General features: G+C 56.6%; 52 protein-coding genes and 1 other RNA gene (2 of these 53 only partly in view). 35 read left to right on the top strand and 18 right to left on the bottom strand.

Annotated features, from left to right (window positions below; translation table 11 throughout):
• Positions 1–535 carry the beginning of a glycerol dehydrogenase gene (locus OQV00_RS03275; protein WP_004867850.1) on the bottom strand. It extends 563 nt beyond the left edge of the window, so 535 of the gene's 1,098 nt are visible here — the first part of the coding sequence; the start codon lies at positions 533–535; its stop codon lies off the left edge, out of view.
• 596 nt (positions 536–1,131) lie between these two features.
• Between OQV00_RS03275 and dhaK the strand changes: the two genes are divergently transcribed.
• The 4 genes from dhaK (at position 1,132) to OQV00_RS03255 (ending at position 6,019) form a co-directional block, all read left to right on the top strand.
• Positions 1,132–2,202, top strand: coding sequence for a dihydroxyacetone kinase subunit DhaK (gene dhaK, locus OQV00_RS03270; protein WP_004867852.1), 1,071 nt, complete (start codon positions 1,132–1,134; stop codon positions 2,200–2,202).
• Between the two features lie 10 nt (positions 2,203–2,212).
• Positions 2,213–2,845, top strand: a complete 633-nt coding sequence (gene dhaL / locus OQV00_RS03265) for a dihydroxyacetone kinase subunit DhaL (RefSeq protein WP_004867854.1) — start codon at positions 2,213–2,215, stop codon at positions 2,843–2,845.
• A gap of 10 nt (positions 2,846–2,855) precedes the next feature.
• Positions 2,856–4,277, top strand: a complete 1,422-nt coding sequence (gene dhaM / locus OQV00_RS03260; protein ID WP_266279833.1) for a dihydroxyacetone kinase phosphoryl donor subunit DhaM — start codon at positions 2,856–2,858, stop codon at positions 4,275–4,277.
• 89 nt (positions 4,278–4,366) lie between these two features.
• Positions 4,367–6,019, top strand: coding sequence for a glycerone kinase (locus tag OQV00_RS03255; RefSeq protein WP_137056151.1), 1,653 nt, complete (start codon positions 4,367–4,369; stop codon positions 6,017–6,019).
• Between the two features lie 111 nt (positions 6,020–6,130).
• Here the strand turns inward: OQV00_RS03255 and OQV00_RS03250 are convergent, their stop codons facing one another.
• Positions 6,131–6,904 carry a siderophore-interacting protein gene (locus OQV00_RS03250; protein ID WP_004867861.1) on the bottom strand — a complete coding sequence of 258 codons (774 nt, stop codon included), beginning with the start codon at positions 6,902–6,904 and terminating at the stop codon, positions 6,131–6,133.
• Between the two features lie 237 nt (positions 6,905–7,141).
• On the opposite strand from OQV00_RS03250, the gene OQV00_RS03245 reads away from it, so the two are divergent.
• Both OQV00_RS03245 and ygjG read left to right on the top strand, forming a co-directional pair.
• Positions 7,142–7,735, top strand: a complete 594-nt coding sequence (locus tag OQV00_RS03245; RefSeq protein ID WP_004867865.1) for a PadR family transcriptional regulator — start codon at positions 7,142–7,144, stop codon at positions 7,733–7,735.
• Between the two features lie 266 nt (positions 7,736–8,001).
• Entirely contained in the window at positions 8,002–9,381 is a 1,380-nt protein-coding gene (gene ygjG, locus OQV00_RS03240; RefSeq protein WP_064359227.1) for a putrescine aminotransferase, read from the top strand.
• An 88-nt stretch (positions 9,382–9,469) separates the two neighbouring features.
• Here ygjG and OQV00_RS03235 read toward each other — a convergent pair whose 3' ends face one another.
• Positions 9,470–9,802, bottom strand: a complete 333-nt coding sequence (locus OQV00_RS03235) for a tRNA-binding protein (protein WP_065907099.1) — start codon at positions 9,800–9,802, stop codon at positions 9,470–9,472.
• A 218-nt stretch (positions 9,803–10,020) separates the two neighbouring features.
• On the opposite strand from OQV00_RS03235, the gene ebgR reads away from it, so the two are divergent.
• The 7 genes from ebgR (at position 10,021) to ygjK (ending at position 21,450) form a co-directional block, all read left to right on the top strand.
• Complete coding sequence (gene ebgR, locus OQV00_RS03230) at positions 10,021–11,004, top strand: transcriptional regulator EbgR (protein ID WP_064359229.1); 984 nt, start codon at positions 10,021–10,023, stop codon at positions 11,002–11,004.
• Positions 11,005–11,245: 241 nt separating this feature from the next.
• Positions 11,246–14,338, top strand: a complete 3,093-nt coding sequence (ebgA, locus tag OQV00_RS03225) for a beta-galactosidase subunit alpha (RefSeq protein ID WP_266279829.1) — start codon at positions 11,246–11,248, stop codon at positions 14,336–14,338.
• Positions 14,335–14,784 carry a beta-galactosidase subunit beta gene (locus OQV00_RS03220; protein ID WP_064359231.1) on the top strand — a complete coding sequence of 150 codons (450 nt, stop codon included), beginning with the start codon at positions 14,335–14,337 and terminating at the stop codon, positions 14,782–14,784. Before ebgA ends, OQV00_RS03220 begins: the two co-directional genes overlap by 4 nt.
• A 94-nt stretch (positions 14,785–14,878) precedes the next feature.
• A complete protein-coding gene (locus tag OQV00_RS03215) occupies positions 14,879–16,312 on the top strand; it encodes an amino acid permease (protein ID WP_266279827.1) in 1,434 nt (477 codons plus the stop codon).
• 224 nt (positions 16,313–16,536) lie between these two features.
• On the top strand, positions 16,537–17,970 hold the full coding sequence (locus OQV00_RS03210) for an amino acid permease (RefSeq protein ID WP_064359233.1): 1,434 nt from the start codon (positions 16,537–16,539) through the stop codon (positions 17,968–17,970).
• 52 nt (positions 17,971–18,022) lie between these two features.
• Positions 18,023–19,081: a protein YgjJ gene (gene ygjJ / locus OQV00_RS03205; protein ID WP_065907104.1), complete on the top strand. Its 1,059-nt coding sequence runs from the start codon at positions 18,023–18,025 to the stop codon at positions 19,079–19,081.
• Between the two features lie 17 nt (positions 19,082–19,098).
• Complete coding sequence (ygjK, locus tag OQV00_RS03200; RefSeq protein WP_266279825.1) at positions 19,099–21,450, top strand: alpha-glucosidase; 2,352 nt, start codon at positions 19,099–19,101, stop codon at positions 21,448–21,450.
• 67 nt (positions 21,451–21,517) lie between these two features.
• Here the strand turns inward: ygjK and lsrG are convergent, their stop codons facing one another.
• The 6 genes from lsrG to lsrA are packed head-to-tail and all read right to left on the bottom strand — an operon-like array spanning position 21,518 to position 27,239.
• Positions 21,518–21,814, bottom strand: a complete 297-nt coding sequence (gene lsrG, locus OQV00_RS03195) for a (4S)-4-hydroxy-5-phosphonooxypentane-2,3-dione isomerase (RefSeq protein ID WP_064359236.1) — start codon at positions 21,812–21,814, stop codon at positions 21,518–21,520.
• A complete protein-coding gene (gene lsrF, locus OQV00_RS03190) occupies positions 21,811–22,698 on the bottom strand; it encodes a 3-hydroxy-5-phosphonooxypentane-2,4-dione thiolase (RefSeq protein ID WP_004867885.1) in 888 nt (295 codons plus the stop codon). The genes lsrG and lsrF overlap by 4 nt, the downstream gene beginning before the upstream one ends.
• Before the next feature lie 11 nt (positions 22,699–22,709).
• Positions 22,710–23,723, bottom strand: a complete 1,014-nt coding sequence (lsrB, locus tag OQV00_RS03185; protein WP_004867888.1) for an autoinducer 2 ABC transporter substrate-binding protein LsrB — start codon at positions 23,721–23,723, stop codon at positions 22,710–22,712.
• A 4-nt stretch (positions 23,724–23,727) separates the two neighbouring features.
• Entirely contained in the window at positions 23,728–24,720 is a 993-nt protein-coding gene (lsrD, locus tag OQV00_RS03180; RefSeq protein WP_004867891.1) for an autoinducer 2 ABC transporter permease LsrD, read from the bottom strand.
• Positions 24,721–25,755 (bottom strand): autoinducer 2 ABC transporter permease LsrC, encoded by a 1,035-nt coding sequence (lsrC, locus tag OQV00_RS03175; protein ID WP_004867893.1) that lies wholly within the window; start codon positions 25,753–25,755, stop codon positions 24,721–24,723.
• On the bottom strand, positions 25,752–27,239 hold the full coding sequence (lsrA, locus tag OQV00_RS03170; protein WP_004867895.1) for an autoinducer 2 ABC transporter ATP-binding protein LsrA: 1,488 nt from the start codon (positions 27,237–27,239) through the stop codon (positions 25,752–25,754). The genes lsrC and lsrA overlap by 4 nt, the downstream gene beginning before the upstream one ends.
• 217 nt (positions 27,240–27,456) lie before the next feature.
• On the opposite strand from lsrA, the gene lsrR reads away from it, so the two are divergent.
• The 3 genes from lsrR (at position 27,457) to OQV00_RS03155 (ending at position 32,271) form a co-directional block, all read left to right on the top strand.
• The gene (gene lsrR / locus OQV00_RS03165) at positions 27,457–28,428 is read left to right on the top strand and encodes a transcriptional regulator LsrR (protein WP_004867898.1); all 972 of its coding nucleotides are present in this window, start codon (positions 27,457–27,459) and stop codon (positions 28,426–28,428) included.
• Positions 28,429–28,465: 37 nt separating this feature from the next.
• The gene (gene lsrK / locus OQV00_RS03160; protein ID WP_044346711.1) at positions 28,466–30,058 is read left to right on the top strand and encodes an autoinducer-2 kinase; all 1,593 of its coding nucleotides are present in this window, start codon (positions 28,466–28,468) and stop codon (positions 30,056–30,058) included.
• Between the two features lie 191 nt (positions 30,059–30,249).
• Positions 30,250–32,271, top strand: a complete 2,022-nt coding sequence (locus OQV00_RS03155) for an NADPH-dependent 2,4-dienoyl-CoA reductase (protein WP_266279822.1) — start codon at positions 30,250–30,252, stop codon at positions 32,269–32,271.
• An 82-nt stretch (positions 32,272–32,353) separates the two neighbouring features.
• On the opposite strand, the gene rlmG is transcribed toward OQV00_RS03155, so the two are convergent.
• Complete coding sequence (gene rlmG, locus OQV00_RS03150) at positions 32,354–33,490, bottom strand: 23S rRNA (guanine(1835)-N(2))-methyltransferase RlmG (RefSeq protein WP_015585685.1); 1,137 nt, start codon at positions 33,488–33,490, stop codon at positions 32,354–32,356.
• A gap of 136 nt (positions 33,491–33,626) precedes the next feature.
• Here rlmG and OQV00_RS03145 point away from each other — a divergent pair, with 136 nt between their 5' ends.
• From OQV00_RS03145 to sstT, 4 genes are all read left to right on the top strand, one after another.
• The gene (locus OQV00_RS03145; RefSeq protein ID WP_032718272.1) at positions 33,627–34,127 is read left to right on the top strand and encodes a M48 metallopeptidase family protein; all 501 of its coding nucleotides are present in this window, start codon (positions 33,627–33,629) and stop codon (positions 34,125–34,127) included.
• A 73-nt stretch (positions 34,128–34,200) separates the two neighbouring features.
• Positions 34,201–35,190, top strand: coding sequence for a Gfo/Idh/MocA family protein (locus OQV00_RS03140; RefSeq protein WP_015585683.1), 990 nt, complete (start codon positions 34,201–34,203; stop codon positions 35,188–35,190).
• Between the two features lie 280 nt (positions 35,191–35,470).
• Positions 35,471–36,439, top strand: coding sequence for a TerC family protein (locus OQV00_RS03135; RefSeq protein WP_015585682.1), 969 nt, complete (start codon positions 35,471–35,473; stop codon positions 36,437–36,439).
• Between the two features lie 253 nt (positions 36,440–36,692).
• Positions 36,693–37,940 (top strand): serine/threonine transporter SstT, encoded by a 1,248-nt coding sequence (gene sstT / locus OQV00_RS03130; protein ID WP_004867918.1) that lies wholly within the window; start codon positions 36,693–36,695, stop codon positions 37,938–37,940.
• Between the two features lie 84 nt (positions 37,941–38,024).
• On the opposite strand, the gene OQV00_RS03125 is transcribed toward sstT, so the two are convergent.
• Positions 38,025–39,512 carry a UxaA family hydrolase gene (locus OQV00_RS03125; protein WP_048023325.1) on the bottom strand — a complete coding sequence of 496 codons (1,488 nt, stop codon included), beginning with the start codon at positions 39,510–39,512 and terminating at the stop codon, positions 38,025–38,027.
• Positions 39,513–39,530: 18 nt separating this feature from the next.
• Positions 39,531–40,943 carry a glucuronate isomerase gene (gene uxaC / locus OQV00_RS03120; RefSeq protein ID WP_088883611.1) on the bottom strand — a complete coding sequence of 471 codons (1,413 nt, stop codon included), beginning with the start codon at positions 40,941–40,943 and terminating at the stop codon, positions 39,531–39,533.
• 481 nt (positions 40,944–41,424) lie between these two features.
• On the opposite strand from uxaC, the gene OQV00_RS03115 reads away from it, so the two are divergent.
• The 11 genes from OQV00_RS03115 (at position 41,425) to OQV00_RS03065 (ending at position 48,841) form a co-directional block, all read left to right on the top strand.
• A complete protein-coding gene (locus OQV00_RS03115; RefSeq protein ID WP_266279817.1) occupies positions 41,425–42,726 on the top strand; it encodes an MFS transporter in 1,302 nt (433 codons plus the stop codon).
• A 129-nt stretch (positions 42,727–42,855) separates the two neighbouring features.
• The gene (gene exuR, locus OQV00_RS03110) at positions 42,856–43,632 is read left to right on the top strand and encodes a transcriptional regulator ExuR (protein ID WP_004867938.1); all 777 of its coding nucleotides are present in this window, start codon (positions 42,856–42,858) and stop codon (positions 43,630–43,632) included.
• Between the two features lie 336 nt (positions 43,633–43,968).
• Positions 43,969–44,631, top strand: coding sequence for a DedA family general envelope maintenance protein YqjA (gene yqjA / locus OQV00_RS03105; RefSeq protein ID WP_004867940.1), 663 nt, complete (start codon positions 43,969–43,971; stop codon positions 44,629–44,631).
• 2 nt (positions 44,632–44,633) lie between these two features.
• Positions 44,634–45,017: an EnvZ/OmpR regulon moderator MzrA gene (mzrA, locus tag OQV00_RS03100; RefSeq protein ID WP_004867943.1), complete on the top strand. Its 384-nt coding sequence runs from the start codon at positions 44,634–44,636 to the stop codon at positions 45,015–45,017.
• A 150-nt stretch (positions 45,018–45,167) separates the two neighbouring features.
• Positions 45,168–45,536, top strand: a complete 369-nt coding sequence (locus OQV00_RS03095) for a DUF1090 domain-containing protein (RefSeq protein ID WP_032690623.1) — start codon at positions 45,168–45,170, stop codon at positions 45,534–45,536.
• 41 nt (positions 45,537–45,577) lie between these two features.
• Positions 45,578–45,883, top strand: coding sequence for an ElaB/YgaM/YqjD family protein (locus OQV00_RS03090; RefSeq protein ID WP_004867946.1), 306 nt, complete (start codon positions 45,578–45,580; stop codon positions 45,881–45,883).
• 2 nt (positions 45,884–45,885) lie between these two features.
• On the top strand, positions 45,886–46,284 hold the full coding sequence (locus tag OQV00_RS03085; protein ID WP_004867949.1) for a phage holin family protein: 399 nt from the start codon (positions 45,886–45,888) through the stop codon (positions 46,282–46,284).
• Complete coding sequence (locus tag OQV00_RS03080) at positions 46,281–46,577, top strand: YqjK-like family protein (RefSeq protein WP_064356642.1); 297 nt, start codon at positions 46,281–46,283, stop codon at positions 46,575–46,577. Before OQV00_RS03085 ends, OQV00_RS03080 begins: the two co-directional genes overlap by 4 nt.
• 311 nt (positions 46,578–46,888) lie before the next feature.
• Positions 46,889–47,281, top strand: a complete 393-nt coding sequence (locus OQV00_RS03075; RefSeq protein WP_004867955.1) for a DoxX family protein — start codon at positions 46,889–46,891, stop codon at positions 47,279–47,281.
• A gap of 77 nt (positions 47,282–47,358) precedes the next feature.
• Positions 47,359–48,345, top strand: a complete 987-nt coding sequence (locus OQV00_RS03070; RefSeq protein ID WP_004867958.1) for a glutathione S-transferase family protein — start codon at positions 47,359–47,361, stop codon at positions 48,343–48,345.
• Positions 48,346–48,472: 127 nt separating this feature from the next.
• Entirely contained in the window at positions 48,473–48,841 is a 369-nt protein-coding gene (locus OQV00_RS03065; protein WP_004867959.1) for a DUF805 domain-containing protein, read from the top strand.
• A 38-nt stretch (positions 48,842–48,879) separates the two neighbouring features.
• Here OQV00_RS03065 and OQV00_RS03060 read toward each other — a convergent pair whose 3' ends face one another.
• Positions 48,880–49,776: a LysR family transcriptional regulator gene (locus OQV00_RS03060; protein ID WP_004867964.1), complete on the bottom strand. Its 897-nt coding sequence runs from the start codon at positions 49,774–49,776 to the stop codon at positions 48,880–48,882.
• Between the two features lie 104 nt (positions 49,777–49,880).
• On the opposite strand from OQV00_RS03060, the gene OQV00_RS03055 reads away from it, so the two are divergent.
• Both OQV00_RS03055 and OQV00_RS03050 read left to right on the top strand, forming a co-directional pair.
• Positions 49,881–50,582 carry a pirin family protein gene (locus OQV00_RS03055; protein ID WP_004867969.1) on the top strand — a complete coding sequence of 234 codons (702 nt, stop codon included), beginning with the start codon at positions 49,881–49,883 and terminating at the stop codon, positions 50,580–50,582.
• 24 nt (positions 50,583–50,606) lie between these two features.
• A complete protein-coding gene (locus OQV00_RS03050) occupies positions 50,607–50,774 on the top strand; it encodes a hypothetical protein (protein WP_004867972.1) in 168 nt (55 codons plus the stop codon).
• Between the two features lie 319 nt (positions 50,775–51,093).
• Here the strand turns inward: OQV00_RS03050 and rnpB are convergent.
• The 4 genes from rnpB to garL all read right to left on the bottom strand — a co-directional run bounded on the left by rnpB (position 51,094) and on the right by garL (position 54,401).
• Positions 51,094–51,470, bottom strand: an RNA gene (gene rnpB, locus OQV00_RS03045) — RNase P RNA component class A.
• A gap of 32 nt (positions 51,471–51,502) precedes the next feature.
• Positions 51,503–52,648, bottom strand: a complete 1,146-nt coding sequence (gene garK, locus OQV00_RS03040) for a glycerate 2-kinase (RefSeq protein WP_004867976.1) — start codon at positions 52,646–52,648, stop codon at positions 51,503–51,505.
• 63 nt (positions 52,649–52,711) lie between these two features.
• Positions 52,712–53,602 carry a 2-hydroxy-3-oxopropionate reductase gene (gene garR / locus OQV00_RS03035; RefSeq protein WP_004867977.1) on the bottom strand — a complete coding sequence of 297 codons (891 nt, stop codon included), beginning with the start codon at positions 53,600–53,602 and terminating at the stop codon, positions 52,712–52,714.
• A gap of 28 nt (positions 53,603–53,630) precedes the next feature.
• Positions 53,631–54,401: a 2-dehydro-3-deoxyglucarate aldolase gene (gene garL / locus OQV00_RS03030; RefSeq protein WP_004867979.1), complete on the bottom strand. Its 771-nt coding sequence runs from the start codon at positions 54,399–54,401 to the stop codon at positions 53,631–53,633.
• A gap of 511 nt (positions 54,402–54,912) precedes the next feature.
• Between garL and garD the strand changes: the two genes are divergently transcribed.
• Positions 54,913–56,484: a galactarate dehydratase gene (gene garD, locus OQV00_RS03025; protein WP_004867985.1), complete on the top strand. Its 1,572-nt coding sequence runs from the start codon at positions 54,913–54,915 to the stop codon at positions 56,482–56,484.
• Positions 56,485–56,549: 65 nt separating this feature from the next.
• Here garD and OQV00_RS03020 read toward each other — a convergent pair whose 3' ends face one another.
• Positions 56,550–57,371 (bottom strand): DeoR family transcriptional regulator, encoded by an 822-nt coding sequence (locus OQV00_RS03020; protein WP_004867990.1) that lies wholly within the window; start codon positions 57,369–57,371, stop codon positions 56,550–56,552.
• A gap of 238 nt (positions 57,372–57,609) precedes the next feature.
• Between OQV00_RS03020 and kbaZ the strand changes: the two genes are divergently transcribed.
• On the top strand, positions 57,610–57,671 hold the start of the coding sequence (gene kbaZ, locus OQV00_RS03015) for a tagatose-bisphosphate aldolase subunit KbaZ (protein WP_071984184.1). The gene runs 1,246 nt beyond the window's last position; 62 of the gene's 1,308 nt are visible here — the first part of the coding sequence; it begins with the start codon at positions 57,610–57,612; the stop codon falls past the right edge of the window.

Genomic DNA, 57,671 nt, shown 5'->3' with positions numbered 1-57,671 from the left:
CTTCAAACCAGGTCGAGAGCGCATCGCCCATCCCGGCCACCAGCAGGCGCACCGGCGCTTTGGCAATAATTGCCGTATCCATGACCACCATATCCGGGTTTTTCGGATAGATCAGATACTCTTCAAACTCACCGGCTTCGGTGTAGATAACCGACAGCGCGCTGGTTGGCGCATCGGTAGAGGCAATCGTCGGGATCACCACCACCGGCAGCTTCTGGTAGAAGCCAATGGCTTTAGCGGTATCGAGCGTCTTCCCGCCGCCAATCCCTACCACGCCGCGGCAGCCGTGCTGCTGCAGAATGGCAATCAGGCGGTTGATCTCCGCGTGGCTGCATTCACCGTTAAAACGGGCCGCGTGGCAGCTTAAACCGTGGTTATGCAGGCCATTGAGTACTTTGTCCCCCGCCAGCTTCATCACGAAGTCATCGGCAATCACAAAAAAGCTGTCCGCCAGATTTTTGGCATACTGACCAAAAAGCGTGGATGCGTCAGGACCCTGAAGATATTTGGCCGGAGATTGAATAACTTTTAGCATTCCTTTCACCCTCAAATAAGTGCATGTTTTACATGATGAGCCCTGGCGTCATCCTGTTCAGCCTGCGGTTCATGGCGGAAACGGGATCGTGACCGGAGCGATGCAAACACTGTAGGGCGAGCGGTGAACAAAAAAATTTTTCCCGTTTTTGTTCTGATATGAAACAGAGAATATTTTTTACCGTTCCATATTGGAACATCAATTGCCGGAAAACGCCGGGATTGCGATCCCGATCCGGCCATTCGCCGTCCTGCGACAAAAAAAAACGGCTAATCTGCCAACGTTGATCCCCTCGACAGCAGAAAACAGATAAAAAAAGGATCCGCCTCCCCCGTAGACAGCGGGGGAACGCAGGGCGAAAAAACCGCCTTAGCTCGCATTTTTCTCTTTTCATCGGCGATAACGTTTCATAACGGAACAAAAATAAATAACCACGTTCCGTTATGAAACTCGTTTTCGCGACATTTTTTTTTCCGTTAACTCAGCCAGAATCATAACGTCGCCGGGTAGTTCTTCACGCCAGACGATACCCCTACACGATGACCGCCTCCGTGGGTAGAGAGGCCGCATCGCATCACTCCGACGGAGCATAAATAATGAAAAAATTGATTAACCGTGTCGAAGATGTACTGAGTGAACAACTGCTTGGCCTCGCCAGAGCCCATCCTGAATTAACGCTGCATCAGGACCCGGTGTATGTCACCCGCGCCGATGCGCCGGTGGCCGGGAAAGTGGCGCTGCTCTCCGGCGGCGGCAGCGGACACGAGCCGATGCACTGCGGCTATATTGGCAAAGGTATGCTTGCCGGCGCCTGTCCGGGCGAGATTTTCACCTCCCCGACCCCGGATAAAATGTTCGAGTGCGCGATGAATATCGACGGCGGCGAAGGCGTGCTGCTGATCATCAAAAACTACACCGGGGATATCCTTAATTTCGAAACCGCCACCGAGCTGCTGCACGAAAGCGGCGTCAAGGTGACCACCGTGGTGATCGATGACGACGTGGCGGTCAAAGACAGCCTCTACACCGCCGGACGCCGCGGCGTCGCCAACACCGTGCTGGTTGAGAAGCTGGTCGGCGCGGCGGCCGAACGCGGCGATTCGCTGGAAGCCTGCGCTGAACTGGGCCGCAAGCTTAACAACCTCGGCCACTCCATCGGTGTGGCGCTGGGCGCCTGCACCGTGCCGGCCGCCGGACAGCCGTCATTCGAATTACAGGATAATGAGATGGAGTTCGGCGTCGGTATCCACGGCGAGCCGGGTATCGACCGTCGCCCCTTCAGCTCTCTCGACCGCACCGTTGATGAGATGTTCGACACCTTGCTGGAGAACGGCACCTACAGCCGCACGCTGCGTCAGTGGGACACCGTCAAAGGGCGCTGGCAGGACGTCACGCAAAGCAAACAGGCGCTGCAGCAAGGCGACCGCGTCATCGCGCTGGTCAATAACCTTGGCGCCACCCCGCTGTCGGAGCTGTACGGCGTATACAACCGACTGGCCACCCGCTGCGAGGAGAACGGCATCACGATCGAACGCAACCTCATCGGCAGCTACTGTACCTCGCTGGATATGGTGGGCTTCTCCCTCACTCTGCTGAAAGTCGATGACGACACGCTGGCATTATGGGACGCCCCCGTTCATACCCCGGCACTGAACTGGGGCCATTAAGGAGCACGACATGTCACTGAACAGAACGCAAATCGTTAACTGGCTCTATCGCTGCGGCGACATTTTTACCAAAGAGAAAGATTTTCTGACCGGCCTGGATAAAGAGATTGGCGATGCCGACCACGGTCTGAACATGTATCGCGGCTTCAGCAAGGTGGTGGAAAAACTGCCGTCCATTGCCGATAAAGACATCGGTTTTATTCTTAAGAACACCGGAATGACGCTGCTCTCCAACGTCGGCGGCGCCAGCGGCCCGCTGTTCGGCACCTTCTTTATTCGCGCCGCCCAGGTGACGCAGGCCCACCAGAGTCTGACCCTCGACGAGCTGTACCAGATGATGCGCGAAGGGGCCGACGGCGTGGTCAACCGGGGGAAAGCGGAACCCGGTGATAAAACCATGTGCGACGTCTGGCTGCCGGTCGTCGAGTCACTGCGCCAGTCCAGCGAACAGCACCTGTCGGTTCAGCATGCGCTGGATGCCGCCGCGATACAGGCAGAGGAAGCCGCCCGTTCTACCATCACCATGCAGGCCCGCAAAGGCCGCGCCAGCTACCTCGGCGAACGCAGCATCGGGCATCAGGATCCGGGCGCAACCTCGGTGATGTTCATGATTCAGGCGCTGGCTGCTTCAGCCAAAGAGTAAGGATAACGCGATGGTAAACCTGGTGATTGTTTCTCATAGCGCCCGACTGGGCGAAGGTGTCGGAGAACTGGCCCGGCAGATGTTAACTGGCGACGGCTGCAAGCTGGCGATCGCCGCCGGCATTGACGATCCTGAAAACCCGATCGGCACCGATCCGATTAAGGTGATGGAGGCCATTGAATCCGTTGCCGATACCGACCACGTGCTGGTGATGATGGATATCGGCAGCGCCCTGCTCAGCGCGGAAACCGCGCTGGATCTCCTCGATCCGGCGATCGCGGCGAAGGTTCGCCTGTGCGCCGCGCCGCTGGTCGAAGGCACGCTGGCGGCAACGGTCAGCGCCGCCACCGGATCGAATATCGATAAAGTGATCGCCGACGCCATGAACGCCCTGGAAGCTAAGCGCGTACAGCTGGGGTTACCATCGCTCGCACAGAACGGCCCCGAGGCCACGCCAATGGCCGACGATCTCAGCGGCGAGTCCGTCTCGGTGGTCATTAAAAACCATAACGGCTTACACGTTCGTCCGGCATCGCGGCTGGTAGCCGCGTTATCCGGATTCAATGCCGATCTGGTGCTGGAGAAAGGCGGCAAATGCGTCTCACCGGACAACATTAACCAGATTGCCCTGTTGCAGGTACGCTGCAACGATACATTAAGGCTGCTGGCCCGCGGGCCAGATGCCGAAGCGGCGCTGGCGGCATTTCAGGCGCTGGCAGCGGAGAACTTTGGCGAGCAGCCGGACGCCGCGCCAGCGGTTTTTGCCCCCGTCGCCGCGCGTGTTCAGGGCAAAGCGCTCCGCTATCCGCTGCCTGCCCTCCGGCCAGTCCGGCAAACCGGCGCCGACATCGCTAACGAACAGCGGCGCCTGCAGCAGGCGATCGGCCAGACGCTGGACGATCTCAATGCGCTGACCTCCCTGGCGGAAGAGCGCTATTCTGCCGATATCGCGGCCATTTTCTCCGGCCATCACACGCTGCTCGACGACCCGGATCTCTATGAAGACGCCTGCGATATCCTGCGCCAGGAACAATGCAATGCGGAGTGGGCGTGGTATCAGGTGCTGGCCGACCTCAGCCAGCAGTACCGCCAGCTGAACGATGCCTATCTGCAGGCGCGCTATATTGATATCGACGATCTGCTCCACCGGACTTTGCGTCATCTGCAAGGCCGCAGCGAAGCGCCGCTGGCGGTGCATGAGCCGACGATTATCATCGCCGACGATCTCTTTCCTTCCACCGTCTTGCAGCTGGATCCTCGTCTGGTCAAGGGGATTTGTCTGCGGGAAGGGAGCGAGGCATCCCACGGCGCGATCATCGCCCGTCAGGCCGGGATCGTCTGCCTGTGTCGGCAGGGAGAGGCCCTGAAGCAGATAGGCGATGGTGAATCCCTTACGCTGGATGTCGCCGGAAAACGCGTTCTCCGCACATAGCTGTCCATTCGTCACTCTCTGTACTCCATTCTTCACGCCGGAGGCTCCGCCTCCGGGGATTGTGTTTCGCTCAACCACCAGGAACCGTTATGTCTCAATTCTTTTTTAATCAGCGCACCCGCCTCGTCGACGATGTTATTGAAGGAACGATCGTTGCCAGCCCGTGGAACAACCTGGCACGTCTGGAGAGCGATCCGGCGATTCGCGTGGTCGTTCGTCGCGATCTCAACAAAAGCAACGTCGCCATCATCTCCGGCGGCGGCTCCGGCCATGAGCCGGCCCACGTTGGGTTTATCGGTAAAGGGATGCTCACCGCCGCGGTGTGCGGCGATATTTTTGCCTCCCCGAGCGTTGATGCGGTGCTGACCGCCATTCAGGCGGTGACCGGCGAAGCGGGCTGTCTGCTGATCGTCAAAAACTATACCGGCGATCGCCTTAACTTTGGCCTCGCCGCCGAGAAAGCCCGTCGCCTGGGTTACAACGTCGAAATGCTGATTGTCGGCGACGATATTTCGCTACCGGATAACAAGCATCCGCGCGGGATTGCCGGCACCATCCTGGTGCATAAAGTGGCCGGTTATTTTGCCGAACGTGGCTACAATCTTGCTACCGTGCTGCGCGAGGCCCGATATGCGGCAGACAAGATCCGCACGCTGGGCCTCGCGCTCTCCAGTTGCCATCTGCCGCAGGAGGCTGAAACGGCACCGCGCCACCATCCCGATCGGGCAGAGCTGGGCATGGGCATCCATGGCGAACCCGGCGCCTCGGTCATCGCCACCCAGAACAGCGCGCAGATTGTCCGCCTGATGGTGGAGAAACTGACCGCCGCCCTGCCACAAACCGGCCGTCTGGCGGTGATGCTGAACAACCTCGGCGGCGTGTCGGTTGCGGAAATGGCGATTCTGACGCGTGAGCTGGCCGACACGTCGCTCCATCAGCGGATCGACTGGCTGATTGGCCCGGCGTCGCTGGTGACGGCGCTGGATATGAAAGGTTTCTCGATAACCGCCATCGTACTGGAGGAGAGCATTGAAAAAGCGCTGCTTTCCGCTGTGGAAACGGCCAGCTGGCAGGCGCCGGTGCAGCCACGAACCATTGAGGTGATGCCCTCTTCGCTGCGCAGCACCCGCGTGGCGTTCCAGCCTTCGGACAATCACGTCGTGGCGGGCTATGTCAAGCGGATAACCGGTACCTTGTCTGACCTGGAGGCGCACCTGAATGCGCTGGATGCCAAAGTCGGCGATGGCGATACCGGCTCCACCTTTGCCGCTGGCGCGCGCGATATTGCCGACCTGCTGCAACGCCAGCAGTTGCCGTTGGGCGATCTCGCGACCCTGTTCGCCCTGATCGGCGAACGTCTGACCGTGGTGATGGGCGGTTCCAGCGGCGTGCTGATGTCGATCTTCTTTACCGCCGCCGGGCAGAAGCTGGAGCAAGGCGCCGGCGTCGCGGAAGCGTTAAACGCCGGTCTGGCGCAAATGAAGTTTTACGGCGGTGCGGATGAGGGCGATCGCACGATGATCGATGCGCTGCAGCCGGCGCTGGCGTCGCTGCTTGTCGCACCGACGGATTTACAGGCGGCGTTTGCCGCTGCGGAAGCGGGCGCCGAGCGCACCTGCCACGCCAGTAAAGCCAACGCCGGGCGCGCGTCGTACCTTAACAGCGACAGCCTGCTGGGCAATATGGATCCGGGCGCCCACGCGGTCGCGCAGGTCTTCAAAACGCTGGCGGAACAACGCTAAGGCGGCGTCCTCCGCAGCGGAATATCCCGGCGACGCGACGCTGAGCCGGGCGACAGAACAGAATAGCCGCTATCCCGGGCAACGCGCTGACGCCGTAGCCCGGGCATCAGGCTATTTACTGTGCCAGTAGGCCTGGGAACGCACCAGCTGCGGGTCAATTTCATCATTTTCAAACCGACCGAGCAGTGATTTCACCACCGCGCCTTCACCGGTCACCCAGATAAAATAATCTTCCGCAGGCACGCTCACCTGCGCCAGACGTTCAGCCACCACGGACGAATGATGGCCGACGATCCACTCAATATTAAAGCCCTGCAGATCCGCCAGATAATCTTGATACGATGCCTCGCCGATCGTCACCAGCGCCGTAACCTGCGGGCGCACGGGCAGGCGGCTAAGGCCCAGCAGACGGCGGCGCAGCGCAGGCATACCGGATTCATCGCAGACATACAGCTGCCAGGCATAATCCTCTGGCACCACCAGCGAACCACGTGGCCCACCAATCACCAGCTTATCGCCGACGTTTGCCGCCAGCGCCCAGCTGCTGGCAATACCGCCGTCATGGATGAAGAAGTCATAGGCCAGTTCATGACGTTCGGCATCATACAGCGGCGTGTAGTCGCGAGTTGCCGGACGGACGCCTTCCCCCCAGTTAATGCCCTCTTCCGTCACCTGCGGCGGTGTAAACGCAGTACCGGCTTGCGGGAAAAAGAGTTTGGTATGGTCGTCAAAACCCTGGGAGACAAAACCTTCCAGCGCCTCTCCGCCCAGCACAATGCGCTGGAAGGCGGCGCCGACGCGCTCAACGCGCAGCACGGTTAACTCGCGAAAACGCAGCTCATTGCGAACGCGTTTCGGGTACTGAGGTTCTTTCGTTTTTATCATCGTCATTCGCCTTCGTGAGATTTATAGATATATCTAAACTTTACCCAAATGATAATGATTGCCATTAAAAAAGAATGCAAGTTTTTTTTGATATAGCCGTGACAAAAAGCAACAAAGTACAACAAACAAAATAAAAACATTTAAAATCAAATAATTATTAAAATATTCAGATTCATGCTTGCTAAGTATTAATTTTTAGATATAGATTAGATATATCAAAACATACAGGAGCAAACTATGCGACATCATCATGAAGAAGGTCGAGGGCCACGTGGCCACCACGGTGAACACAGCGAACGCGGGGAGCATGGCCGCCGGGGCGGCGAACATGGCGAACACGGTCGCCGGGGTGGCGGCGGCGGCGGACGCCGTCAGCGTTTCTTCGGCCATGGCGAACTGCGTCTGGTGATCCTCGACATCCTCACCCGCAACGCCAGCCACGGCTACGAATTGATTAAAGAGATAGAAAACCTGACCCAGGGCAACTACAGCCCGAGTCCGGGTGTGATCTATCCAACTCTTGATCTCCTTCAGGATCAGGGTCTTATCAGCGTCGAAGAGGAAAATGGCCGCAAAAAAATCGCCATAACCGCAGAGGGCAGCCTCCTGCATGCCGAGAATCAGGAACAGCTCGGCCATATCCAGGAACGTTTGCAGGCCCGTATGGTCGGCTGTGAACTGCGCAAAAACCCGCAAATGAAGCGGGCGCTGGAGAACTTTAAAGCCGTACTGGATTTAAAGGTAAATCAACAGGCCATCAGCGAGACTCAGCTGAAACAGATTGTCGCCGTCATTGACCGCGCGGCAATGGAGATTTCCCAGCTCGATTAACCCCTCCGGGGGGATGCCAGTCCCCCCTCCTGCCCCCATATTGGGCAATCTGCACCACCAGGCAGCACGCACGGGGCTCCCTCCCGGCGGGTAACGTCCCCCGTTCAGGAGTAAAACATGCCAAAAATATCGCCGTGAGATTAAATTTCGCGCAAATGCGCTTTCGCGCTGCGTTTATCCCGATTTTCAGCTCCCGTGCCGAAGTGGCGTAATCCCTGCAATACTTAATTCAGTATCATGTGATACGCCCGTCCCAGGAGCTCACTTTGAACAGGTTACCTTCCAGCGCATCGGCTCTGGCCTGCAGCGCACACGCACTGAATCTCATTGAGAAGCGAACGCTTGATCATGAGGAGATGAAAGCACTTAACCAGGAGGTCAGGGAATATTTTAAAGAGCATGTGAATCCCGGTTTTTTAGAGTACCGAAAATCGGTTACTGCTGGCGGGGATTACGGAGCCGTAGAGTGGCAAGCGGGAGGGTTAAATACGCTTGTCGACACTCAGGGACAAGAGTTTGTCGATTGCCTGGGTGGCTTTGGAATTTTTAATGTAGGGCACCGTAATCCAGTTGTCATTTCCGCCGTCGAGCATCAGCTCGCGAAACAACCTCTTCATAGCCAGGAACTGCTTGACCCGCTGCGGGCCATGCTGGCAAAAACGCTGGCGGCGTTAACCCCCGGCAAGCTGAAATACAGCTTCTTCTGTAACAGCGGCACAGAGTCGGTCGAAGCGGCGCTGAAACTCGCTAAAGCCTACCAGTCGCCGCGCGGTAAATTTACGTTTGTGGCCACCAGCGGCGCTTTTCATGGTAAGTCGCTGGGCGCGCTATCGGCCACCGCGAAATCGACATTCCGTAAGCCTTTTATGCCGCTACTTCCAGGGTTCCGTCACGTGCCGTTTGGCGATATCAACGCGATGCGTACGCTGCTGAGCGAGTGTAAAAAAACCGGTGATGATGTCGCGGCGGTGATCCTTGAGCCAATACAGGGCGAAGGGGGCGTGATTCTGCCGCCGCAGGGCTACCTGCCCGCGGTGCGTAAGCTGTGCGATGAATTTGGCGCGCTGCTGATCCTCGACGAAGTGCAAACCGGCATGGGGCGTACCGGCAAAATGTTTGCCTGCGAGCACGAAAACGTTCAGCCGGACATTCTGTGTCTTGCCAAAGCGCTCGGCGGCGGCGTTATGCCCATTGGGGCGACGATTGCCACCGAAGAGGTGTTCTCGGTGCTGTTCGACAACCCGTTCCTGCACACCACCACCTTCGGCGGTAATCCGCTGGCCTGTGCCGCAGCGCTGGCCACGATCAACGTCCTGCTGACGCAGAATCTGCCGGCCCAGGCGGAACAGAAAGGTGAGCTGCTGTTAAACGGCTTCCATCAACTGTCCCGTGAGTATCCGGATCTGGTAAATGAAGTTCGCGGTAAAGGGATGCTGATGGCGATTGAGTTCGTGGATAACGAGATCGGCTATAACTTCGCCAGCGAGATGTTCCGCCAGCGGGTTCTGGTGGCCGGCACGTTAAATAATGCCAAAACCATTCGCATCGAACCGCCGCTGACGCTGACGATTGAGCAGTGCGAACTGGTGCTCAGCGCGGCGCGTCAGGCGCTGGCTGCACTGCGGGTTGCCGTAGAAGAGGCCTGATGCTCTCTACTCTTCGCTGTCCTCTCCCCATCGGGGAGAGGCGCTTTTCCTGCGGTATCGCCGATGTCCTAACGCAGAGAAACGAAGCTTAAACCACCCGTACGCCAGGTGGCATCAGACGCTCCGGCGTCAGCAGCACGCTTTCGCTGCCATCCTCAGTCTCTGCGCACAGCAGCATGCACTCCGACGTTTCACCCCGCATTTTGGCCTTCGCCAGATTGCACAGCACCACCACCGTTTTTCCCAACAGCTCCTGTTCGCTGTAGTAAGGCACCAGGCTTGTCACCGTTTGCAAGATACGCTCACCAATATCAATCTTCGCGATATACAGCTTATCGGCATTCTCATGCCGTTTAACCTCAACAATCTTCCCGGTACGCATTTCCAGTCTGGCAAAATCATCGTAAGCAACAGTATCCATCGTTTACCTCCAGTAAAATTTTAGTAAAATATAGCAAGTTTAATTATTTGTTCAGCATCCCGCTGACAGGAATGTTACTTCCGTCACTCTTTATGGCGGAAAAAAGACCCCGTTCGCTGCGAATAAAACCAGCAATATTTACTGAAAACAGATGCAGGAACCCAAGCTTGCTTTACAATGGGCGGGCGCAGATGGGGCAACGTCAGATAAGGAATAAGATGGCAACACTCAAAGATATCGCAACCGAAGCGGGTGTCTCACTGGCGACGGTTTCACGGGTATTAAACGACGATCCGACCCTGAACGTGAAAGAAGAGACCAAGCACCGTATCCTGGAGATTGCGGAGAAGCTGGAATATAAAAGCAGCAGTTCGCGTAAGGCGCAGGTTCATGCCGTGGGCCATCACCATATTCTGGCGCTCTACAGCTACCAGCAGGATCTGGAGATTAACGATCCTTACTATCTGGCAATCCGCCACGGGATTGAAACCCAGTGCGAAAAACTGGGGATCGAGCTGACCAACTGCTACCTCAACAGCGCGCTACCCGAACTGAAAAAAGCCACCGGCGTACTGATCGTCGGCAAGCCTTCCCGCGCCATTCGCGAAGCCGCCACCGCGCTGACCGACAATATCTGCTTTATCGATTTTCATGAGCCAGACAGCAGTTACGATGCGGTGGATATCGATCTGGTGCGCATCGCCAAAGAGGTGATCGACTTCTTTATCGCCCAGGGGGCTTCACGCATTGGCTTTATCGGTGGCCAGGATGAACCCGGCAAAGCCGATATCCGCGAAATGGCATTCGTTGAGTACGGACAGCTAAAAGGCGTGGTCTCACAGGGTGATATCTGGCGCGGCGGTTTCTCCAGCTCGTCGGGCTATGAGCTGGCGAAAACAATGCTGGCTCAGGAAGACTACCCGATGGCGCTATTTGTCGCCTCGGACTCGATTGCCATCGGCGTCCTGCGCGCCATTCACGAACGCGGCCTGTCGATACCTGAAGATATCTCGTTAATCAGCGTGAATGATATTCCGACCGCGCGTTTCACCTTCCCGCCACTGTCGACCGTGCGCATCCACTCAGAAATGATGGGAAGCCAGGGGGTGAACCTGCTGTACGAAAAAGCCCGCGATGGCCGGGCGTTACCGCTGAACGTCTTTGTCCCCAGCGTCCTGAAGCTGCGCGGCACCACCCGATAACACCCTCTTCGCGCGAAACTTCCCCGGCGGCACCAGGCCGGCCGGGGAGACTTCCTCTACGTCCATCCCGGCGTAAATGCGGTAAAATTCCGCTCCCCGGTATTTTCTGATTTGCACGTTCGCCCCCCTCTGACAACGCTCATTTTGTGATCGAGTTAAAGTAAATCATCCCCGCCCATTTTATTTAGTAAAAGTTTTACTAAAATAGACGTATTACATCAGATCCGTACAGGGAGGCGATATGAATCGCTGGGAAAATCTTCAACTGACTCATGAAAACAGGCTGCCGCCGCGAGCGTATTTCTTCTCTTACGATACGCTGGCGCAGGCGCGCACCTTTGTCCGCGAAACCAGCAGCCGCTTTTTATCGCTTAGCGGGCAATGGAACTTCCGCTTCTTCACGCACCCGCTGCTGGTTCCGGAGGCGTTCACCCGCGAATATATCGCGGGCTGGGGTCCGATCACCGTGCCGGGAATGTGGCAGATGGAAGGCCACGGGCAGCTTCAGTATACCGATGAAGGTTTTCCCTTCCCGATTGACGTGCCGTACGTACCAACTGACAACCCAACCGGCGCCTATCAGCGCATCTTCACCCTCGGCGACGGCTGGAAGGGTAAGCAGACCCTGATTAAGTTCGACGGCGTCGAGACCTACTTCGAAGTCTACGTCAACGGCCAGTATATTGGCTTCAGCAAAGGCAGTCGTCTGACCGCCGAGTTTGATATCAGCGCGGCGGTGAAAACCGGTGATAACCTGCTGTGCGTGCGGGTAATGCAGTGGGCAGACTCCACCTATATTGAAGACCAGGATATGTGGTGGATGGCGGGGATCTTCCGCGATGTCTACCTGGTGGGTAAAAATCCACTTCACGTGCAGGACTTTACCGTACGTACTGATTTTAATGACGATTACCGCGACGCCACCCTCTCCTGCCAGCTGGTGCTGGAAAATCTGAGCGGCCGGCCTGCCGATGTCAGCGTGGAATATACTCTGTTTGATGGCGACAGCGCGCTGTATCAGGGTACCACCGGTCGCCTGACGGTCGGGCAATCGCTGGAGAGCGGTTTCACCATTGATGTCACCGCCCCGCAGCAGTGGTCGGCGGAGAATCCCTGGCTCTATCATCTGGTGATGACGGTGAAAAACGCCGCCGGTGAAGTGCTCGAAATCATCCCGCAGCGCGTCGGTTTTCGCGACATTAAGGTGCGCAATGGCCTGTTCTATATCAACAACCATTACGTGATGCTCCATGGCGTCAACCGTCACGACAACGACCATCTGAAAGGCCGCGCCGTCGGGATGGATCGCGTCGAAAAAGATCTGCTGTTAATGAAGCAGCACAATATCAACTCGGTGCGCACCGCCCACTATCCAAACGATCCGCGCTTTTATGAGCTGTGCGATATTTACGGCCTGTTTGTGATGGCGGAAACCGACGTGGAGTCCCATGGTTTCGCCAACGTCGGCAACCTGAGCCGCATTACCGATGACCCAGGCTGGGAGCACGTATACGTTGAGCGCATCGTGCGACACGTACACGCGCAGAAAAACCACCCGTCAATCATCATCTGGTCTCTGGGGAATGAATCCGGCTACGGCTGTAACATTCGCGCGATGTATCACGCCACCAAAGCGCTGGATGATACCCGCCTGGTGCACTACGAAGAGGACCGCGACGCCGAAGTCGTCGATATCATCTCGACCATGTATACCCGCGTACCGCTGATGAATGAGTTCGGCGAGCACCCGCACGAGAAGCCGCGCATTATCTGCGAATATGCCCACGCCATGGGTAACGGCCCGGGCGGGCTGACCGAATACCAGAACGTTTTTTACCAGCACGACAGCATTCAGGGCCACTACGTGTGGGAGTGGTGCGATCACGGTATTCAGGCCACCGATGAGAACGGTGCAGTATGGTACAAATTCGGCGGCGACTATGGCGACTACCCGAACAACTATAACTTCTGCCTCGACGGCCTGATCTTCTCCGATCAAACCCCTGGACCGGGTTTAAGGGAGTACAAGCAGGTTATTGCGCCGGTCAAGGTGCAGGCGACGGATATCCATCGCGGCGAACTGCGCATCGAGAACAAACTGTGGTTCTCCACCCTCGACGATTACACCCTGCGCATTGAAGTGCGCGCCGAAGGGGAAACGCTGTCGACTCAGACGATAAAAGTTCGCGATCTGCCGCCGAACAGCGGTCGTGATATCACGATTGCGCTGCCCGAACTGGATGCGCGTGAAACATTCGTCAACGTCATCGTCACCAAAGATTCCCGGACCTTGTATAGCGAAGCCAACCACGATATTGCCGTGTATCAGTTCCCGCTAAAGGCGCAGACAGCGGCAAAAACGACGCTCGCCAATGCCAGCGCAACGCCGCTGCAGATTGCTGACGAACGTCTGAGCTACACCCTGACCGGGCATAATTTCCGCGTCGAATTCTCTAAACTCAGCGGCAAACTGACCCGCTGGCTGATTAATGGCTGCGAGCAGGTGACCCGTGAGCCGAAGATTAACTTCTTCAAACCGATGATTGATAACCATAAACAGGAATATGAGGGGCTGTGGCAGCCGAACCATCTGCACATCATGCAGGAGCATCTGCGGGAGTTCAGCGTTGAACAGCAGGGCGAGACCGTTATCGTCACTACGCGGACGATTATCGCGCCGCCGGTTTTTGATTTCGGGATGCGCTGTACCTATCGCTGGCAGATCACGCCACAGGGCCATATCAACGTTGAACTGCAGGGCGAGCGCTACGGCGACTACCCGCATATCGTTCCGTGCATCGGCTTTATGATGGGGATTAACGGTCAGTTTGAGCAGGTCAATTATTACGGTCGCGGGCCAGGAGAGAACTACGCCGATAGCCAGCAGAGCAATATTATCGATGTCTGGCGTACCAGCGTTGACGACATGTTTGAGAACTACCCGTTCCCACAGAATAACGGCAACCGTCAGCACGTACGCTGGGCGTCATTTACCAACCGCCACGGCAGCGGTTTGCTGGTGGTTCCGCGTGCGCCGTTGAACGTCAGCGCCTGGCACTACACGGCAGAAAATCTGCACGCAGCCCAGCACTGCAACGAACTCCAGCGCAGCGACGACATCACGCTGAACATCGACGCCCGGTTGCTCGGCCTTGGCTCCAACTCCTGGGGCAGCGAAGTTCTGGATAGCTGGCGCGTCTGGCTCACCCCCTTCAACTATGGCTTTACGCTGCTGCCGCTGGAAGGCGGATGCGGCTCCTCGCAGGTGCTGGCGAACCATGACTTCGGCGCCGGTTTCTTTTCCCCCGTTTCACACAGCGAGGCTGAAAAATGAGAATTCTTGATAATTTAGAACAATTTAAGCAGATCTATCACAGCGGACGTAAATGGCAGCGCTGCGTGGAAGCCATTAATAACATCGAAAACATTCGCCCTGGCGTGGCCCATTCGATCGGGGACTCACTCTCCTATCGCGTGGAAAATGACAGCACCACCGATGCGCTGTTTGCCGGCCATCGCCGCTACTTCGAGGTGCATTACTACCTGCAGGGACAGCAAAAGATCGAGTTTGCCGCGAAAGCACAGCTGCAAACCGTAGCCTGCTACCGGGATGAGACGGATCGCGAATACCTGAAAGGCCTCGGTGAGACCGTCCAGGTGCATGAAGGACAGATGGTGATTTGTGATAACGATGAGGCCTACCGTTTTATCAGCGAAACGCCGGTCAAAAAAGTGGTGCTCAAAGTAACGATTGAAGACGGCTATTTCCTGAATAAGTAGTGCAGTCCTCAGCAATACCCAAGGTCAGCGGGATACCCGCTGACCTGACCGTTTCCAGCCCAGAATACGGGCTACATGATTTCCCGGAGGACTTATGTCCGAATCAGTTCGCGCCAAAATAGGCAAATTCGCCCTGCTGTCGATGGCCTTCACCGCCGTGTTTAACGTGCGGAACATCATCAATAACAACATTGAGCTAGGGTTGAGTTCCGCCCCGATCTTCCTGTTTGCCACGGTGGTCTATTTCATCCCCTTTGTCTTTATCATCGCCGAATTTGTCTCGGCCAATAAGCATTCCGAATCGGGCATGTATGCCTGGCTGAAACAGCCGTTAGGGTCACGGGCGGCCTATCTCGGCTCGTTCCTGTACTGGTTCGTGAACCTGTTCTTTTTCATTTCGCTACTGCCCAACGTCGTGGCCTATGCCTCATACGCCGTGATGGGGTACGCCATTCCCTTCTCCCCGATGGTCACCTCAATGATCTCCATCGTGCTGTTCGCCATGGCAACCCACATCTCGACTAAAGGGGCGACGTGGCTGGGGAGAATTTCCGAGTGCGTGGCCTACGGCGTCTTCGCGCTGTTTGCTATCTACGTCGTCGGCGCCTTTACCGCATTAAGTTCTGGCCACGTCCCGGCACAGCCGATTACGCTCTCCGCCATGGAGCCGACCATCAACTGGGCCACGCTGGGCATCATGTGCTGGATTTTCCAGGCCGCAGGCGGCGCAGAAACCGTGGCAGCCTATCTGAACGATACCAAGGGCGGCCAGAAATCGTTTATCAAAGTCATTATCTCCGCTGGCGTATTGATTGGCGGCATGTATGCGCTGGGCTCGCTGCTGGTCAACGTGTTCGTCGCACGTGAAGATTTGACCTACGCCGGTGGGATGGTGGAAATCTTTACCGGACTGGGAGCTTACTTCCATATTCCTGAGCTGCTGATGGGCCGCTTTGTCGGGGTTATTTTGTTTATCGCCATCTTCGGTAGCATGATGATGTGGACCGCGGCACCGGTAAAAATCCACTTCTCTGAAATTCCGGCCGGCATCTACGGCGAGAAAACCACCGAACTGAATGCGCATGGCGTACCGGTACGCGCCGCATGGTGGCAGTTCCTGTTCGTCTTCCTGATGCTTATCGTTAACGGCTTCGGCTCCGCCAGCGTGCAGCAGATGATGAATACGGCCATTAATCTGACCGCCGGCACTGCAATGCTGCCGCCGCTGTTTATTATGGTGGCCTACTTTGTTCTACGCTGGAAACACGATGATACCCCGCGCGAGTTCCGCATGGGCTCGCGCAAGGTCGGCATGGGCATCGTCTCTATGCTGATTGTTATCTTTGTGGTCAGCATGACGGCTTCCGCCTTCCCGGCGGGTGTCGACCTGGTTAACGCCTTCTTTATCAACGTCTTCATGACCGCCGTCTTCTCAGGCCTTGCCTGGTGGTGGATCACCCGCTTTGAGAAAAAACAGCAGCAGCGCCAGAAAGCGTCGGCTGCGACGGCACCGGGTATCTCCAGATAACGTGTCGCGTTCTCCCGCCAGCGCTTGTCCCGCTGGCGGGATTTTTTCTACCTGTCATTACGTAACGCTCAGCTTTTTCGTGATCGAGTTAAAGCAACCGGGTTTTATTTCTGTTATTTACTAAAACTTTTACTAAAATTAACTTCACTACTTAACTACCTCTGTCTTACAAACAACACAACCCCCTTCGGCATCCTCTGAAGGACAATGTGTGGAGATGTGTTATGTCTGATACCAAACGTAATACCATCGGTAAGTTCGGCCTGCTGTCGCTGACCTTCGCCGCCGTTTACAGTTTTAATAACGTTATCAATAACAATATCGAATTAGGACTGGCATCGGCGCCGATGTTTTTCCTCGCCACCTTGTTCTACTTCATCCCGTTTTGCCTGATCATTGCGGAATTCGTGTCACTGAATAAAACCTCTGAAGCGGGGGTCTATGCTTGGGTCAAAAGCTCGCTGGGCGGCCGTTGGGCGTTTATTACCGCCTATACCTACTGGTTCGTGAACCTGTTCTTTTTTACTTCCCTGCTGCCACGCGTTATTGCCTACGCCTCGTACGCCTTTTTAGGCTACGAGTACATTCTGACCCCTGTGGCAACAACGGTGCTAAGCATGGCGCTGTTCGCCTTCTCCACATGGGTTTCTACCAACGGCGCGAAAATGCTGGGGCCGATAACTTCCGTAACCTCATCATTGATGCTGCTGCTGACGCTCTCCTATATTTTACTGGCGGGAACCGCGCTGGTCGGCGGCGTACAGCCGGCGGACCCAATTACCGTCGAAGCGATGATCCCGAATTTTAACTGGGCGTTCCTTGGGATAACCACCTGGATCTTTATGGCGGCCGGCGGGGCAGAGTCCGTTGCGGTCTACGTAAATGACGTCAAAGGCGGTTCGAAATCCTTTGTCAAAGTGATAATCCTTGCCGGGATTGTGATTGGCGTACTGTATTCTGTCTCTTCAGTACTGATTAACGTTTTCGTCAGCAGCAAAGAGCTGAAATTTACCGGCGGTTCAGTGCAGGTGTTCCACGGCCTGGCAGCGTACTTTGGCCTGCCTGAAATCATGATGAACCGCTTCGTCGGCCTCGTCTCCTTTACCGCCATGTTCGGCTCGCTGCTGATGTGGACCGCGACGCCGGTGAAGATCTTCTTCTCCGAAATCCCCGAAGGCATTTTCGGCAAGAAGACCGTTGAGCTGAACAAAAATGGCGTACCGGCTCGCGCAGCATGGATTCAGTTCCTGATCGTCATCCCGTTAATGATTATTCCGATGCTGGGTTCCAACACCGTTCAGGAATTAATGAATACCATCATTAATATGACCGCTGCCGCCTCCATGCTGCCACCGCTGTTTATTATGCTGGCGTACCTTAACCTGCGCCGTAAACTGGATCACCTGCCGCGCGATTTCAAAATGGGCTCACGAACGACCGGTATCGTTGTCGTCTCAATGCTGATTGTTATTTTCACTATCGGCTTTATCGCCTCTACCTTCCCGACCGGCGGCAATATCATGACGATTATTTTCTATAACGTCGGCGGAATCGTCATTTTCCTTGGATTTGCATGGTGGAAATACAGCAAATACGTCAAAGGATTAACCCAGAAAGAGCGGGAAACGGAAGCTGCGCCAGCCTCAAATATTTCTTAAGACACCTAAAAATCATTCTAAAAATATAAACAACAATACATCTGAAAACGTTATGAAAAATAATAATTCGCTGTACGGGGCACTCGCTGCCCTCGCTTTTTGCTGCCCGGCTATTGCCGCTGAAATCGCCCATCCGGCGGAGCATGATGATACAAAAACGCCAGAAATGACCTCTCCGTCATTCCGTTTTTATGGCGAGATGGGCCTCGGCGGATATATGGATTTAGAAGGTGAAAATAAACATAAGTATAGCGACGGGACCTATATTGAAGGGGGTCTGGAAATAAAGCACGGCCACTGGTTCGGTTTAATTTACGGCGAAGGCTGGACGGTACAGGCGGACAGCCAGGGCAACGCCTGGGAGCCCGGCCACAGCTGGGGCGGGTTTGAAGGCGGGATAAACCGGTTTTATGGCGGCTATAAAACTGATGATAGCACCGAGATCATGCTCAGCCTGCGCCAGGACTCGTCGCTGGATGACCTGCAGTGGTGGGCCGATTTTACGCCGGACCTGGGGTACGTTATCCCCAATACCCGCGACATCATGTACGCCCTCAAGGTGCAAAACCTGGCCGGAGAATTGCGCTACAGCATCACCGCTACGCCGGCCGGACATCATGACGAGAGCAAAGCCTGGCTGCACTTTGGCAAATATGACCGCTACGACGATAAATATACCTATCCGGCAATGGTCAACGGCTATATCCAGTACGACCTGACCAAAGAGGTCACCTGGATGAACGGCCTGGAAGTGACCGACGGCACCGGGCAGCTATTTTTAACCGGTATTCTCTCACCCAACCTCGCCGCCCGCGCCTGGCACCATACCGGCCGCGCTAAAGGCCTGAACGTCCCCGGAAGCGAAACCGGGTTTATGGCCAGCGCAATGTATGAAGCATTAAAAGGCTTTTACCTTTCAACCGCATACAGCTACGCCAGACACCGCCCGGATCGTGCCGCCGAAGAGACCACCTCGTTTATGCAATTCGGTATCTGGTACGAATATGGCGGCGGCCGTTTTGCCACCGCCGCCGACAGCCGTTTTTATATGAAAAATGCTTCTGGCGATCCGGCCGATCAGGTCTTCCTGATGCAATATTTCTACTGGTAAGAAGGGATATAAATACCATGAATATCACCACCCGTTTCACGCCGCTGGCCTGTGCGCTGCTACTGAGTTTTTCCGCCCACGCGGTCACCGCCGATGCGTTTAAAAACGTCATCAACCGGACCGGTTCGCCACAGTACATGCATGATTTTGACCACGATGACCACCAGCGTTTTAACCCGTTTTTCGATCTCGGTGCGTGGCACGGACATCTGCTTCCGGATGGCCCGGCAACCATGGGCGGCTTCCCCGGCCCGGCGCTGCTGACGGAAGAGTACATCAACTTTATGGCCACCAGCTTCGACCGACTGACGGTCTATCAGAACGGTCAAAAAGTGGCCTTCACCCTTCAGGCCTGGAGTCTGCCCGGCGCGCTGGTACAGACGCTAACCGCCCCCGGCGTACGCGTAGTCATGACCCTGCGCTTTGCCAGCCCGCACACCTCGCTGCTGGAGACCAAAATCACCAGCAATACGCCGCTCACCCTGGTATGGGACGGCGCGCTGCTGGAAAAACTGGAAGCCAAAGAGGGAAAACCACTCTCGGATAAGACCATCGACGGCGCATTCCCGGATTATCAGCGCCGCCTGACGGCAACCCACGACGGACTGACGGTGAGCTTCGGCAAGGTACGCGCCGCTTCTGACCTGATGACCTCCGGTGAGTCGCAGTATCAGATCCATAAGTCCCTGCCGGCCGAGACCAAAATCGACGGCCACCGCTTTACCAGCACGGCCAAAATCAGCGGCTCCACGACGATTTACACAACCTATTCGCATCTGCTGACCGCGGAGCAGGTGCGAACGGAGAAAGCACAGATCCGCGATATCCTCGCTCGCCCGGCGTTCTACCTGAACGCGTCGCAGCAGCGCTGGGACGGCTATCTGCAAAAAGGGCTGACTAACCCGGATGCGACCGCCAAACAGACCCGGGTGGCGGTTAAGGCTATCGAAACGCTTAACGGTAACTGGCGCGCGCCGGGCGGCGCAGTGCAGCACAATACTGTCACTCCGTCGGTCACCGGGCGCTGGTTCTCCGGCAATCAGACCTGGCCCTGGGATACCTGGAAACAGGCTTACGCCATGGCGCACTTTAACCCCGAGATCGCCAAAGAGAATATTCGCGCGGTCTTCTCCTGGCAGATTCAGGCCAACGACAAGGTACGCCCGCAGGACGTCGGCTTCGTCCCGGACCTCATCGCCTGGAACCTGAGCCCAGAGCGCGGCGGCGATGGTACTAACTGGAATGAGCGCAATACCAAGCCAAGCCTGGCCGCCTGGTCGGTGATGGAGGTCTATCGCGTCACCAAAGATAAAGCGTGGCTACAGGAGATGTATCCGAAGCTGGTGGCCTATCACGACTGGTGGCTACGCAATCGCGATCATAACGGCAACGGCGTGCCAGAGTACGGTGCCACTCGCGATAAAGCCCATAATACCGCCAACGGCGCGATGCTGTTTACGCTCAAAAAAGGCGACAACGAGGAGACACTTTCTGGCCTGAAAACCTATGAAGCCGTCACCCGCAAGGGGGATTATGACAGCCTGGAGATCCCGGCGCAGGTCGCCGCGTCCTGGGAGTCAGGGCGCGATGATGCGGCGGTGTTCGGCTTTATCGATAAAGATCAGCTGGATAAGTATGTGGCCAACGGCGGCAAGCGCAGTGACTGGACGGTCAACTTTGCCGAAAACCGCGATAAACAAGGACATCTGCTGGGCTATTCACTGTTACAGGAGTCGGTTGATCAGGCCAGCTATATGTACAGCGACAACCACTATCTGGCGGAGATGGCGACCCTTCTAGGTAAACCCGATGAGGCGAAACGCTACCGGGCGCTGGCACAGAAGCTGGCGGACTATATCAACACCTGTATGTTCGACCCGCAGACCTCGTTCTATTACGACATTCGGATCGAAGAAAAGCCGCTGGCCAACGGCTGCGCCGGGAAGCCGATTGTCGAACGCGGCAAAGGCCCGGAAGGCTGGTCGCCGCTGTTTAACGGCGCGGCAACCCAGCAGCACGCCGATGGGGTGATCAGCGTGATGCTCGATGCCAAAGAGTTCAATACCTTCGTACCGCTGGGTACCGCCGCATTAACCAACCCGGCATTTGGCCCGGATATTTACTGGCGCGGCCGCGTGTGGGTGGATCAGTTCTGGTTTGGCCTCAAAGGCATGGCACGCTACGGTCATCGTGAAGAAGCACTCAAGCTGGCGGATACCTTCTTTAAGCACGCCAAAGGACTCACCTCCGACGGCCCGATTCAGGAGAACTACAACCCGCTGACCGGCGCCCAGCAAGGCGCGCCCAACTTCTCCTGGAGCGCCGCGCATTTGTATATGTTGTATAACGATTTTTTCAGGAAACCGTAGTCCATTAATGCCCGGTGGCGCTACGCTTACCGGGCCTACGGGATTTGACTCGTAGGCACGGTAATGTCTACACCTCCGGCAGCAACCCCACGAAACTGCGTTTCTTACGCGGTTCCGACATCATCTCGTCGAGCTTTTCCACGCAGGTCAGGTAGTGCGGGGTTTTCTTATGCGCCAGCACCGCCTCATCATCTTTATAGGCTTCATAGATAAAAAAACGGGTCTTCACCTCCGGGTCCTGCAGCACGTCAAATCGCAGGTTGCCCGGCTCTTTCAGCGCCCCTTCATGGTTAGCCCGAAAGACGTCAAGAAACTCCGCCACCCGCTCTGGCCTGATATTAATCTCCACCAGCGTCACGTTCATTTTTGCTCTCCCTGTTTCTCTTCCTGCCAGAACTGATACGCCTCGCGGGCGCTCATATTCTCATGGACCACTTTTTTCACCGCCTTTAACATCGCCCGCGGCGCGCTGGACTGGAAGATATTGCGCCCCATATCGACGCCGGATGCCCCCTGGTCAAGCGCCCGCCAGCACATCTCCAGCGCTTCATGTTCCGGCAGTTTTTTGCCTCCGGCGATCACAATCGGCACCGGGCAGCTGGCGGTGACTTTTTCAAACCCCTCGTCGACAAAATAGGTTTTGACAAACTGCGCCCCCATCTCAGCAGCAATGCGGCTGGCAAGCGAGAAGTAGCGGGCGTCGCGGGTCATCTCTTTCCCCACGCCGGTCACCGCCAGCACCGGCATACCGTAGCGGTTGCCCGCATCCACCAGCTTAATGATGTTATTGATCGACTGGTGTTCGTACTCGCTGCCGATATAGACCTGCGCCGCCACCGCGCAGACGTTGAGGCGCAGAGCATCCTCCATCGCCACGGCAACGCACTCGTTGGAGAGCTCGCTAAGAATAGAATTACCGCCGGAGGCGCGCAGCACCACCGGTTTGTTGGTCGCCGCCGGCACCTGGCTGCGTAGCACGCCGCGGGTACACATCAGCACGTCGGTCTCCTCAAACAGCGGAGCAATAGAGAGATCGATACGTTCAAGCCCGGTGGTCGGCCCCTGGAAGTAGCCATGATCGAAAGCCAGCATGACCGTGCGGTTGCTCTGCGGATTAAAGATACGCGCCAGCCGGGACTGCATCCCCCACTCCAGTGAACCACAGCCTTTCAACGTATAGAGCGTATTCTTCTGCGGCCGGTCAAAGCCGAAGTCTTTTCCCTCTTTGATATCGTCTAAATCTGCCATCTCGTCCTCCATCAGAAGTCGTAGTTATTGATGTTCTCTTTGGTGAACACCACGCGCTCCGGCAGCAGTACGATACCGTTGCCTTTCGCTTCATACTGGTAGCCCTGCACGCTGTTTGGCTCGACCTTCAGCGTGCCGATATCTTTGATGTCCACGCTATCGCCAACGTTAAGATCGCCTTTTTTCAGCAGCCGATCGGCGACGTTCACCGCAATTTTTCCCTGCTGTACCACATCCCACAGGCCGAAGGCTTTTACCGTGCCGCGCTCGACGTAGGGGCGCATCACATTCGGCGTGCTGAAGCCGACAATCGCCACGCCCTGGCGCTTGAGGTTCTCTGCCGCCTGCGCGGCGGCCGGCAGCGCGTTGGCGTCAGGGGCGATAATGGCGTCGAGATCCGGATACGCTTTTAAGATCCCCTCGGCGGTTTGCAGCGATTTAGTGGCGTCGTTATAGCCGAACTGGGTGGTCACCACCTCCCACTGCGGATGCTCTTTTTCGATTTTGGCTTTCGCCTCTTTCACCCACTGGTTCTGGTCGGTCACCGTCGGGCTGGAGTAGAAAAATGCCACTTTAGCGGCGGGCTTCGTCACCTGTTTTTCCGCCATCTCAACCAGCAGGCCGCCCAGCTGCTGCGGAGTCCCCTGGTTGATGTAGATGCTGCGGCACTCGGGTTTGGTATCGGAGTCCCAGGTCAGAACCTTCACGCCGCGCTGCATCGCCCGCTTCAGCGCCGGACACAGGCCATCCGGCGACACCGCCGAGACGATAATCGCGTTGTAGCCCTGATTGACGAAGTTGTTGATTAGCTGCACCTGGCCGGACACGCTGGGTTCGGTCGGACCGTCGTAGGTCACGTCCACCGCCAACGCTTTGCCGGCCTCTTTCGCGCCGTTGCCGCCGCTGGTAAAGAAGCCCACGCCGACCAGCTTAGGAATAAAAGCGATGCGGTCAGCCGCCTGAGCCACCGCGACACTCATGGCCAGCGCCAGGGCACTGATTTGCAGGATATGTTTTGCTTTCATCTTGTTATGCTCCGATTGTTTTACGCGAGAGAAGACGCCGCCAGGCCATCCGCACCCATTCGCGGTGCAGGCTCAGCGAACGCCCCATCACCACCACAACCAACAGCGCCCCTGACAGCGCGCTCGACACCTGGTTGGGGATGCCGACCATCTGTAAACCCTGTTGCAGGTACCCCACCAGCAGTGCCGCCAGCGCCGTACCGAGTATCGAACCCGACCCGCCATAAATATTCGCTCCGCCGAGCACGGCAGCGGTCAGCGCCGGCATCAGCAGATCGCGGCCTAAATCCGAACGCGCCGAACCGAAATAGGAGACCAGAATCAACGCGGCGATTGCCGACGCCACGCCCACCAGGCCATACAGCACGTAGGGCATACCGTTGACCGACAGCGCGGCATAGCGTGCTGCTCTGGGATTTTGTCCAAGTAAAAAGAGGTGGCGGCCAAACCGCCCGCGATGGGTCAACAGCCAGAAAAAAAAGGTGATGATGGCAAACATCACCAGCGGCAGCGGTAGGCCAAATAGCGTCAGGTTGGCAAAAGCAGTAAAGCTATCGGGAAAGCCGCCAATCCCTTCATAGCCCGTCGCCCCGGCCATTCCCGAAAGCAGCAGCGCCCCGCCGCCGTAGAGATACAGCGTGCCGAGAGTAATCACCAGCGGACTGATGCCGGTGTAGTGAATCAGCGCAGCATTCACCAGGCCGCACAGCAGCCCAATGGCAAGGGTGAGCGGAATCGCCAGCCCCAGCGGCCAGCCCGCCTGCATCATTACCCCCAGCGCGATGGCGCACAGGCCAATGGTGGAGCCGAGGGAAATATCAATACCGCCGCTGATGATCACCAGGGTCAGCGGCAGTGCGACAATACCAATACAGATAAAGTCGCTGGTACTAAACAGCAGCATGTTGATATCCAGCATGCGCGGATTGATCGCCCCAAACAGCAGAATCTCCAGCACCAGTAATGCCAGCAGCGCGCTTTCCCAGTTAAGTTTCATCTACGCCACCTCTTTGTTTTTACGTTTTTCGAACGGGGTGACATGCTTTCCCCCTTTGTTGCCGGGCTGAAAACGGCTGTACTTCAGCGCCCGCTGATGCCGCGCCAGCGCCTGGCGCAGCCGTCCGTCGAGCACCAGTACGCCCAGCAGAACGAGGCCGGCGATAAAGTCGTTCCACCATGCCGGCAGCCGCAGCAGCACCAGTACGGTATCGATTTGAGTGAGGAAAAAGGCGCCGAGAAAAGCGCCGACGAGGGTTCCGGTCCCGCCGAGCAGCGAGATCCCGCCCAGCACGCAGGCGGCGATCGCTTTCATCTCCAGTCCGCTACCGGTCTGGTTGGGGACAAAGCCAATCTGCGCGGCAAAGACGATCCCGGCGCAGGCCGCCAGCATGCCGTTAAGCGTAAAGGCCAGCATCCGCGTGCGGTTGACCGCGACGCCCAGCTGACGCGCGGCGGCCAGGTTATCGCCCACGGCGTAAAAATCGCGACCAAAGGCGGTGCGTGCCAGCAGCCAGGTCCCGCTCAGCAGCAGCGCCAGCACCAGCCAACCCAGCGGCGATACGCCGATAAAGAACGGTTCAGAGAGCGACTTCAGACTATCGGGCAGCCCCTCGATCCACTTGCCTCCGGTCCACAGCAGCATCATTCCGCGATACAACCCCAGGGTGCCGAGCGTCGCGACAATCGCCGGAATGCGCAGGCCAACCACCAGCAGGCCGTTGAAGGCCCCCGCCAGTGCGCCAATCGCCAGCGCAAAGACAATCGCCGCCGTCAGGCCATAGCCACCGTTGAGCGCGGCACCGACCGCAATCGCGCTCAGGCCGACCGTCGAGCCGACGGAGACGTCAATATTGCGGGTCAGCATGACCAGCGTCGCCCCCAGCGCCAGCAGACAGAGGATTTGCGAACTGGCAAAAATCATCGCCAGAATTTGCAGGTTGAACCAGGCCGGGTTGAGCGCAATCAGCAGCGCAAAGAGCGCCAGAATCGCCAGCAACGCGCTCAGCTCGCGGTTTCGGAGTAACGTTTTCATGACTGCCCTCCAAAGGCCAGGGTCATCATGCGATCGACGGTGACCGCCTGTCGCAGCAGTTCCCCGCTCTGCCGGCCCTGGTGCATAACCACCACCCGGTCGGCCAGCCCGACAAACTCATCCAGATCGCTTGATATCATCAGCACCGCCACGTTTTGCGCGGCGACGCTTTTCAGCAGTTGATAGATATCGGCCCGGGCGGAAACATCCACGCCGCGCGTCGGTTCATCGACAATCAGCAGCAGCGGATTGGCCTCCAGACAGCGGGCCAGCAGCACCTTTTGCTGATTGCCGCCGGAGAGCGTGCGCACGGTCTGATCGCTGTGATTGAGTTTGATGCCCAGCGCCCGGTGGTAACGCTCCACCACCGCCGCTTCGCGCTGGCGCTGCTGCCACCACGATGGCTGGTTAAACATCACCGTGTTCCAGCGCACCGGGGCATCGAGAAACAGCCCGGAGACCTGCCGATCTTCCGGCAGATAAACCAGCCCGCTGGCGAGCCGCGCGCGCGTGCTGTCGCGACTGATATCGCGGTTTTCCAGCCATATCCGGCCGGCCCGCGACGGGCGCAGGCCGTAGAGCGTCTCGGCAAATTCGGTGCGCCCGGATCCCACCAGCCCGGCGAGGCCAACGATCTCCCCGGCATGGATCTCCAGACTGAGATCGATAAAGCCTTCACCGGTCAGATCGTCCACCCGCAGCACCGGGAAATCCTGCGGCTGGGTGCGGCGATTCCCCGGCAGCGCCAGCCATAGCTTCTGGGTATCGCTAAGATCGTGTCCGCGAGCGGCGGGGGTCATTGCATCGATCAGCTGCGCGTCGCTGTAGCTCGCCGTGTCGCCGTTCAGCACCACCGCGCCGTCGCGCATGACCGAGATATGGCTGGCGATCTGACGGATCTCCGGCAGCTTGTGCGAGATAAACACGATACCGACGCCGAGATCCTGCAGAGCGCGGATCTGACGAAACAACCGATCCGTCTCCCCGGGCGTTAACGAGGCGGTGGGTTCATCGAGGATCAGGATCTGCGCATCGCGCATCAGACCGCGCAGGATCTCCACCATTTGCTGATCCGCCACTTCCAGCGTCCCGGCCACCGCCTCCAGATTGAGCTGGCAGTTCAACTGCCGCAGCGTCTCCTGCAGCCGCCCGTTGTTATCGGGCCGTCCGGGCAGGCGGAAAAGAATGTTTTCCCGAACCGTCAGATTAGGAAACAGCATCGGTTCCTGGGGAACAAGGTAAACGCCCAGTTGATGAGCCAGCGCCGGGTTGAGACGCGCAAAAGCGCGGCCGCCAAGAATGAGTTCACCCTCGTCGGGCGTTTCCACCCCGGCGATAATCTTCATCAGCGTCGATTTTCCCGCGCCATTACCGCCCATCAGCGCATGCACCTGGCCGGAAAAGAGCGTGAAATCAATGCCCTTTAATACGGCGATGCCGGAGAACTGTTTGCGAATCTGACGGGCTTCAAGCAGTGGCTTCATCATCGCGCCTCGTATGAACAAATGATTTTTTAATTTAATAATGTTCAAAAGCGTAGACGGTGAACTATATTTACAACCGTGCAAAGATCACAGTTTCATGCTTTAGATCGTTGGAAAAAACCTGCAAACAATGAAAGATCGGTTTTGCCGGGCGGCTCACACTTTCCGACCGCGCAATAACGAACATATGATCTAAATTTTTATAAGAGTTCACTTTATGAGCGAAAAACGCATTACGGAAGAGAGCCGCTACGCGGGCCTGGCGTTAGCCGAAGAGGAGCTGGTGGCGCGGGTAGCCTGGTGTTACTACCACGACGGATTGACGCAGAACGATATCGGCGAGCGCCTGGGGCTGCCGCGGTTAAAGATCTCCCGCCTGCTGGAGAAAGGCCGCCAGTCCGGGGTGATCCGCGTGCAGATCAACTCCCGCTATGAAGGGTGTCTGGCGCTGGAAACCGAGCTGCAACAGCGTTTTGACCTGAAGATTGCCCGCGTGCTGCCGGCGCTCAATACGCCACCGATGAATACGCGGCTGGGGATCGGCGCGGCGCAATCGCTGATGGGGGTACTGGAACCTGGGCAGCTGCTGGCGGTGGGGTTTGGTGAAGCCACCATGAGCTGTCTGCAGCACCTGAGCGGGTTTATCAGTTCGCAGCAGGTGCGGCTGGTGACGCTTTCCGGCGGCGTGGGCCCCTATATGACCGGTATCGGCCAGCTGGACGCCGCCTGTCGCGTCAGCATCATTCCGGCGCCGCTGCGGGTCTCTTCGGCCGACGTGGCTGACATTCTGCGTCGGGAGTCGAGCGTCCGGGATGTGATTCTGGCGGCCACCGCGGCGGATGCTGCGGTCGTGGGGATCGGCGCCATCGACCAGCGCCGCGACGCAACCATCCTGCGCTCCGGCTACATCAGCGAAGGCGAACAGTTGATGTATGCGCGTAAAGGCGCGGTGGGCGACATTTTAGGTTATTTCCTGCAGGCCGACGGCAGGCGGGTTGAGGATCTGGAGATTCACCGGGAATTACTCGGCGTCACCCTCGACGAGCTGGCGCAGCTGCCGACCATCGTCGGCGTTGCCGGTGGCACGGAAAAAGCGCAGGCGATTTATGCCGCCCTGACGGGCAAACGCATCAATGGCCTGGTAACGGAAGAGACAACAGCACGCGCGGTGCTCACGCTGGCCTCCTGATGGCCCTGCGCCGCGCAACAACCGCGAGGCGCATGTCATGAGTTACCTGTTAGCGTTAGATGCCGGGACCGGCAGTATTCGGGCGGTGATTTTCGATCTCAGCGGCCACCAGGTCGCGGTCGGTCAGGCGGAATGGAAGCACCTGAGCGTGGAAAATGTTCCCGGCTCAATGGAGTTTGACCTCACCACCAACTGGCTGCTGGCCTGCCAGTGTATCCGCCAGGCGCTGGCCGCCGCGCACCTTCAGGCGGCCGATATTCAGTCCGTCGCCTGCTGTTCCATGCGTGAAGGCATCGTCCTGTACGACCGCAACGGCGAGGCTATCTGGGCCTGCGCCAACGTCGATGCCCGCGCCAGCCGCGAAGTCTCGGAGCTTAAAGAGATCCATGATTATCAGTTTGAATCGGAAGTCTATGATGTCTCGGGCCAGACGCTGGCACTAAGCGCCATGCCGCGCCTGCTGTGGCTGGCTCACCATCGCCCGGATATTTACCGTCAGGCTGCCACCATTACGATGATTAGCGACTGGCTGGCGGCAAAACTCTCCGGCGAGCTGGCCGTTGACCCATCCAATGCCGGTACCACCGGAATGCTCGACCTGTTCAGCCGCGACTGGCGCCCGGCGCTGCTCGATATGGCCGGGCTGCGTGCGGATCTGCTCTCGCCGGTCAAAGAGACCGGCACTCCGCTCGGCGCGGTGACCGATACGGCAGCGCAGCAGTGCGGACTCCGTGCCGGCACGCCGGTGATCATGGGCGGCGGCGATGTACAGCTTGGCTGCCTGGGTCTGGGGGTGGTACGCGCCGGCCAAAGCGCGGTGCTGGGGGGAACCTTCTGGCAGCAGGTGGTGAACCTGCCGGAGGTCCGCACCGATCCACAGATGAATATCCGCATCAACCCGCACGTCATACCCGGCATGGCGCAGGCCGAGTCGATCAGCTTCTTTACCGGCCTGACCATGCGCTGGTTCCGCGATGCTTTTTGCGCCGAAGAGAAGCTGGTTGCCGAACGCCTGGGGGTGGATGCGTATGCTCTGCTCGAAGAGATGGCCAGCCGCGTACCGGCAGGTTCCCACGGCGTGATGCCGATTTTCTCCGATGCCATGCACTTTAAGCAGTGGTATCACGCCGCGCCGTCGTTTATTAACCTCTCCATCGATGCGGAAAAATGCAACAAGGCCACTCTGTTCCGCGCCCTGGAGGAGAACGCAGCGATTGTCTCTGCCTGTAACCTGGCGCAAATCTCCCGCTTCTCCGGCGTGACGTTCGACAGCCTGGTGTTCGCCGGAGGCGGCTCGAAAGGAGCATTATGGAGCCAGATTCTCAGCGATGTCACCGGCTTGCCGGTGCGGGTCCCGGCTGTGCGCGAAGCCACGGCGCTGGGCTGCGCGATCGCCGCCGGAACCGGCGCCGGCCTGTACAGCGATATGGCCAGCACGGGTGAGAAGCTGGTGAGCTGGCATCGGGTGTTTACCCCCAATCCGGCGCACCGCGAACTGTACCAGGGGATGATGGAGAAATGGCAATCGGTCTATGCCGACCAGCTCGGGCTGGTCGACAGCGGGCTGACCACCTCGATGTGGCAGGCGCCAGGCCTTGAGCGGCGCCCACCTGTCGTTCCGGCCCCCTGACCCTCCACGGAACGTCTGTCCCAGGTGCAAAATCCCCTCTTCCCTTCGAGGAGGGGAACTTCCCGTCACCGTTATTTGAATCCCATCACAATCACCGCACGCCCTTTTTCACTTTTCGCTGACGACGGCTAAATTAGTAACTCATCCGACCACATAACAATAATGTTACATATAAGAGACTGGAAGCCATTATGAGCTACTACCCGTCGTTATTCGCCCCGCTCGACCTGGGGTTCACCCAGTTGAAAAACCGCGTGCTGATGGGTTCCATGCACACCGGGTTGGAAGAACATGCCGACGGCGCGCAACGGCTGGCGGCCTTTTACGCCGAACGCGCGCGTCACGGCGTGGCGCTGATTGTCACCGGCGGGATTGCGCCAGTGGATTCCGGCGTCACGATGGCCGGCGGCGCGGTGCTCGATGATGCCCGCCATCTGGCGCACCATCGGCATATTACCGATGCGGTTCATCGCGAAGGGGGCAAAATCGCCCTGCAAATTTTGCATACCGGCCGCTACAGCTATCAGCCGCGGCCGGTGGCTCCGTCGGCATTGCAGGCGCCGATTAACCGCTTTACCCCGCATGCGCTAAGCCATGATGAGATCCTGCAGCTGATCGCCGATTTTGCCCACTGCGCGCAGCTGGCCCGGGAGGCCGGCTATGATGGCGTCGAAGTGATGGGGTCAGAGGGCTATTTAATCAACGAATTCCTCGCCGCGCGCACCAACCAGCGTGACGACCAGTGGGGCGGCGATTACGCCCGGCGCATGCGCTTTGCCGTAGAAGTCGTGCGTGCGGTACGCGAACGGGCTGGCCACGATTTTATTATTATCTACCGCCTGTCGATGCTCGACCTGGTCAACGACGGCAGTACGCTGCCGGAAGTGATTGAGCTGGCGCAGGCCATCGAGGCGGCAGGCGCGACCCTCATCAACACCGGTATCGGCTGGCACGAAGCGCGTATTCCGACCATTGCGACACCGGTACCGCGCGGCGCCTTCAGCTGGGTCACCCGGAAACTGAAAGGTGCGGTGTCGATCCCCCTGGTCACCACTAACCGTATCAACGATCCTGACGTCGCGGATGCGATCCTCGCCCGCGGCGACGCCGATATGGTGTCAATGGCCCGGCCGTTTCTGGCCGACGGCGAGTTCCTTTCCAAAGCTCAAAGCGGGCGCGCCGATGAGATCAATACCTGTATCGGCTGTAACCAGGCCTGCCTGGATCAGATCTTTGCCGGTAAAGTGACCTCTTGTCTGGTCAATCCGCGGGCCTGCCACGAAACTCTGATGCCGGTTACGCCTGCTGTCGGGCCAAAGCGCCTGGCCGTTGTGGGCGCAGGCCCTGCCGGCCTGGCCTTTGCCGTAAATGCCGCCGCGCGCGGCCACTCGGTCACCCTGTTTGATGCCCAGCAGGAGATTGGCGGGCAGTTTAATATCGCCAAACAGATCCCCGGCAAAGAGGAGTTTTACGAAACGCTGCGCTACTACCGGCGCATGCTGGATCTGCACGGCGTTAACCTGCAGCTGGGCCAGCAGGTCACGGCGGATCGTTTGCTGGACTTTGACGAAACGATCCTCGCCACCGGGATCGCCCCGCGAATGCCGGAGATCGCCGGAATAACCCATCCGAAGGTGATGAGCTACCTCGACGTGCTGCGCGACAAGGCGCCGGTGGGTCAGAGCGTCGCGATTATCGGCTGCGGTGGGATCGGCTTTGATACCGCGATGTACCTCAGCCAGCCTGGCGTTGCCACCAGCCAGAACATCGACGCGTTCTGCGAGGAATGGGGTATTGATACGACTTTGCAGAGCGCAGGCGGACTGCGTCCGGAAGGGCCGCAGCGGGAGAAAAGCCCGCGGCGCATTGTGATGCTCCAGCGCAAGGCCGGCAAACCCGGAGATGGGTTAGGCAAGACCACCGGCTGGATCCACCGGGCTACGCTGCTGGCCCGCGGCGTCAACATGATCCCGGGAGTCAGCTATCAGAAGATCGACGATGAGGGATTACATATCACGATCGGCGGCGAGATCCGGATATTGCCGGTTGATCAGGTGATTATCTGCGCCGGTCAGGAGCCGAAGCGCGAACTGGCGGATCCGCTACGCGCGGCCGGAAAAGTCGTGCATCAGATTGGCGGGTGCGATGTCGCGATGGAGCTGGATGCTCGCCGCGCCATCGCCCAGGGAACGCGGCTCGGGCTGACCATTTAACGGCGCGGCCTGAATGACCCGCTGGCCCGGGCGACAGGCGACGACGATTGCTATCGCGCAGCCTGTCGCCCGACGAATGCGATCAGCGGATCTTGCGTACCTTCACCGCCTTCAACACCACAAATTTATTGTTGGTGGCGACGGTGGCGCAGTTACCGAAAATTTTCTTCAGCTTGTGGAAGTAATCCAGATGACGGTTGGCCACGATATACAGCTCACCGTTGATCTTCAGGCAGCGGCGCGCGTGGTGGAACATCTCCCAGGCGATATTATCGGTTAACGCGTGTTTCTGGTGGAAAGGCGGGTTGCACAACACGGCGTTGAAGCGGAAAGGCTCAACGCCGGACAGCGCGTTGTTAATCATAAACTCGCAGCGATCCAGCGCCTCGGGCATGTTGGTTTCCACGTTCAGACGACTGGAGGCGACGGCCATCGGCGACTCATCGACGAACACCACGTTAGCCTGCGGGTTCTTCTCCAGCAGCGTCAGGCCAATCACTCCGTTACCACAGCCCAGATCGACAATCTCGCCTTCAAGATCCGACGGCAGGTGTTCGATAAAGAAACGCGCGCCAATATCCAGCCCGGTGCGGGAGAACACGTTCGCGTGGTTGTGAATAGTCCAGTCGGTCCCTTCCAGCTTCCAGCTCAGCGTCTGCGGCGCATCGGCAAGCGCCGGTTCGCTGAACGTACAGTTGATCAGGCGGGCTTTCTTCCAGGCCAGGGTGGTGGTGGTCGGCCCCAGCACTTTCTCAAACAGCTCCAGCGTAGAAGTATGGATATCACGCGCCTTTGCGCCGGCGATGATACGGGTTTGCGGCGTCACGACCTGGCGCAGCGCGCGCAGCTGCTGCTCGAGCAAGGCCAGCGTTTTCGGAACTTTAATCAGAACAACGCCTGGCGCCGACGGATACTCCGCGGTGCTGTCGAGAAACTTGACGCTGGATTCCGCGATATCGTTATGGCGTAAATTCTCACGCGTCGCGAGCTCGGTGAGGTAAGAGTCACCGATGCTAAACGGCGTATGCTCCGCCAGCGCGCAGCTCAGTGCGCCAAAGGTATCGTTGAAAATCAGGACCGGGCCGTTAATCTCCGTGTCATCCAACTGCTGCAGCAGATATTCATCCGCCGCTTCCCACGCCAGTAGCGGGTTAACGTCATCCGTTTCCGGAAAACGTTTTAGTGTCAGTGAACGGAAACCGTTGTCTAAGTGGCTCATCGGCCCTCCTGAGTGGTAAAATTTCGGCGTTATCCCTGAAAGGGTGCGTGAGTATACCCTTTTTATACACAAAATCATTCAAGATGCGCCGATGCAGCCTGAAGGAGGATGTGAAGATCTTTTATCTGGAGCTGTCATGAGTCAACTCACTTACCTGCAGGGCTATCCGGAGAATTTACTTTCTCAGGTCCGCACATTGATTGCCGAGCAGCGCCTGGGGGCGGTTCTGCAGAAGCGCTATCCGGAAGGTCACGACGTCAATAACGATAAGGCGCTGTATCAGTACACGCAGGATCTGAAAACCCGCTATTTACGCGGCGCGGCGCCGATCAACAAGGTGATGTACGACAGCAAGATCCACGTCTTGAATAATGCGCTCGGCCTGCATACCGCGATTTCGCGGGTCCAGGGCGGTAAGCTGAAAGCAAAAGCCGAAATCAGAGTGGCCACGGTGTTCCGCGAAGCGCCGGAGGCGTTTTTACGTATGATTGTGGTGCATGAGCTGGCGCACCTTAAGGAGAAGGAGCATAACAAAGCCTTCTATCAACTCTGTTGCTATATGGAGCCGCAGTACCACCAGCTGGAGTTCGATACCCGTCTGTGGCTAACGCATCTTTCGTTAAATCGTTCTGCGTAGTCGCGCACTGGTTTTGTCATGGTGGCATGTTAGAGTGACCAAAGGTTCCCTTTAACGGAGTTCGTCAACGTTTATGATACGTTTCGCAGTTGTTGGCACAAACTGGATAACAAAACAGTTTGTCGATGCCGCCCATGAAACGGGCAAGTATAAACTCACCGCGATTTACTCTCGCAGCCTTGAACAGGCGCAGGCCTTTGCGAGCGATTATCCCGTCGACCAGCTGTTTACGTCGCTGGACGATCTGGCGCAAAGCGATGCTGTCGACGCGGTTTACATTGCCAGCCCGAACTCCCTGCACTTCCCGCAAACGCAGCTGTTCCTCAACCATAAAAAGCACGTGATTTGTGAAAAACCGCTGGCCTCAAACCTGCGGGAAGTCGAAGACGCCATTCGGATCGCTCACGAAAACCAGGTGGTGCTGTTCGAAGCCTTCAAAACCGCCAGCCTGCCAAATTTTCTGCTGCTGCAGCAGTCGCTCGGTAAGGCAGGCAAACTGCACAAAGCGTTTTTCAACTACTGCCAGTACTCCTCCCGCTATCAGCGCTATCTCGACGGTGAGAACCCGAACACCTTTAACCCGGCCTTCTCCAACGGCTCGATTATGGATATCGGCTTCTATTGTCTGGCCTCGGCGGTGGCGCTGTGGGGCGAACCGCGCGCGGTTCACGCCAGCGCCAGCCTGCTGGACAGCGGCGTTGATGCCCAGGGTACCGTGATCCTCAGCTACGCCGGTTTTGACGTCACCCTGCACCACTCTAAAGTGAGCGACTCCACGCTACCAAGCGAAATTCAGGGTGAAGCCGGCGCGCTGGTGATCGAAAAAATCTCCGAGTGCCAGAAGCTCTCTTTCATCCCACGCGGTGGGAAGGCTCAGGATCTGACGCAGCCACAGCATATCAATACTATGCTGTACGAGGCGGAGGCGTTTGCGCATCTGGTGGAGAACAACCAGGTTGTTCACCCGGGGCTGGAAGTCAGCCGTATTACGGCCAGACTGCTGAGCGAAATTCGCCGTCAGACCGGCGTCGTATTCCCGGCCGATGGTCCGCAGGGGGCGTAAAAGAGTGTAAAGAGGCCGTCAGCAACCATTGACGCCCTTTATGACTTGTCATATTTTGTTACGCGCAAAGGGGAGTAACTTCCTTGCCGGTGGATCGTCATTACGATGCGTGCAAAACCGCATCCGGTCGCCGGGCAATAATAAAAGGTCCTGCCGTCATCGCGCGGTTCTTTTATTGTTGTAAGTGAGACCTTGCCGGAAGGCGAGGTCTATGCATAAACACGCAGCGGCTGCCGTCTTCCGACGTCAGCCGTTTTGTTTTTATGTAAGGAATTAAGTAATGAATACTGTCGGCACACCGTTGTTATGGGGCGGATTCGCCGTGGTCGTGGTGATCATGCTAGCCATCGATCTGCTTCTTCAGGGACGGCGTGGTGCGCATGGCATGACCATGAAACAGGCCGCGGGTTGGTCTATTCTCTGGGTAACGCTCTCCCTTCTCTTTAACGCCGTCTTCTGGTGGTACCTGACACAAACCCAGGGCCGTGCCGTTGCCGATCCGCAGGCGCTGGCTTTCCTTACCGGCTATCTGATTGAAAAATCGCTGGCCGTGGACAATGTCTTTGTCTGGCTGATGCTGTTCAGCTACTTCTCCGTCCCGCCTGCGCTGCAGCGCCGGGTGCTGGTTTACGGCGTGCTGGGGGCGATCGTGCTGCGTACGGTGATGATCTTTACCGGAAGCTGGCTGATCTCCCAGTTCGAGTGGCTGCTCTATCTCTTCGGTGCTTTCCTGCTGTTTACCGGTGTGAAGATGGCGCTGGCGAAAGAGGATGCTTCCGGCATCGGCGACAAACCGCTGGTACGCTGGATCCGCAGCCATCTGCGGATGACCGATAAGATTGAAGGCGAGCGTTTCTTTACGCGGCAAAACGGCGTCCTGTTCGCCACGCCGCTGCTGCTGGTGCTGATCCTGGTCGAGCTGAGCGACGTGATTTTTGCGGTCGATAGTATCCCGGCAATCTTCGCCGTAACCACCGATCCGTTTATCGTGCTGACGTCGAACCTGTTCGCGATTCTCGGCCTGCGCGCCATGTACTTCCTGCTGGCCGGCGTCGCGGAGCGCTTCTCCATGCTGAAATATGGTCTGTCGATCATTCTGGTCTTTATCGGTATCAAGATGCTGATCGTCGACTTCTACCATATCCCGATTGGCGCCTCGCTCGGCGTCGTTGGCGGTATTCTGGCGCTGACGCTGCTGATTAACGCCTGGGTCAATAAGCAACACGACAAGAAGAAATTACAGCACTAAGCCCTAAATGGCCGGGTGAAAACCACTTTCACCCGGTCAGCAACGCCCGCCGCGTATTATTTCTCGCCATGTCACAAAAACGTTAATACATAGTTAAAAAATAAGATCTCAGCTAAATAAGCAGCATTTTACGCTTCCAGGATGGCGCACTTTCCGTATACTCGACCAGGCAAACATTTATTTACATCCGGACATAAACGTAACAAATAATACGTACATGGGACCGGTAGCAACATCACAACAAGGGATAATCATGACGACACAAACTCCCCCATCGGGCCTGCTACAGCGCCTGGCTCAGGGCAGCCTGGTCAAACAAATTTTAATCGGTCTGGTGCTTGGCGTGCTGCTGGCGCTGGTTTCAAAACCTGCGGCGATCGCCGTTGGCCTGCTCGGTACGCTGTTTGTCGGCGCGCTGAAAGCCGTAGCGCCGGTGCTGGTGCTGATGCTGGTGATGGCCTCCATCGCTAACCACCAGCAGGGGCAAAAAACCAGCATCCGTCCGATTCTGTTCCTGTATCTGCTGGGGACGTTCAGCGCCGCACTCACCGCCGTGCTGTTCAGCTTTGTCTTCCCTTCCACGCTGCACCTGACCTCCGCGGCCGGCGATATTACGCCGCCGTCGGGGATTGTTGAAGTACTGCGCGGGCTGCTGATGAGCATGGTTTCAAACCCGGTCGACGCCCTGCTCAATGCCAACTATATCGGGATTCTGGTGTGGGCCGTGGGTCTGGGCTTTGCGCTGCGTCACGGCAATGAGACGACAAAAAACCTGATCAACGATGTCTCCCACGCGGTGACCTTTATCGTGAAACTGGTTATTCGGTTTGCGCCGCTGGGTATTTTCGGCCTGGTCTCCTCAACCCTGGCGACCACCGGGTTTGAAACCCTGTGGGGCTACGCGCAGCTGCTGATGGTGCTGGTGGGCTGTATGCTGCTGGTGGCGCTGGTGATTAACCCGCTGCTGGTGTTCTGGAAAATCCGCCGCAACCCCTATCCGCTGGTGCTGACCTGCCTGCGCGAAAGCGGCGTGTATGCTTTCTTTACCCGCAGCTCCGCCGCCAATATTCCGGTCAATATGGCGCTGAGTGAAAAGCTGAATCTCGATCGCGATACCTATTCGGTGTCGATCCCGCTGGGCGCCACCATCAACATGGCCGGGGCCGCCATCACCATTACGGTGCTGACGCTGGCTGCTGTACATACCCTGGGGATTCCGGTGGATCTGCCTACCGCGCTGCTGTTGAGCGTCGTGGCGTCGCTGTGCGCCTGCGGTGCTTCCGGCGTGGCGGGCGGCTCCCTGCTGCTGATCCCGCTGGCCTGCAACATGTTCGGGATCCCCAATGATATCGCCATGCAAGTGGTTGCCGTCGGCTTTATCATCGGCGTGCTGCAGGACTCCTGTGAGACCGCGTTGAACTCCTCCACCGACGTGCTGTTTACCGCCGCCGCCTGTATGGCGGAAGACGAGCAGCTGGCGAAAAACGCGCTGCGCGATTAATCCCGACCTTCCCCTCCGCTCATCTGCGGAGGGGCGTTCTTCCCTCTCTCGCGTTTCCATTTTAAACGGAACGGATGCGCTTCATTATAACGTGACGCCGCTTTTGAAGATCGCCAGTTCACGGAAATCATTGCGCTCATTGCAGGTCGGTTTGCCATTGACGATATCAACGAGGGTATCGATAAACTCTTCCAGCAGCTGAGGCATCGCTTTACCGTGAATCAGCTGACCGGCGTCAAAATCGATCCAGTGTTTCTTTTTCGCCGCCAGTTCGCTGTTAGTGGCGATTTTGACCGTCGGCACAAAACCGCCGTACGGCGTGCCGCGACCGGTGCTAAACAGCACCATATGACACCCCGCACCGGCCAGCGCGCTGGTTGCCACCGCATCGTTGCCCGGCGCGCTCAGCAGATTGAGGCCATGCACTTTTAAACGTTCGCCATAGCGCAGGACGTCCACCACTTCGCTGGAGCCCGCTTTCTGCGTGCAGCCCAGCGATTTATCTTCCAGCGTCGTGATCCCGCCAGCTTTGTTACCCGGCGACGGGTTCTCGTAAATGGGCTGGTTATGCGCAATGAAGTACTGTTTAAAGTCATTCACCATCGTCACCAGCTTGTCGAAGGTTTGTTCATCGCGGCAGTGGCTCATCAGCAGCTGCTCAGCGCCGAACATTTCCGGCACCTCCGTCAACACGGTGGTGCCGCCGTTGGCGATCAGGTAATCCGAGAAGCGTCCCAGCATCGGGTTCGCGGTAATCCCCGAAAGGCCGTCCGATCCGCCGCACTCAAGGCCAAACTTCAGCTCGCTCAGTTTGCCTGGCTCACGTTTGTCGTGGCGCATCACCTCATAAAGCTGATGCAGATGCTCCAGTCCCGCTTCCACCTCATCGTCCTGCTTCTGGCAGATCATAAAGTGTACGCGCTGAGGATCGAACTCACCGAGGGTTTCACGGAACGCGTCGACCTGGTTGTTCTCACAGCCCAGGCCAATCACCAGCACCGCCCCGGCGTTCGGGTGACGCACCATGTTTTGCAACATGGTGCGGGTATTGATGTGATCATCACCCAGCTGCGAACAGCCGTAAGTGTGACTGAAGAGAAAGACGCCATCGGTGCCTTCCGCTTCGTTGGTCTCTTTCAGAAACCGGTTCTGAATCTGACGGGCGATACCGTTGACACAGCCGACGGTCGGCAGGATCCACAGTTCATTGCGCACCCCGACCTCCCCGTTCGCACGACGATAGAGCTGCACGTCGCGGTCGGCCGGCTGCGCCGACGGCTCGGCAAGATCCGGTTGATAGCGATACTCGTCAAGGTCGCTCAGGTTGGTACGCGTATTATGGGCATGAATATGTTCCCCTGGCGCAATATCCGCCAGCGCATGACCAATGGGCAGACCATACTTGATGACGTTTTCTCCCTTCGCAATCGCGCGTAATGCGAACTTATGACCACGGACAACGTCCTGGCTTAAGGTGACCGCAGTATCATCAATGGTGACCTGGGTACCCGTCGCCATATCTGCTAACGCGACAGCAACGTTATCCTGCGAATGGATTTTAATGTATTGCATAGCAACCGACCTCTGGTCTTAATTCAGTTCAATCGCGAAGTAATCACGCGCATTGTTAAAGCAGATATTTTTCACCATCTCGCCCAGCAGCTGAATATCCGCCGGCGCTTCACCCGCGGCAACCCAGCGGCCGATCATCTGGCACAGGATGCGACGGAAATACTCATGGCGGGTGTAGGACAAGAAGCTGCGGCTGTCGGTCAGCATGCCGACGAAACGACTGAGCAGACCAAGCTGCGCCAGCTGGGTCATCTGACGTTCCATGCCGTCTTTCTGATCGTTGAACCACCAGCCGGAACCGAACTGCATCTTGCCCGGCATCCCTTCGCCCTGGAAGTTACCGATCATCGTGCCCAGCACTTCGTTATCGCGCGGGTTCAGGCAGTAAAGAATGGTTTTCGGCAGCAGGTTTTCTTCATTCTGCTTGCTCAGCAGTCGGGACAGCTCTTCCGCCATCGGGCGATCGTTGATGGAATCAAAGCCAACATCCGGCCCTAACAGCTTGAACTGACGCTGATTATTGTTACGCAGCGCGCCAATGTGATACTGCTGGACCCAGCCACGGCGAGCGTATTCTGCTCCCAGGAAGACCAGCACAGCCGTTTTAAACTGCGCCACTTCATGTTCGCACAGGATGGAACCGGCCAGACGGCGGGCAAGGATGCTATCGAGTTCCGCTTCGCTGGCTTCAGCAAACAGCACCACATCCAGCGCATGGTCGGAGACTTTACAGCCGTGCGCGGCGAAGTGATCCAGACGTTTGACCAGCGCAGCCTGCAGATCGGCAAAGCGGCGGATGTCGGTATCTGAAACTTCACCCAGCTTCGCCATGTAGTCGTTAAACGTCGCCTGCTCAATGTTGAACGCTTTATCCGGACGCCAGCTTGGCAGCACTTTGGTCGTGAAGGTCGCGTCTTTCGCCACCGCCGCATGATGTTCCAGCGAATCGATCGGATCGTCGGTGGTGCCGACCATTTTCACGTTCATCTGCGTCATGATACCGCGGGCGGAGAAGCGCTCCTGGGCCAGCAGATCGTTGCACTGATTCCAGATCTCATCCGCGGTGGACGGGGACAGCAGCTTACCCGTAATCCCAAACGGGCGGCGCAGCTCCAGATGGGTCCAGTGATAGAGCGGATTGCCGATCGTATGCGGTACGGTAACTGCCCATGCGTCAAACTTCTCGCGGTCCGAAGCATCGCCGGTACACAGGCGTTCAGCCACGCCATTGGTGCGCATTGCGCGCCATTTGTAGTGGTCACCTTTCAGCCAGATGTCATACAGGTTTTTAAAACGATAATTTTCGGCAATCTGCTGCGGCGGAAGGTGGCAGTGATAGTCGAAAATCGGCTGGTCTTTGGCGTAGTCGTGATACAAACGGCGGGCAAACTCGGTATCAAGCAGAAAATCTTCGGTCATAAACGGTGTCATTTTCATTTCCTCTTCGCCCCATTGAGGAGCCCTTCAGATGATTGACTATCATGCTGACAAAGTTATCACACCAATTTCTACAGGCCGAAATCTTTTTCGTGAGATAGATCAATAAACGCTGACAAAAAAAGTACCCTTTCTGGAGTAAACCCTCGTGCAAGCCGCGCCAGTACTGGCTTTGCTCGCAAGAAATAATACCCCCATAAACTTTCCCACTTTTGTGACAGTACTCAACTTTTAAAGTTGTATGACAAGTTATCTTTCTGCCGTCGCAACATATAAACCGTTGGAATGTATTCGCGATGATTCAATACATCGCATTGACCGGTACGGATACCGAATTAAGCAAAACAATTGATGGCAAGGTTCGGGCCATATGGGTTTTCCCTCCTGAGCCCTCCGTTTCTCCTTCTCAACCCCTGTACAGGGTTTGAAGATGGCCGCACTCGCTGCGGAGATATAACAAACGATGAGGTTTTACATGCGTAAAATTAAAGGGTTACGTTGGTATATGATCGCACTGGTGACAATGGGCACCGTGCTGGGTTACCTGACACGTAACACTGTGGCTGCGGCTGCGCCGACTCTGATGGAAGAGTTACACATCTCCACCCAACAGTATTCCTATATCATCGCAGCCTATTCAGCTGCTTATACCGTCATGCAGCCGGTGGCAGGCTACGTCCTTGACGTGCTGGGGACGAAGATCGGTTATGCCTTCTTCGCGATCGCCTGGGCCGTTTTCTGTGGTTCAACGGCGCTGGCGGGCAGCTGGAGCGGATTAGCGCTGGCTCGTGGCGCGGTCGGCGCGGCGGAAGCGGCGATGATCCCGGCAGGCCTGAAGGCCAGCTCCGAATGGTTCCCGGCAAAAGAACGCTCTATTGCCGTCGGTTACTTCAACGTGGGCTCCTCAATCGGCGCGATGATCGCCCCGCCGCTGGTCGTCTGGGCGATTGTGATGCACAGCTGGCAGATGGCGTTCATTATCTCCGGTGTCCTGAGTTTTATCTGGGCCATGGCGTGGCTGGTCTTCTATAAACACCCTCGCGACCAGAAAAAATTAACCACTGAAGAACGCGACTACATCATCGGCGGTCAGGAATCGCATCACCAGACCAACAACAGCAAGAAAATGTCTCCGTGGCAGATCCTGCGCAACCGTCAGTTCTGGGGCATCGCGCTGCCGCGCTTCCTTGCCGAGCCAGCATGGGGGACTTTCAATGCCTGGATCCCGCTGTTCATGTTTAAAGTCTATGGCTTTAACCTGAAAGAAATCGCGATGTTTGCATGGATGCCAATGCTGTTTGCTGACCTGGGCTGCATCATCGGGGGCTATCTGCCGCCGCTGTTCCAGCGCTGGTTCGGGGTTAACCTGATTGTGTCGCGTAAAATGGTCGTGACCATGGGCGCACTGCTGATGATTGGGCCGGGGATGATCGGCCTGTTTACCAGCCCGTTTGTGGCTATCGCCCTGCTGTGCGTCGGCGGCTTTGCCCACCAGGCACTGTCCGGTGCGCTGATTACGCTCTCTTCCGACGTATTTGGCCGTAACGAAGTGGCTACGGCAAACGGACTGACCGGTATGGCGGCCTGGATGGCGAGTACCATGTTCGCCCTGGTGGTCGGCGCTCTGGCGGATACCATTGGTTTCAGCCCGCTGTTCGCCGTACTGGCGGTGTTCGATCTGCTGGGCGCCCTTGTCATCTGGACCGTACTGAAGAACAAGTCAGCCGATGACGACGCCCCGCCGCTCAAAACGACTAAGCCGGTGACGCAAAGCTAGTCCTGATACGGTGAGATCTGTTTACAAAGCCGCCTCATTGAAGGCGGCTTTTTCATGTCTGACGGTGGTGAGATGCGCGTAAAAGTGGTATAACAAATCCAATATTGTCGCCATCTTCCGGGAGCGAATATGGAAATCACAGAACCGCGTCGTTTGTATCAGCAGCTTGCTGCCGAGCTGAAGGCGCGTATTGAGCAAGGTGTTTACCTTGTGGGCGATAAGCTGCCTGCAGAGCGGTTTATCGCCGATGAAAAGAGCGTCAGCCGCACCGTGGTTCGCGAAGCCATTATCATGCTGGAAGTGGAAGGCTATGTGGAAGTGCGTAAAGGCTCTGGCATCCACGTCATCTCCAACCATCCGAAGTATCAGCAGGTGGTTGATGAAACGCTGGAGTTCGCCAGCTACGGCCCCTTTGAACTGCTGCAGGCGCGTCAGCTTATTGAAAGCAATATTGCCGAGTTCGCCGCCACCCAGGTGACCAAGCAGGACATCATGAAGCTGATGGAGATCCAGGAGAAGGCGCGTAAAGAGAAATGCTTCCGCGATTCGGAATGGGATCTTCAGTTTCATGTCCAGGTAGCTCTGGCGACGCAAAATACGGCGTTAGCCGCTATTGTTGAAAAAATGTGGACCCAGCGCGTGCATAACCCGTACTGGAAAAAGCTCCATGACCATATCGACCTGCGCACCGTGGATAACTGGTGTGACGATCATGACCAAATTCTGAAAGCGCTGATTCGCAAAGATCCGCACGCGGCGAAACTGGCCATGTGGCAGCATCTGGAGAACACTAAGCTGATGTTGTTCAACGAGACCAGCGACGATTTTGAATTCAATGCCGACCGCTATCTGTTTGCAGAAAATCCGGTCGTTCACCTCGATACCGCGGCCAACGGCGCAAAATAAGCGGTTATCTTCATTTCAGGCAGGCTGTCAGCGCCTGCCCGCAAACCCGCCAGGGTAAGCAAACATCTATAGTGTCAGCCTGTGTAAAGAGACTCGCCTCCCGCCACCGCAATCAGCAAAATCAACGAGCAACCGACTGCAATTTTTCTGACGTAAACTCAGCGATTTTGTTACAATTAGATGCATTTTGACGTTCTGAAGTAGGCTTGCGTTGATTTCACTTTTAACAGGGAACCGTTCAGAACGCACCAACAGCGACCATAATCTCATAAGAATCTATGTCGCAATACACGCTGCGTTCAGACATACCGTTAACCGATGTACCAGGAATCGTGAATGGAACTATTAACCCAATTGTTGAATGCTTTATGGAGCCAGGATTACGAGACCCTCGCGAATCCCTCCATGATTGGCATGCTTTACTTTGTCTTATTTATGATTTTGTTCCTTGAAAACGGCCTGCTTCCCGCCGCCTTTTTACCCGGCGACAGCCTGCTGGTGCTGGTCGGCGTTCTGATAGCCAAAGGGGCGATGGGTTTTCCCGAAACCCTGCTTCTGCTGACGACGGCAGCCAGCCTGGGTTGCTGGCTCAGCTACATTCAGGGCCGCTGGCTCGGCAATACGCGAATTGTGCAAAACTGGCTTTCACATTTGCCCTCCCACTACCACCAGCGCGCACATCACCTGTTTCATAAGCACGGGCTCTCCGCCTTGTTGATGGGCCGCTTTATTGCCTTCGTTCGTACGCTGCTGCCGACCATTGCCGGACTTTCGGGTCTGAACAATGCCCGCTTCCAGTTCTTTAACTGGATGAGCGGCCTGCTGTGGGTTTTGATTCTGACTTCCCTGGGTTACCTGCTGGGTAAAACCCCGGTATTCCTCAAATATGAGGATCAGCTGATGTCCTGCCTGATGCTGCTGCCGGTTGTGCTGCTGGTGTTTGGCTTAATCGGCTCGTTAGTTGTCCTGTGGAAGAAAAAATACAGAAGCCGGAGCTGATAATGGCCATAAAAAGCCTCTCCCGACGCCGGATTAGCTGGCTGCTGGGCGGTTCTGTTTTTTTGTGCGCGCTGTTCTGGCTATGGCTGGCGGTGCAGCAACAGGAATCAACCCTGACTATCCATCCTGTCTCTCAGGGCGTTGGCATGCCTGACGGTTTTTCCGTCTGGCATCATCTCGACGCAAACGGCATTCGTTTTAAAAGTATCACCCCGCAAAAAGACGGCCTGTTAATCAAATTTGATTCCAGCGCCCAGGGTATCGCCGCGAAAGAAGTGCTGGGCCGCGCCCTGCCACATGGTTATATTATTGCTTTGCTGGAGGAAGAAAATACGCCGACAGCATGGCTCTCCCGTCTGCGCGATGCGCCACACAGATTGGGATAACTAGCCAAAATTCTGAATATTTTCACGCAGTTTGGTGGTTTCCCGTTTTCCTGACTATGCTTAAGACTGCGGGAGCCACCGGGCTGACGTTTATCGACTGGATCGGGCATATCTCCCGGGTATGCCCTCACACAATGGAAGGTAGCATCCATGAAATACCGCATCGCTTTGATTCTGGTTTTGACTTCGCTGAGCTCCAGCGCCTTTGCCATCTCCCCCTGTCAGGAAAAAGAGCAGGATATCCAGCGGGAGATTAGCTACGCCGAAAAACATCACAACCAGAACCGGATTGATGGTTTGAACAAAGCGCTTCGTGAAGTCAGAGCGAACTGCAGCGACGGTAAGCTCAAAGCCGAACATCAGCAAAAAATCGCAAAACAACGCGAGGAAATTACCGAGCGTCAGCGCGATTTGAAGGAAGCTGAGCAGAAAGGCGATGCCGATAAAATCAGCAAGCGCCAACGCAAGCTTGATGAAGCGCAGCACGAGCTGAAAACGCTTGAGTCGCGTGATTACTAATAAGCCACACTTTACATGGACCCACTCTACAGGAGAGAAAGATGCCTAAAGACAACGTTGCAGACGATCTGCGTGCAGAACTGAAGACGCTGGCTGATACCCTGGAAGAAGTGCTTAACTCCTCCACGGATAAGTCAAAAGAAGAGATTGGCAAACTGCGTAGCAAAGCAGAGAGCGCACTGAAAGAGAGCCGCGTCCGGCTCGGTGAAACCAGCGATGCCATCGTCAGACAAACGCGTGAAACCGCCGCCCGCGCCGACGAGTACGTCCGTGAAAATCCGTGGACCGGTGTAGGTATTGGCGCAGCCGTCGGGCTGGTGCTGGGTGTCCTGCTGACGCGTCGTTAATTATGGCGGATTCTCAACACACGCAGGGGCCGGGAAAGAGCGTTTTCGGTATCGGCCAGCGGATCATTACGCTGCTGGTTGAAATGGTCGAAACGCGCCTGCGCCTGGTGGTCGTGGAGCTGGAAGAAGAGAAGGCGAACCTCTTCCAGCTGTTTTTGATGCTGGGGCTGACGCTGCTGTTTGCCGCCTTTGGCCTGATGAGCCTGCTGGTTCTGATTATCTGGGCCATCGATCCCCAGTATCGGCTGTACGTAATGATTGCGACCACCGCTGTGCTGCTGCTCAGCTCGTTAATCGGCGGTATCTGGACGCTGCGCAAAGCCCGCCGTTCGACTTTCCTGCGCTTGACGCGCAAAGAGCTGGCTGAAGACCGCGCTCTGCTGGAGGACGAACGCCTATGAACAGCAAACAGCAACGCGAGCAGCGGAAAGCGCTGCTGCTGCGCCAGATCCAACAGCAGCGGCTGGATTTAATCGCCAGCCGTCGCGACTGGCTCGAAGCGACCGCCCCGTTCGACCGCGGCTGGCTGACCCTCCAGCACCTTCGTTCCTGGGCGGTGCTCGGCAGCGGTATCATGGCAGTATGGTCCGTTCGTCACCCGCGCTTTTTACTGCGCTGGACTAAACGCGGCTTCGGTCTCTGGAGCGCCTGGCGCATGGCAAAACGCCTGCTGCGCCAGACATCCTCCCTCTAAACACCCTGCCCGTCACACCTCCGCCATCCCTGTTTTCCTTGTTCCGGGGCGTAAACGCCTCGCAACTGGCGCCGCTCTTCGTCACCACTCCAGCCGCTGACGGCGGCGTTGAGCTCTGCTCGTGGCCCTTGTCAGGTCGCGTTTACCGATCGCGATCACTCAGAATCTTTGATGAAGATCTACAGTTTTCCTTGCTAACAATTCCTTTCGAGCCTCGCTAATATTCTCTCCATCGACAGCAACCCCGCGTAACTACGCAGGATTGCACCAAAAAACAAAATCGCCGCCCTTTGGGTTTTCTGGAGTAAGAAATGAAAAAATTAGAAGATGTTGGTGTACTGGTAGCACGCATTCTGATGCCAATCCTGTTTATCACTGCAGGTTGGGGAAAAATCACCGGTTATGCGGGTACTCAACAATATATGGAAGCCATGGGCGTACCGGGCGCATTACTGCCGTTAACCATTCTGCTGGAGTTCGGCGGCGGTCTGGCGATTCTGTTCGGTTTCCTGACACGTACCACCGCGCTGTTCACCGCAGGCTTCACCCTGCTGACCGCGTTCCTGTTCCACAGCAACTTTGCTGAAGGCGTGAACTCGCTGATGTTCATGAAAAACCTGACCATCGCAGGCGGTTTCCTGCTGCTGGCCATCACCGGTCCGGGCGCATTCAGCATCGACCGCGTGCTGAATAAAAAGTGGTAAGCACACTATACTGAGTGAAGAACAAAGCGAGGAGATATCTCCTCGCTTTTGCTATCTGAAGTCTGAAGGAGGAAAAAATGGGACAATTAATCGACGGCGTCTGGCACGATACCTGGTATGACACCAAATCCACCGGAGGGCGTTTCAAGCGTTCCGTTTCAGCCTTCCGCAACTGGCTGACCGCCGATGGCGCACCGGGCCCCTCCGGCGACGGCGGCTTTGCTGCAGAAAAAGATCGCTATCATCTGTACGTATCCCTCGCCTGCCCGTGGGCGCACCGCACGTTAATTCTGCGCAAGCTCAAAGGTCTGGATCCTTTTCTTTCCGTCTCGGTGGTTCACCCCCTGATGCTGGAAAACGGCTGGACTTTCGACGACGATTTTCCCGAGGCGACCGGCGATACGCTGTATCAACATGAATTTCTCTATCAGCTCTACCTGCACGCCGATCCGCACTACACCGGACGCGTCACGGTGCCGGTTCTGTGGGATAAAAAGCAGCATACGATCGTCAGTAATGAGTCGGCTGAAATCATCCGCATGTTCAATACCGCCTTTGACGGACTGGGCGCCACCGCCGGCGATTACTACCCGCCCGCGCTGCGCGAAAATATCGATGCGCTGAACGGTTGGATCTACGACAACGTCAATAACGGCGTCTATAAAGCCGGGTTCGCCACCAGCCAGCAGGCTTATGATGAGGCTGTCGATGCGGTGTTCACCTCGCTGGAGCGCCTGGAACAAATTCTGGGCCAGCATCGCTATCTGACGGGTAGCCAACTGACCGAGGCCGATATTCGTCTGTGGACAACCCTCGTGCGTTTCGACCCGGTCTACGTGACCCACTTTAAGTGCGACAAACGCCGTATCAGCGACTACCCCAATCTGTATGGTTTCCTGCGCGATATCTACCAGATGCCGGGTATTGCGGAGACGGTGAATTTTGCCCACATCCGCCACCACTACTATCGCAGCCATAAAACGATTAACCCAACCGGGATTATCTCCGTCGGTCCTCAGCAGGATCTCACCGAGCCGCACGGCCGGGACCTTCTGTTCCGCTAACCTGCCGGGCGCCCTTCCCGGCGCCCGATATTTTCAGATCCGGCATATTTACCCGTCTGCTATTCGCGTCTATTCTTATTGCGATCGCTTTAAAAACAAGTGATTGACCGTTAATCGAGGCGTAAAAATGGACTGGTATTTAAAAGTACTGAGAAACTACATTGGATTTGGCGGCCGCGCACGCCGCAAAGAGTACTGGATGTTTATTCTGGTCAACATCATCCTGACCGGCGTACTGAGCATCATCGATAAAATGCTGGGATGGCAGCGCGCAGGAGGTGAAGGCATCCTGACGACGATTTATGGCGTGTTGGTCTTTTTGCCGTGGTGGGCGGTGCAGTTTCGCCGTTTACACGATACGGATCGCTCGGCGTGGTGGCTGTTGCTGATGCTGATTCCGGTTATTGGCTGGCTGATCATTCTGCTCTTCAATTGCCAGAACGGCACGCCTGGGAACAACCGTTTCGGGCCGGATCCCAAATCCCTGTCATCGTGAATGATGCGCTCCTCCCGCGGAAGGAGCGCATAGCGGATTTACTTCCCGGCAAACAGCTTAGGGATCTCCCGCAGACACCATGATTTCGCTTCGCCCATACTGTCGCGGCGCCACGCCATAATGATGTCAATTTCATTAGTATATTCCGGGCTGACAACCCGTAAGCGCCCTTCGGCGATGTCTTTCTCGACCAGCGGATAAGGCATCGTCGCCACCCCCAGTCCCGCCAGCAGAGCCTGACGTTTATCTTCAATAGTACTGACCGTTAAGCGCGGCTGTTTGTCGAGCAGCTGTACCGTCAGAACCGGACGCTCGCGGGCGGTATCTGCCACCGCCACGCCGCGATATTTTACCCGCGTCACTTCGGAAAGCGGCTCCGGCTCCTGGTGAATGGGGTGATCCGGCGCAGCAACATAGACGTTCAGCACCGAATAGAGTTTGCGGGAGTTAATCTCCGATGAGGAACGAAAATGCATATCAGGGGCGACAACGATATCCGCACGTCCCTGCTCCAGCCGCTCCCACGCGCCGGCCAGCACTTCGGTAAGCACCGACAGCTGGGTATTCGATTTGGTCGCCAGCTTCTCAATCAGCGGAAAGAAGTCCTGGGTTGGTACCAGGGCTTCGGTCACGATGGTCAGATGCGTTTCCCAGCCGCGCGAAAGCGCTTCGGCATCAGTGGTGAGCTTATCGGCCGCTTCCAGCAGCACGCGCCCGCGCTCCAGCAGCATCCGCCCAACGTTGGTGAATTTTGTCCGATGACCTGAGCGGTCAAACAGCACTACATCCAGTTCCTCTTCCAGCTTTTGCATGGTGTAGCTGAGGGCTGAGGGCACCCGTCCGAGTTCGTCGGCCGCAGCAGCAAAGCTCCCACGCCTGTCGATAGCGTCCATTACGCGTAACGCTTCCAGCGTCAATGCTCTCTCTTTAGCCATAGCACTCTCATTCAGGAAATTTGAATATACCGGGCAGAATATCTGGCTAACAATACAGCGTCCATACCTTTACCATTGATTTAGTGTAAAGAGAGGTCAAGAAAATGATTACTACCCGAACAGCCAAACAATGCGGACAAGCAGATTTCGGCTGGCTGCAGGCCCGCTACACCTTTTCCTTTGGACACTACTTTGACCCTAAACTGTTAGGCTACGCCTCTTTGCGCGTGCTCAACCAGGAAGTTCTGGCACCCGGCGCGTCGTTTCAACCGCGTACCTACCCGAAAGTCGATATCCTGAACCTGATTCTGGAAGGGGAAGCGGAATATCGTGACAGTGATGGCAACCATGTGCAGGCAAAGGCCGGCGAAGCGCTGCTGATATCCACTCAACCAGGGGTGAGTTACAGCGAGCACAATTTGAGTAAAGACGGTTCGCTGACGCGGATGCAGCTGTGGCTGGATGCCTGTCCGCAGCGGGAAAATCCGCTGCTGCAGAAAATGGCTATCGCTGGTAGCGGGCAACAGCTGCTCGCTTCACCTGACGGCGCGCACAACAGTTTACAGCTGCGTCAGCAGGTCTGGATCCACCATCTCGATCTCGCCAAAGGCGAGCGGGTTGATGTCCAGCTACACGGGCCGCGCGCCTACCTGCAATCGATTCATGGAACGGTGCATGCCGTCGCCCATGAAGAAGCAAAACAGGCCCTGACCTGCGGTGACGGGGCATTTATTCGTGACGAAGCTAACATTACCCTTGTTGCCGACACGCCATTGCGCGCTTTACTGATAGATTTACCGGTGTAATAACGGGAGTCATGGAGTCTGTCAGTGAGTAAGCATAAGAAGAAAGCAAAGAAAGCCGTATCGTCGCCCGAGCCGCTGTTAACGGAGCCAACGAAGGCCGTAAGTTTTGGCTATGAAGAGATGCTAAGCGAACTGGAAGCAATTGTTTCAGAAGCCGAAATTCGGATTCAGGACGAAGAAAACACCGCCTGAACGGCCACCTTCGGAAATAGCAAAACGCCCTGCTTAGCTTATCCTGCGCAGGGCGTTTTTGCATGATTGACGCTGACCGATAAGCCGCTTTCTTGTCATTGAGAGCGGAGTGGACTGTCATTCATCGTCTTCTGCCGCATATCGCAAAACGCCCATACAGATTGCGCTGTATGGGCGTTCTTGAATGAGTTGACGCTGACCGATAAGCCGCTTTCTTGTCATTGAGAGCGGAGTGGACAGTCATTCATCGTCTTCTGCCGCTTCTGCCGCATATCGCAAAACGCCCATACAGATTGCGCTGTATGGGCGTTTTTGAATGAGTTGAAGCTGACCGATAAGCCGGGTTCTGTCGTGGACAGTCATTCATCTAGGCCAGCAATCGCTCACTGGCTCAAGCAGCCTACCCGGGTTCAGTACGGGCCGTACCTTGTGAACCCCTATTTGGCCTTGCTCCGGGTGGAGTTTACCGTGCCACGAACTGTTACCAGTCGCGCGGTGCGCTCTTACCGCACCCTTTCACCCTTACCTGATCCCGCTTGCGCGGGCCATCGGCGGTTTGCTCTCTGTTGCACTGGTCGTGGGTTTCCCCCCCAGGCGTTACCTGGCACCCTGCCCTATGGAGCCCGGACTTTCCTCCCCTCCGCCCGTCTCCCCCGAAGAGGACGACGACGAAGCGGCGACTGTCTGGTCAGCTTCGGCGCGAAGTATAAAAGGTTTACCGTCGGTTGTCATCCTTCCATCACAATCCCGACCTGCAAAGTCGCGGCAACATTCCGCGAAGCGCGATAAATATTGTCCGAAGCACCGCGGAAGGCCTCCTCCAGGCTCGTGATAGTGGTCAGCACGCTGAACACCGCGTCGATACCATACTGATGTACCACGCCGACATCGCGGGCCAGGCTGCCGGCAATACCAATCACCGGCTTACGGTATTTTTTCGCCACGCTCGCGACGCCGACCGGGACCTTACCGCTAATGCTTTGACTGTCGAGCCTTCCTTCACCGGTCACCACCAGCGAACAGTCAAGAATATGCTCTTCCAGATTCAGCGCCTGGGTCACAATCTCGATACCGCTACGTAATTCAGCATTCAGAAATGCCATCAGCGCCGCCCCCATGCCACCTGCGGCACCGGCTCCGGCGACCTCTTTGACATCGACACGCAGAGTTCGCTTAATCACATCCGCATAGTGCTCAAGATTACGATCCAGCTCGAGGATCATCGCTTCCGTCGCCCCTTTTTGCGGGCCGAAAATCCACGAAGCGCCCGTCTCGCCAGTCAGTGGGTTAGAGACATCGCAGGCCACGTGAATTGAACACTCCTGCAACCGAACATCCAGTGCGGACAGGTCAATCGAATTCAGGCAGGCAAGGCTGCCACCGCCGTCACCAATATCAACGCCGTTCGCGTCGCGAAGCCGCGCGCCCAGCGCCTGCACCATCCCTGCGCCACCGTCGTTGGTTGCACTGCCGCCAATACCAATAATGATCTTTCTCGCCCCATGCTCCAGCGCCTGCAAAATCAGCTCACCGGTGCCACGCGAGGTCGTCAACAGCGGATTGCGCTGCGCGGGAGGCACCAGCCCCAGCCCGCTGGCCGCCGCCATTTCAATAAACGCGGTTTGACCATCCCCGGAAAGCCCCCAGCAGGCATCAACCGGCACCCCCAGCGGCCCCGTCACACAAGCGCTCATTTTGGTTCCCTGTGTCGCGGCGATCATCGCCTCAACGGTCCCTTCTCCGCCATCGGCGAGAGGGACCTTCACATAGAGCGCATCGGGGAAAATCTCCCGAAAACCTTTTTCTATAGCCTGTGCAACCTCAGTGGCCGAGAGGCTTTCTTTATATGAGTCTGGGGCGATTACGATTTTCATAGTTATTAGCCTGACAGTGCCGCGCAAGGCAAGAATTACAGGGCGCTATCCGCGCCCTTCTTGTTAGCGAGTGACTTCCACTTTCGCCAGTTTTTCGTAGTAGCACGCAAGCGCGCTGTGGTCGGCGGTACCCAGACCGTCAGCGCGCAGCGCCTGCATCATCTCCATCACCGCCGCGGTCAGCGGCAGCTGCGCCCCCACGCCGTGGGACGTATCCAGCGCATTCGCCAGATCTTTGATATGCAAATCGATACGGAAGCCCGGTTTAAAGTTGCGATCCATCACCATCGGCGCTTTGGCATCCAGTACGGTGCTGCCGGCCAGACCGCCGCGGATTGCCTGATACACCAGATCCGGGTTCACACCTGCTTTGGTCGCCAGGGTCAATGCTTCAGACATGGCCGCAATATTCAGCGCCACGATCACCTGGTTGGCCAGCTTGGTCACGTTGCCCGCACCGATATCGCCGGTATGCACGACAGAACCCGCCATCGCTTTCAGCAGGTCATAATATTGGTCAAAAATCGCTTTATCACCGCCAACCATGACCGACAAAGTACCGTCAATGGCCTTCGGCTCGCCGCCGCTGACCGGCGCATCCAGCATATTTACGCCTTTCGCCTTTAGCGCATCGCTGATTTCGCGGCTCGCCAGCGGAGCAATGGAGCTCATATCAATCAGCACGGTGCCCGGCTTCGCCCCTTCAATAATGCCGCCTTCGCCCAGCGCCACCTCTTTCACATGCGGAGAGTTCGGCAGCATGGTGATGATCACCTCACACTGTTCAGCTATCGCTTTCGCCGAAGCGGCGGTTTCAGCGCCTGCGGCAATCACTTCTGCGATGGCTTCCGGATTACGATCGGCAACCACCAGCGAGTAACCCGCTTTGAGGAGGTTTTTACTCATGGGTTTACCCATGATGCCAAGGCCAATAAAACCAACTTTCATTGTCATGTCTTTATCTCTCTTGTTCCGGTGGCGGTTATTTCTTAAAGGAATCAGCCAGTTTCTGCGTGGCGGAGCGGAATACGCCCAGATCGCTGCCGACGGCGACAAAGGTCGCGCCCCATTCCAGATAACGACGCGCATCCGCTTCTACCGGCGCCAGAATACCGCTCGGCTTGCCGTGCTTTTTCGCGCTCGCAAAGATGTGCTGGATAGCCTGCTGGACCTGCGGGTGAGAGGCGTTGCCCAGATGTCCCAGCGCGGCGGCCAGGTCGCTTGGGCCGACAAAAATACCGTCAACGCCCGCAGTCGCGGCAATCGCATCGACGTTATCCACCCCCTGCTGGCTTTCAATTTGTACCAGGAGGGTGATGTTTTGGTTCGACTGCGCGAAGTAATCCGGCACCGTGCCAAACATGTTGGCGCGGTGCGACACGGAAACGCCGCGAATTCCTTCTGGCGGATAGCGCGTGGCGGCGACAGCGTCGAGCGCTTCCTTTTCGCTTTCCACAAACGGGATCAAAAAGTTATAGAAACCAATATCCAGCAGGCGCTTAATGATCACCGGCTCGTTAGTCGGTACGCGCACAACCGGCGCGCTGACGCTGCCTTTCAGCGCCATCAACTGGGGGATAAAGGTGGAGATATCGTTCGGCGCATGTTCGCCGTCCAGCACCAGCCAGTCGAAACCGGCCAGGCCTAATACTTCTGTCGTGATGGGGCTGGCCAGGGCGGACCAGCAACCAATTTGAATCTGATGCGCCGCCAGGGCCGCCTTAAATTTGTTCGGGAAGATATCGTTATTCATCACTTATACCTTGTCACTCAACCGTTAATTATTTCTGCAGTTACACATATTGAATGTGGTCGACAATAAACGGATAGCCAATCATTGCTATCAGGCCGAACATTCAATGAAGATTAGCGCTGCGTTGAATAAGCGCATTGCACTTCATTTATTTATTTTTGGTGTGCCTCTTAATTGTTTATAAACCGATATCAGAAGCACTCGATTTACTCATCTGGCGCATAGCAAGCATGACTCAGTATAATCAGCTGGCGGTCATAGAACACCGTGCAAAAAACCCATAAAATAGAATAAATAATCATTATAATTGTGCATACGCCATAATCAGTGGGCGCTGATGCACAGTTCCAGTGTTTTCCCTTGGCAGCGGTTTTGCTCCCGCGACAATGAGTGACTGGGATCACACATCCAAATCAAAACACCTGACATTCTTTGCCGAAGAAATTCGTTCATCAGAAACTGAATAGCCGTTTTATTTTATTATTCGCACCTTGCTGGAGAATACTGGACAATGGCCGACATTGAAATCAGACAGGAATCGCCGACGGCGTTTTATATAAAAGTACACCAAACGGATAATGTAGCGATTATTGTTAACGATCGAGGTTTAAAAGCCGGAACGCGTTTCCCTGACGGACTGACGCTCATCGAACATATCCCGCAAGGTCACAAAGTAGCATTGATTGATATTCCTGTACGCGGTGAAATCATCCGCTATGGCGAAGTCATTGGCTACGCGGTGCGCGACATCCCGCAGGGTAGCTGGATTGAGGAATCGCTGGTTGAACTGCCGAAAGCGCCGCCGCTGAACACGCTACCGCTGGCAAACAAAGTTCCGGAGCCTCTGCCTGCGCTGACCGGTTACACCTTTGAAGGGTATCGCAACGCCGATGGCAGCGTCGGCACCAGAAACCTGCTCGGTATCACTACCAGCGTGCACTGCGTCGCGGGCGTCGTCGACTATGTGGTGAAAATTATTGAACGAGACCTGCTGCCGAAATACCCGAATGTCGACGGTGTGGTCGGTCTCAACCACCTGTATGGCTGCGGCGTGGCGATCAACGCCCCGGCTGCCGTGATCCCTATTCGCACGATCCATAATCTGGCGCTAAACCCCAATTTCGGCGGTGAAGTCATGGTGGTTGGGCTCGGCTGTGAAAAGCTCCAGCCGGAACGCCTGCTCCAGGGCACCGAAGATGTTCAGCCCATCGCCGTCGACAGCGCCAGTGTCATCCGCCTGCAGGATGAACAGCATGTCGGGTTCCAGTCAATGGTTGACGATATTTTGCAGGTAGCGGAACGGCATCTGACAAAACTGAATGCCCGCCAGCGTGAAACCTGTCCGGCCTCTGAGCTGGTGGTGGGCATGCAGTGCGGCGGCAGCGATGCCTTTTCCGGCGTGACCGCCAATCCGGCGGTGGGCTACGCTTCCGATCTGCTGGTCCGCTGCGGCGCCACCGTCATGTTCTCTGAGGTCACTGAGGTTCGCGATGCTATCCATCTGCTGACGCCGCGGGCGATCAACGAAGAAGTGGGTAAGCGTCTGCTCGAAGAGATGGCCTGGTACGATAACTACCTCGATTCAGGTCAAACCGATCGCAGCGCCAATCCCTCCCCCGGTAATAAAAAGGGCGGCCTGGCGAACGTAGTGGAAAAGGCGCTGGGTTCGATCGCCAAATCCGGCAAGAGCGCGATTGCCGAGGTCCTCTCACCAGGCCAGCGCCCAACCAAACGCGGCCTGATCTTTGCGGCTACCCCGGCCAGCGACTTTGTCTGCGGCACTCAGCAGGTTGCTTCGGGGATTACGGTTCAGGTGTTTACAACCGGGCGCGGCACGCCGTATGGTCTGGTCGCCGTGCCGGTCATCAAGATGGCAACCCGCACCGAGCTGGCAAACCGCTGGTATGACTTAATGGATATCAACGCCGGGACTATCGCCACCGGCGAAGAGACGATTGAAGAGGTTGGCCAGAAGCTGTTCGGGTTTATTCTTGATGTCGCCAGCGGCCGTAAGAAAACCTTCTCCGATCGGTGGGGCCTGTATAATCAGCTGGCGGTCTTTAACCCGGCGCCGGTGACCTGATTGCCCCTCGGGCGGCACGGTGCCAGCCGCCTGACCGCAGACCCTCTCCCCCTCGGGAAGGGGGTCTATGCCGCGTCCTGGCGCTTCACCAGTCGCACATCAATCCCGCTCTTGCGCAGCCCTTCCAGACTTTCCGTCGGAATGCCTTCATCGACAATAATCATATCAATGCGTTGCGTATCGATGATCTTATGCAGACTCGAACGATTAAATTTGGTGGAATCGGTGACGACGATAATGCGTTCCGCCACTTCACACATCCGCCGGTTCAGGCGGGCTTCATCTTCATTGTGGGTACTCACACCGCGATCGAGGTCGATGGCGTCGACGCCGAGAAAAAGCATATCGAAGTGGTAATTCAGTAAAGACTGCTCGGCCTGATCGCCATAAAACGACTGCGACTGACGGCGCAGATGTCCCCCGGTCATTAACAGTTCCACCCCTTCAGCATCCAGCAGCGCATTCGCCACATTCATCCCATTGGTCATCGCAATAATGTCCGTATGTTGATGCAACAGACGGGCGATTTCATAGGTGGTGGTCCCGGAATCGAGAATAATACGATGCCCCGGTTGAATCAGTTCTACCGCCGCCCGCGCGATGCTGCGCTTCACCGCGGTATTGAGCGAACTTTTATCTTCCACCGACGGTTCGGGAGCCGGCATTGTCCCGTCGCAGATCAGCGCGCCGCCGTAAGCGCGAACCGCAATTCCTTGTTTTTCAAGGAAGGCCAGATCGTTGCGAATCGTCACCGTCGAGACACCGTATAAAAGAGAAAGATCGTTCACCTGCACGCTTCCCTGCTGCCGTAAGCGCTGGATAATCTGCTCACGCCTTTCACTGGTGCCGCTGATGCGCTTATCTGCAGAAGAGTCGGTACCGCTCATAAGTATTCCTTTCATCAAATCTTTCGTTTCATTTCGTTTGGTCTATTAACACCTTTCTTTTAACGGAATGCAAGCCCCATAAAGGCAGAGAGCAGCGCAACGCCCCTCGCTGAAACCTTTCATTATGTTTCTTTTGTGAAACAGATCGGAAAACTATTATCTTTCGTTTTATTTTTACATCACCATGATGCAGTATTAAATGAAACAAAACGAAAGATTAATCTCATTACCATCCGAAATGGAGAGGAAAGTGAAACATCTGACAAAAATGGTGGCGCAGCATAAACAAGGTAGAGGCAA

The organism is Klebsiella sp. DY2415 (assembly GCF_026314315.1).
Lineage (GTDB): Bacteria > Pseudomonadota > Gammaproteobacteria > Enterobacterales > Enterobacteriaceae > Klebsiella > Klebsiella ornithinolytica.
This window is presented reverse-complemented; position numbering and strand designations above follow the sequence as displayed.

What these genes read in the sequence shown, in the direction of transcription:
- lsrF (WP_004867885.1), bottom strand. Translation starts at nt 22,698, where the DNA reads ATGGCAGATTTAGACGATATCAAAGAGGGAAAAGACTTCGGCTTTGAC.
- OQV00_RS03255 (WP_137056151.1), top strand. Translation starts at nt 4,367, where the DNA reads ATGTCTCAATTCTTTTTTAATCAGCGCACCCGCCTCGTCGACGATGTT.
- OQV00_RS03140 (WP_015585683.1), top strand. Translation starts at nt 34,201, where the DNA reads ATGATACGTTTCGCAGTTGTTGGCACAAACTGGATAACAAAACAGTTT.
- ebgA (WP_266279829.1), top strand. Translation starts at nt 11,246, where the DNA reads ATGAATCGCTGGGAAAATCTTCAACTGACTCATGAAAACAGGCTGCCG.
- exuR (WP_004867938.1), top strand. Translation starts at nt 42,856, where the DNA reads ATGGAAATCACAGAACCGCGTCGTTTGTATCAGCAGCTTGCTGCCGAG.
- mzrA (WP_004867943.1), top strand. Translation starts at nt 44,634, where the DNA reads ATGGCCATAAAAAGCCTCTCCCGACGCCGGATTAGCTGGCTGCTGGGC.
- OQV00_RS03055 (WP_004867969.1), top strand. Translation starts at nt 49,881, where the DNA reads ATGATTACTACCCGAACAGCCAAACAATGCGGACAAGCAGATTTCGGC.
- yqjA (WP_004867940.1), top strand. Translation starts at nt 43,969, where the DNA reads ATGGAACTATTAACCCAATTGTTGAATGCTTTATGGAGCCAGGATTAC.
- lsrR (WP_004867898.1), top strand. Translation starts at nt 27,457, where the DNA reads ATGAGCGAAAAACGCATTACGGAAGAGAGCCGCTACGCGGGCCTGGCG.
- dhaL (WP_004867854.1), top strand. Translation starts at nt 2,213, where the DNA reads ATGTCACTGAACAGAACGCAAATCGTTAACTGGCTCTATCGCTGCGGC.
- OQV00_RS03070 (WP_004867958.1), top strand. Translation starts at nt 47,359, where the DNA reads ATGGGACAATTAATCGACGGCGTCTGGCACGATACCTGGTATGACACC.
- OQV00_RS03235 (WP_065907099.1), bottom strand. Translation starts at nt 9,802, where the DNA reads ATGGATACTGTTGCTTACGATGATTTTGCCAGACTGGAAATGCGTACC.
- OQV00_RS03245 (WP_004867865.1), top strand. Translation starts at nt 7,142, where the DNA reads ATGCGACATCATCATGAAGAAGGTCGAGGGCCACGTGGCCACCACGGT.
- OQV00_RS03085 (WP_004867949.1), top strand. Translation starts at nt 45,886, where the DNA reads ATGGCGGATTCTCAACACACGCAGGGGCCGGGAAAGAGCGTTTTCGGT.
- garK (WP_004867976.1), bottom strand. Translation starts at nt 52,648, where the DNA reads ATGAAAATCGTAATCGCCCCAGACTCATATAAAGAAAGCCTCTCGGCC.
- lsrD (WP_004867891.1), bottom strand. Translation starts at nt 24,720, where the DNA reads ATGAAACTTAACTGGGAAAGCGCGCTGCTGGCATTACTGGTGCTGGAG.
- lsrK (WP_044346711.1), top strand. Translation starts at nt 28,466, where the DNA reads ATGAGTTACCTGTTAGCGTTAGATGCCGGGACCGGCAGTATTCGGGCG.
- rlmG (WP_015585685.1), bottom strand. Translation starts at nt 33,490, where the DNA reads ATGAGCCACTTAGACAACGGTTTCCGTTCACTGACACTAAAACGTTTT.
- garL (WP_004867979.1), bottom strand. Translation starts at nt 54,401, where the DNA reads ATGAATAACGATATCTTCCCGAACAAATTTAAGGCGGCCCTGGCGGCG.
- OQV00_RS03065 (WP_004867959.1), top strand. Translation starts at nt 48,473, where the DNA reads ATGGACTGGTATTTAAAAGTACTGAGAAACTACATTGGATTTGGCGGC.
- ygjK (WP_266279825.1), top strand. Translation starts at nt 19,099, where the DNA reads ATGAATATCACCACCCGTTTCACGCCGCTGGCCTGTGCGCTGCTACTG.
- OQV00_RS03210 (WP_064359233.1), top strand. Translation starts at nt 16,537, where the DNA reads ATGTCTGATACCAAACGTAATACCATCGGTAAGTTCGGCCTGCTGTCG.
- ebgR (WP_064359229.1), top strand. Translation starts at nt 10,021, where the DNA reads ATGGCAACACTCAAAGATATCGCAACCGAAGCGGGTGTCTCACTGGCG.
- dhaK (WP_004867852.1), top strand. Translation starts at nt 1,132, where the DNA reads ATGAAAAAATTGATTAACCGTGTCGAAGATGTACTGAGTGAACAACTG.
- OQV00_RS03220 (WP_064359231.1), top strand. Translation starts at nt 14,335, where the DNA reads ATGAGAATTCTTGATAATTTAGAACAATTTAAGCAGATCTATCACAGC.
- garR (WP_004867977.1), bottom strand. Translation starts at nt 53,602, where the DNA reads ATGACAATGAAAGTTGGTTTTATTGGCCTTGGCATCATGGGTAAACCC.
- OQV00_RS03135 (WP_015585682.1), top strand. Translation starts at nt 35,471, where the DNA reads ATGAATACTGTCGGCACACCGTTGTTATGGGGCGGATTCGCCGTGGTC.
- ygjJ (WP_065907104.1), top strand. Translation starts at nt 18,023, where the DNA reads ATGAAAAATAATAATTCGCTGTACGGGGCACTCGCTGCCCTCGCTTTT.
- OQV00_RS03075 (WP_004867955.1), top strand. Translation starts at nt 46,889, where the DNA reads ATGAAAAAATTAGAAGATGTTGGTGTACTGGTAGCACGCATTCTGATG.
- uxaC (WP_088883611.1), bottom strand. Translation starts at nt 40,943, where the DNA reads ATGACACCGTTTATGACCGAAGATTTTCTGCTTGATACCGAGTTTGCC.
- lsrB (WP_004867888.1), bottom strand. Translation starts at nt 23,723, where the DNA reads ATGAAAGCAAAACATATCCTGCAAATCAGTGCCCTGGCGCTGGCCATG.
- lsrA (WP_004867895.1), bottom strand. Translation starts at nt 27,239, where the DNA reads ATGAAGCCACTGCTTGAAGCCCGTCAGATTCGCAAACAGTTCTCCGGC.
- lsrC (WP_004867893.1), bottom strand. Translation starts at nt 25,755, where the DNA reads ATGAAAACGTTACTCCGAAACCGCGAGCTGAGCGCGTTGCTGGCGATT.
- OQV00_RS03145 (WP_032718272.1), top strand. Translation starts at nt 33,627, where the DNA reads ATGAGTCAACTCACTTACCTGCAGGGCTATCCGGAGAATTTACTTTCT.
- OQV00_RS03080 (WP_064356642.1), top strand. Translation starts at nt 46,281, where the DNA reads ATGAACAGCAAACAGCAACGCGAGCAGCGGAAAGCGCTGCTGCTGCGC.
- OQV00_RS03115 (WP_266279817.1), top strand. Translation starts at nt 41,425, where the DNA reads ATGCGTAAAATTAAAGGGTTACGTTGGTATATGATCGCACTGGTGACA.
- lsrG (WP_064359236.1), bottom strand. Translation starts at nt 21,814, where the DNA reads ATGAACGTGACGCTGGTGGAGATTAATATCAGGCCAGAGCGGGTGGCG.
- sstT (WP_004867918.1), top strand. Translation starts at nt 36,693, where the DNA reads ATGACGACACAAACTCCCCCATCGGGCCTGCTACAGCGCCTGGCTCAG.
- OQV00_RS03060 (WP_004867964.1), bottom strand. Translation starts at nt 49,776, where the DNA reads ATGGCTAAAGAGAGAGCATTGACGCTGGAAGCGTTACGCGTAATGGAC.
- OQV00_RS03215 (WP_266279827.1), top strand. Translation starts at nt 14,879, where the DNA reads ATGTCCGAATCAGTTCGCGCCAAAATAGGCAAATTCGCCCTGCTGTCG.
- garD (WP_004867985.1), top strand. Translation starts at nt 54,913, where the DNA reads ATGGCCGACATTGAAATCAGACAGGAATCGCCGACGGCGTTTTATATA.
- dhaM (WP_266279833.1), top strand. Translation starts at nt 2,856, where the DNA reads ATGGTAAACCTGGTGATTGTTTCTCATAGCGCCCGACTGGGCGAAGGT.
- OQV00_RS03155 (WP_266279822.1), top strand. Translation starts at nt 30,250, where the DNA reads ATGAGCTACTACCCGTCGTTATTCGCCCCGCTCGACCTGGGGTTCACC.
- OQV00_RS03095 (WP_032690623.1), top strand. Translation starts at nt 45,168, where the DNA reads ATGAAATACCGCATCGCTTTGATTCTGGTTTTGACTTCGCTGAGCTCC.
- OQV00_RS03250 (WP_004867861.1), bottom strand. Translation starts at nt 6,904, where the DNA reads ATGATAAAAACGAAAGAACCTCAGTACCCGAAACGCGTTCGCAATGAG.
- OQV00_RS03090 (WP_004867946.1), top strand. Translation starts at nt 45,578, where the DNA reads ATGCCTAAAGACAACGTTGCAGACGATCTGCGTGCAGAACTGAAGACG.
- OQV00_RS03020 (WP_004867990.1), bottom strand. Translation starts at nt 57,371, where the DNA reads ATGAGCGGTACCGACTCTTCTGCAGATAAGCGCATCAGCGGCACCAGT.
- OQV00_RS03125 (WP_048023325.1), bottom strand. Translation starts at nt 39,512, where the DNA reads ATGCAATACATTAAAATCCATTCGCAGGATAACGTTGCTGTCGCGTTA.